The following is a 46,416-nucleotide window of genomic DNA, read 5'->3' on the forward strand; positions in this document are numbered from 1 at the left end:
CGAACGAAGCCGTTACCCTGTTTGAAAGTTTAAAATCCATTTATAGTTGAAATAGGTTTAAAATACAAGCTTCAAATTACCTTAAATAGTAGTTTATTTCAAGATATAAGACTATATCGCAATGTAATGTAATTCAACAAAAAAGAGCTATTCTCATGATGAAAATAGCCCCTTTTGTTATCATAACCTTTAGAGTTTCTTACTAATTCTCAGGTTTATGCCTTTTTTCGAATATATGGTCGATTAAGCCGTAATCCTTGGCTTCTTCGGCGGTCATATATTTGTCTCTTTCCGCATCTTTGGATATTTCCTCGTATGAACGTCCTGAATGATTAGCTATGATCTTATATAGTGTTTCTCTTGTCTTTTCCATTTCTTTCGCGTGAATAAGAATGTCCGTGGTCTGTCCCTGCAATCCGCCTGCCCATGGCTGGTGCATAAGAATCTTAGAATGAGTAAGCGCGATCCTCTTTCCTGCGGCTCCGCCGGTAAGCAAGAGCTGTCCCATAGATGCCGCCAATCCGACGCAGATAGTAGAAACGTCCGGCTTCACATACTGCATTGTGTCATAAATACCGAGCCCGGCAGTTACGCTGCCGCCCGGTGAATTTATATAAAGCATAATGTCCTTATCGGGATCTTCCGATTCGAGGAACAATAGCTGAGCAACGATAAGCGAAGCGATCTCATCATAAACGGCATTTCCTAAAAAGATGATCCTTTCTTTTAGAAGACGCGAATAAATGTCATAGCTTCTTTCTCCGCGCGCAGTTTGTTCCACAACGATCGGAACAAGCTGATTGAATGTGTTGCCAACGCGATCCAGTCCGTCATGTATCCTGTCCTGATTGTTTTTGATAATATCTGTGTAGTTCATATTTATATAATTAAGTTTTTAATGTTCGTGCTGATGAGTGTGAGGCTCGAATTTCTTTACTTCTTCCTCTTCTGTTATATTTGAATTCTTTTCAAGGAAGTCCAGAACCTTCCTGCTAATGATGCTTGATCTAATATCGTTATTTTCCTTATACACTTCTACGAGTTTATCGGCAGGAATGTTAAACCTAGCGGAATTTTCTTCAGCGAGCTCCATATAGTCACTATCCTCAGCTGTAATATTCTCCATTTCAGCCAGCTTTTCCCTTATCAGGAACCACTTCGCCTGGAATATCGCGTCCGCCTTACGTGATTTATTAAATTCATCCAGTTGCTCGGGAGTGAGTTCGTAATTTTTCGGTAGCTGTTTTTTGTAATCCTCGAGAATGGATTTTAGTATAGCTTCCGTGAATGTATCCGGGATTGTGATGTCATTGTTCTTTACAACTTCGCTGATGAGGTCATTACGCAAATGCTGTTCACCGTGGTCATTATATATCTTCGCAAGTTCTCCCCTGATAGCTTCCCTGAATTCTTCTTCGGTCTTTACGTCTTCTTTACCCGTTATCTTTTTAAAGAACTCTTCATTCATTTCTGGGTAGATCATCTTTTCAACTTTGGTAGCCGATAGTTTCACCTTTTGAGGATTGCCGTCTTTGGTCTTTGTATTTACTATCCTGTCCTCACCTTCTTTTATTCCCTCGAGCGCGGATTTAAATTCAGGTAAAAGATCTTTATTACCAAGATAGAGTTTTACATCCTTTTGTCCCTGACCTATTATGATATTGCCGGCATCATCGAGCGTCTGCACATCCGCTGTTACAACGTAATCGTCGTCGAGCGCTTCGGCATCCATAGCCAGCTCGGCGTTATTAAGTTTATGGTAATTGACTTCCTCATCCACGAGCGAATCATCGATAACATATTTCTTTTTTGTAAGATCGAACCCTTTATAATTTTCCAGCTTTACTTCCGGCTTTACTTCAAACTCTACCTTAAAAGTGAACTTTTCTTTCGGCAGATAATCGAGGTCGGTCATCTTTCCATGCCCGATCATATCGACATCATTATCCATCATATATTTGGAAAAGACCTCGTTTGCTATATCTTCGAGTGAAGTATATTCTATGCTTTCACCAAATCTCTTTTTTATCATAGAAATAGGCGCTTTCCCTTTCCTGAATCCGGGGATCACTGCCTTTTCCCTGTATTTTTCTATTGCCTTGTCAAAATAAGGAGTTAATTCATCATACCCGAGGACGGCTTCAAATTCCCTTTTACAGCCCTCAAGCTCTTTAATGTTGGTTTCCAATACTAGAATTTTTTTGTTTAAACCACTAAATTATTCTAATTATTCCCAAAACTCAATTCCATTATAACTGCATTAGGGATGTAGCAATTGCGTGAAAACAGAACTTTTTCATTTAAAATAAGGTTCGAATAGTATATAATTTATATACACATGAAGGCGAGAACTAATATATCAAAACACACTCCGGAAAATAAAAAGACCGTATGCGAAGTATGCAGGACAGAAGTCCACTACGTATTCGTACACGGTCATTATCAATGTCCTAACTGCAAACAGGTTATAGTCACATGCTGTGAAGCAGGAGAAAATAACTGCGCAGATAACACAAAGAACAATTAAACTTACTTGTTTTTACACTGGACTTTACAGGTGCAATTGCCGTCGTCATCATTAGTTTTTACGACGATAAAACTAACACCGTTTTTGGTCTGTGTATTTACGATCACATTCGAACTGCTTTGAGATGTCCCGCTATTCTTTTTGGTTTCCTTTGCGTCAGGGATGAAATTAATAGTTCCGTCGATTATCGTCGGCTGTTGAAAAACTTCCCCGTTTGGTTTAGACGAAGTCTGTTTTTCGGTCTTCTTATTACCGGCATCAGTCTTTTTATTAAACTTAAGCTTACCGGTCATAATATCACCTTCACCAAGATAAACTGCGGCTTTAGCCTTTGAGTAAATTTTTGTGGTCTTTGTTTTAACCTTTGTCTCAAGGCTGTGAGAATTTTCACCCTGTGTCCAGGCAATTGCAGGACGGTCGAGTTCTTCATTGTTTTCAGAACTCATTTCAAACTCATTTCCGGTTTCAACGAGCTCATGTAATGACGTAACAACTTCATTATCGGACTTTTTTAGAAGGTCCATTGCGTCACTGAATTCGAGATTACTTATATCAGAGCTGGATGCTAATTCCTTTTCCTCTAAAGTAAGCTCAACGTTAAAGCTATTGTGGTCCGGATGGCTTTCCCTGATCTTATAGCGAACGGGTTTGTTGCTATTTTGTTCAGAGACATTCTTTTCACCCTTACTATCGGCTTTCGAAAATACTACGCTAATTTCGCTTTTGTCCTTCCCTGTATTACTTTCGATGAGACCGAACTGCGGGGCAAATTTTTCAATCGAATCTGCTCCTGCTAAGTAGTAAACTAAACCAGCCAGCAAGGCAATAATCATCGAGGTCAGCAAGTTGTTTTTGTCTTTCATGGCTGTGGTTTTGGATTAGTAAATATACTATTAATATAACTATAAATATGAAATATAAAAATCTTTTTTGTAATAAAAATTGTGAGGGTGTTGGTAATTTTAGTAGCAACATTATTGTACGAGAACAAACTAAAAAAAGTTACGTAAAAAAATTACAATACCTTCTATATAGTTTGACACAGAAAAAATGCTACTGTGACAATAAAAATTAAACAATTTGTATTAAATAATTATGAACCGCGTAGCTGAATTGAATGAAAATTATAATTAGTTTAATTTAATCTATGCTAAAGAGTCTGGAAATCAAACATTTCTTAAAAATTGCTTTTTTTATCCCGGTAGTAATATATATGTCCGGATGCGGTAGACCGGACCCATCAGAGTGGTACAGCTACCGGAATAGGGACAGGCATCCGGTATCCGTCAGAGTAGTTTCAGCTGAGATATTGCCCGGAAACGAGACCAAAGACAAGATCCAATTAAAAGTGGAATGGAGAAATGATGATAAAGAGAAGATCAAAATCAACGATGAGTATTTTAGCCTGAATGTCTCCGGAGTGAAATTACCGCCGGAAACATTCGAGGATATCGAACTCGACCCGGGGCAGACCGTCGAAAAGGTATATGATTTTCTTGTTGTGAAGTCTTTTGTAGATAAGGCAAAATACAAATTGACCCTGGAGGATTACGTAGAGTTTTCAGTTTACCCGGAAAGGAAATAATTCCGCTAATGAAGCAGGCATTTCGTTACATCACACTTTTGCTGGGATTTGCTCTGGGAATTTATTTGATCATCATTAATTACGAAAACCCGGGTCATCTCGTAATGCAGATAGCAGTGATGTTACTCTGGTTGATACTCCCCTTTTACATTTTCTTCTTTATTTCATCGAGGAATGAAAATCAATATTATATAATCATTCCATCTATCTTACTTTTACTTTTATATGCCTACATTACATACGACTACCTGACCTCCGAAAGCTCTACATCCGCGCTGGGTCTTGCGGTCGCACCGTTCCTGGGGATTCTAATTTTAGGAGTTGGGTATTTGACAGCCTGGGTTGTAACGTTAATTGTAAAAAAGGAAATCTCTTAAAAATCCGATATTTTTAATATTTATAATTATTATATTATAGCTAGAAATAAAAGGGAGAATCATGAAGAAGATAATTTTCACATTAGCTTTCGTAATCGGCGCCTCCTGTGCATACTCGCAAAATATTCCCGAGGAATCCGTTCCTTCACCTGTAAAAGATAATCTATACGCAAACTATAAAGCTAACAACGTAACCTGGGAGCTCGAGAATGAAGTTTACGAAGCAGAATACCTGGAGAACGGAATGGAGAAAAGCATTCACTTGAATGCAACGGGCGACATTATCGCTGTAGAAACACATATCGATCCACATAACCTGCCGGAAGGTTCTCTCACCTATATAAATGATAATTATCCCGGATCGAGCATTAACGAGGCTGAGTATATCGAGATCCATTCGGGGAATTTCTACGGTGTGGAACTTACTCATAACGGCACAAATATAGAACTCCTATTCGATGAGCGGGGAAATTTCATGCAGAGGAATGATCCGGATGATAATGGAGAGAACGAGGATTAGGCGGTCTTAATTACCTACAATTTTAAAGCGGACTTATGTTCCGCTTTTTTTATGTGCAACTATTGCTTCTAAATACTAATTATTTTATATTTATATACTGCAACATCTAAAAAATTAGATATTTCTATGGATTTCGAGAATTTTAAAAAATTAGAGGAAATAAAACCAACTTCATTCATTATCGCAGGACTTTTTTTGTTAACATTTTTGATAAGTGGGTCTTCTTATATATTTTTTTTCTATAAAGATTTATTTAATACTCTAGATTGGTTTAGACTAATTCTATTATCAGCTTCAATCCCAGCACCAATGTTTATTTTCACTGTAACAATACTTTACAAAGAATACTCGAGTGAAGTATCCGACATTGAGAAAGATATCGATGATATAGAAGCTAAAATATTTAATATGGAATTGGATGACATTAAAAATAACACAGTTAATGAAGAAATAGAGTCCTTCAAAAAAGTGAAAGAGAAAATAGAATTAACTAGAGATAAATATAAATCATCAACATATTCAAATTATTTCTGGATTGCATCATTGTCGACTCTTATAACAATTTATGGGAGTCTAGTTTTGGGTTTCATATTGAAATTGCTTTCTATACAATGGAGTGGTAAAATTATATTGGTTGTTATTTATATTATTATCACATTTTTCATTTCATCTTTTATTAAATCTGAATCTAAAGATTTTAACAAAAATAAAGTTTCTCCTCCCACTTCTTAGTTTAAATTTAATGAAATACATTCTTTCAATATTATTTTTTTTGATAGTGGTTTCTTCATATTCGCAGGAGACCTTTACCGATGACGTGAACGGGCTAAGCTATACCTACCCGGAAAGCTGGCATAAGGATCAGAACTCGACAGGAACCTACTATGTAACAAACGACACGGCGTATTTCCTTGCACAGGCAGACAGGTTCTTCAAGGACTTCGAGTATGATGCTCAAAACATAAATGATTCCGCTTACAGGGAAGATCTGCTGAATAAGATGATACTTTCCACGGGCAGGGATGTTACGATACTGGAATACGGAAATATGAACGTAAGCGGACTGCCGGCTTATTTTATCGTATGGAATATAGCCGGGAAGGACAATAATCCGCAGACAGGTTCAAAAATGATCCAGATACAAACCGCAGTGAAAGAAATGTTTTACACATTCAATGCAGGCGCTCCTATCAAATTCTACACCGATTATAAATCCATCTTCGATTCGATCATTGCCTCAATAAGTATAAAGAAGAGGTAGTAAGTCAATATTTGTGGCAGTGGGTTCTGTAGCTCTTCGTTTCTAGTTTATGTTTCCGAATTTGGTTTAAGCATCGTTGTTAGTTTCTCTTCTAGATTCCCGCTTTCGCGGGAATGACAAATAATAAACAGGCTAGCCTGATTTTAGCAATGCACTATAGATTTTCCAGAGTGTCGTGCAAGCATGTCATGAAGCGCGACCACAGTGTAGTCTTTCATGCAACACGCCATTACACGCCATCATACGGGAATTCAGGCGCAACGGTCCTACGCCACCTGTGTACATACGACGTGGAGGTGCAGGTGTGATCCCATTGGTACTGCCGAGTGACATAACGGTTAAGTTTCCGTGCCTTCCCTGACCATACGGACGAAAAAAGACAGGTCTGCTCCCGTTTATACCCGTTATCCCTTCATACAATGCTTCCATCAGTAAGGGGTCGTGATCCATAATCTTTTATAACCATGGGCTTAGGGGTATCTCTCCACAAATTAGCAATGGCTGGCTATGGCGTCACAGCAGGGGACAACGTATTACCGCGGGCGTGTGAATCTTCCGCTTCTGCGCGGTCTCCGGGTTCTATTTAAAGAACTGGTTAACTCGAGTAACTGTATGCAAGATAAGATGAAGTCAAGTTAGTTTAAATGAAGAAAGGGTTATATACGTATCTATACTTTTTTTATATCACCTTATGATAAGACACGTCTAAGAAAACCACACTTCGTGTGTGTTCTTTGGCTTGATACAAAAGAACCAAAAAATCAAGGCTCAGAGTGTAAATCGTCTAACAATTGTTATGTTTTTTGCTCGAAGAAAAAAACTCGCTCGAACCCCGATAAATCGGGGTAAGACCTCACTCAAACAGTTTTTCTTCGCCCTCCGATGAATCGGAGGAACGCAAAAAGCCTCACAATTTTGCCTCCCGACCATGCTGGGAGGACGACGATTTACACATCGCCATATTAGGAAGAATGGGATTATGCCGATTAGATCCAGCTCTCAAATCCCTAAGCTGTCCAATCTCTTTGGGCAGTTTGGTAAGCTTATTATTCCTCAAATCAAGCACCCGCAGATGGATTATTACCCAATTATAGTCTCGTCCGACAAACGAAGCCAGAGTTTGTAAAAGATCGGTAAAATAATTTTCTCTGAAATGTTGCTTTTTATTTTTAGAAAGAATACATTTATAATCATAATTTTTAATTTAAGTAATTTCTAGAAAAAGCATATTTACAGTATATTACTGTAAATAAAACTAACAATAAAAATAATGAAAACTCAATTATTATTTGTTTCGTTTATTATTTTTTTATGCTTATGTGGGTGGGGCGATAATTTGCAATCCAATATCCAAGATAGCACTTCGCAAACAAGTACCTTAATAGGGAAAGTGAGCGATCGCTACATGATATTAAGCTCAGCTTCCATAGAAGAACTTTTAGACTCAACTAATTTCTATACAACTAAAAAAGGATATAGGTTATCTGGAGATATAGTTATTGACAATAGTGGCTCAGAGAAAAATCGATATTTCCAAAGAATTGAAAAGAAATCTTATTTCTCAAGAGAACAACGCGTCAGATATTTTAATGCACCGACTTTAAATGAAATATTATTTAAGCAAACACATGATGCTTTTGATGGTAATCAATATAACGGATTGGCTGACCTCATAGATGAAAAAAACCAACCTGACTATACTGATATTATTGTTAACTTTAATGATTCCACAAAAAACTGCGAAGTATTTTTAATAAGTAAATAATTTTTTGTTGTTAGAGTTTCTAAATCTGGGAGTACAATTCAGACATGAGCTTGTCATGTTGATAGAATTGAATATCGTTATTAATTGAGCTAATTTAATCAAGTTTTCTTGCCCCTGTGGTGTAACGGATAGCACAATAGACTTCGGATCTATTAGTCAGGGTTCGAATCCTTGCGGGGGTACAATTATTAATCTAAGAATTAAGAATTATGTCGGTTTTTGCAATAGTAGCGGCTTTCGGGTTTTCAGTTCTAATACTGGCTCTATTCGGGCTTCTTCCATTGATCGTATTCGAAAAGGATGACCAGGGGAAATACGGGAACGCAAAATCGGAGTAAGCCTTACATAAGGCTCATCACATCCACGTCGATAATTATCTGCACTTTTTGAGGAATATTCTCCTCAGCGTAACCTTTCGCCATCCGCAGTATTTTATTCAAGTACTTTCCGCCGGGATCTTTCTGCCGGGAAGATTTTATAAGAAGATGAAAACGGTATTTGTCTTTCAGCTTCGCAAACAGCGGAGGGTGAGGAGGAAGCACGTCGAGAATCTTTTCCGTATCTACGGTTTTTATAAAATTGAACATCTCCTTTATCTTACTTTCAACTTCGCGCCTGTCCTCGGATTTGGCTTCAATAAGCGCCAACCTGCTGTAAGGAGGATAATTCACAGCTTTGCGGGCTTTTATTTCGTTGTAGTAGAAGGCATTGTAGTCATGGTTCCTCACATTATCGAACACAAAATAATCCGGGTGATTGGTTTGAATGATGACCTCGCCGGCTTTTTCGCTTCGACCGCTGCGCCCCGAAACCTGTGTTAATATCTGGAACGTCTTTTCCGTAGCGCGGAAATCAGGGTGGAGGAGTCCTATATCGGCATTCACCACTCCGACAAGCGTTACATTGGGAAAGTCCAGTCCTTTGGAAATTATCTGGGTACCAACGAGTATATCGATCTTCTTTTCGTAAAAGTCGTTTAATATCTGCTGGTATTTTACACGTGAGGTGAGTGTATCCGAATCCATGCGTTCGACAGACGCGGACGGAAAAAGCTTCGCAATCTCTTCCTCCACACGCTCCGTACCTGCTCCCATTGGAATAAGGCGGTCGGAATTGCACTCGGAGCAATTGGTGGTCATGCTTCTCGAGAACCCGCAATAGTGGCACAGCATTCTTTCAAATGCTTTATGATAAGTGAGAGCTATATCACAGCGGGGACACATCTCCACGTGACCACAGCTACTGCATTCTATGTAAGCATGGTAACCGCGACGGTTTTGCAAAAGTATAGTGCTTTCTTTTTTGTCTAGCCTGTCGTCCAGGGCTATAATGATGTCCTTCGAAAGGAATTTCACGCGTACCTTATCGATAAAATCCAGGAAATCCTGTTTTACTTTTTCCGACCTCGTCACGAGATACTCTTCGGTCCTTTCTTTATCGCGGTGAGAGGTGTCTATTATCTCAATGTCAGGCATTTTGATATTTGTGGCGCGGTGCGGAAGCGTGAGCAATTCATATTTACCGTTAAGAGCGTTCGTATAGCTTTCGATGGAAGGAGTAGCGGAGCCCATCACGACAACCGCATCATTTATTTGCGCGCGGACAATAGCAGAATCACGCCCATTGTAGCGCGGAGAGTTTTCCTGCTTATAAGAGCTGTCATGCTCCTCATCGACGATAATAATGCCGATATTTTCGAGGGGGGCAAATATTGCTGACCGCGCTCCAATAACTATCCTGTACCCTCCGTTGCGGATCTTATCGAACGTATCTAGTCTCTCACCGTCAGAAAGCCTGCTGTGAATGACACCAATAAGGTCGCCAAACTTCATACGGAAACGGTGAATAAGCTGAGGCGTAAGGGATATTTCCGGTACGAGCACTACCGCATTTTTCCCCTGCTCGAGAGCGTATTCTATTGCACGAAGGTATACCTCCGTCTTACCGCTTCCCGTAACCCCATACAGAAGGAAGGGTTTGAATTCGTTTTTATCGAGAGTTTCATTTATCCTCGATAGAGCGGTCTTTTGTTCATTATTTAAAGTTACCTGTTTTTTCTTTTCGGTAAATATATCGGCGGACTGCCGGATCTTTCTTTCTTCGCGAATCTTAATAATACCTTTCTTTTCGAGTGAGCGGAGCGACGCGAGTGTAATCCCAATGTGCTCATATACGAGGGAAAGCTCGGCTTCTTTATTTCCGTCGATGAATTCAAGGAACAGAATCTGTTTCTTTCCGGTAATTTTATTTTCCTGTATCACGCGATGAAGTTCATCCGGATCGAAAAGCGGAGTGGCAATCTTTACAAGCTTCTCTTTTGTTGGTTTAGTATAAAAGGATTCTTTTTTAAGTACCTCCGCATCAGAGAGTTTTTTTAGGAGCGAAGTCACCTGCTTTGAATTGAGGCGTTTAGCGATCTGCTTCTGAGTGAGCAATTCGTCCCTGCTCTGCTCGAATATTTTGATCACATCAATGAGGAGGTTATCCTTCAATTTGCTTTTGTCCAGCTTATCGCGGTAATCGTCGGTCAGTGAAAAGTATAATTCCGATCTTATATTGATATTACGAGGGACAGCAGAAAACAGGACTTCACCAACTGGGGCAATGTAATATTCTGCTACCCATTTGCAGAACCGAATGAGTTCATCGGAAATAATACGTTCATCGTCGAGAATGGCTTTAACATTCTTTACATAATCGAGGTCGGTCTTGTTTGAAGTGGAAAGTATAAGCCCGGTGAGGGTTTTCTTGCCAAAGCTGACAAGGACCCTCTTCCCTATTTCGATCTCATCTACAAAATAATCGGGCACTTTGTAAGTGAAGAGCTTATCGATCGGAACATTAAGGGCAATATTTACATAGAGGTCATTCAAAAGAAAAAATAAGAGTCCGTTTGAAATTAATCAAACGGACTCTGTAAAACCGTTTATAAATCTATCCTATTTCACCTTGTTATACTCAACAGTTAGCTTCTCATTAACGTCGCCGGTAGGCATCTTAATCGAAAAATTAACATCATGAGACATTTTGTCACCATTAATAGTAATTACCCTGTCCTCACTCATATAGTCATTTGCTCCGTGGAGAGAAATAACATTTCCTTCAGCTTTGCCAGTGTATGTCAACATCCAGTCACCACCCCATATGTCATAGGAGTGACCTTTAATATTGCCATTTGCATCAGCCGTTATAATCACAGTTCCAGTATAAGTATTGCCATCGGAACTTTTGCCTACGATCTCAACAAATAAATACTGTCCATGCTTCAAATAGATACTAGATTCTTCGCTTGTGATCTTAGTTCCCATCATTTCATATGGAACGGCTGACCAATTACCAACTGCCATATCAAAAGCGGAGTTTTGAATTGGTGGCGGCGGCTGATCCTGAGCCCGGGATAAAGATGAAATACCCAAAACAAATACCATTAGTGCAAAAAGTTTAATTTTGTTCATTTCCCCAATGTTTTTAATTAGTAAAGATTATTTAGAATTTCTGTTTGGATTTAACTTTGGTACTTCATCTGATGGCGCGGAGCCATCTTTTTCATCATCGGACATACCTTCAATCTGTTTAAGGTATTTTTGCGCAGACTCAAAATCGGGGTCGCCCTGTTTTACCTGCGAGAAATATTCCTTTGCCTTATTATATGCACCCTGGTCATAATAGAATATACCCTTTTCAAGGGTAGTCATGTCATTCACTTCAGTACTCTCATCAGTCGGGTCATCCGGCTTATCCGGATTGGTTTCTCTCAACGGTGAACGAGTGTTTGTATTCCTATCCTGTTCAATCTCTTTCAGCTTCATATCCACGGGATTTATTTCTCTCTCCTGCGGAGTTAGTATAAAGAATACCAGCATCGCGATTCCCAGTACCATCAGGGCAAGAAAAGCGGTCAGAATAATGCTAACGTTTGCCTTTCTCGCGCCACCATCATCGGTATGACCGTGGCTCCTTATTATGGGAGCAATTACGCTATTGTAGTATTCGGGATCGGATTTTTTATAGTGCTCAGCCATCTCATCGAAATACTTCCGGCTGTTTTTATAATATTCTTCGAATTGTTCCCGCGAAGGTTTACCTGCAGTACTCATAGGATCAAATTATTTGAATGCTTTTCTAATTGAAATCGATATACCCGCCGTAATAAAGACGACTATCACGCCCGTAATAGTAAACCATGTGAAATTAACAGCGGGGAATACATTGAATTTTGGAAGAATGAAGAGCAGAATCAATACTAAAATAGCAATCGAATATGCAACGATCGAATCGCCCAGACGCGCGCTTTTCCATGCCATGCCCAAGAGGAATACCCCCAATAGTCCACCGTATATAATGGACTGTATATTCAACGCATAAGCAACGGCGGGATTTTTTTCATCAAGGAATAACATGGCAGTACCCACCACAACAACAGCCCAGAATAGTGTTGCAAGCCTGGAGTATTTAAGTTCCTTCTCCGGAGAGATACTTTTATCTTTGAATTTGAACAGGTCAAGGATCGTGGTCGAAGCAAGTGAATTGAACGTAGATGATAAAGTTGACATAGACGCGGCAAGCAGACCGGCGATGACCAGCCCCGCTATACCGACGGGAAGGCTCTCAATAATGAATTTAGGAAATATCTCGTCTGTTTTTGTCAGCATGTGTCCATCAACCGAGAGCGCGGTATATTCAACCCCTTTATAAAAAGCAAACAGCATTACGCCAATCAGAAGGAACATTGCAAACTGCAGGAACACCAGAATACCGCTTCCTATCAGCGCCTTCTGCGAGGCAGTTTTATCTTTACATGTGAGAAGCCTCTGCACAATGATCTGGTCAGTACCGTGCGAAGCCATAGCAAGGAATGCTCCGCCTATTATACCACCGATGGCATTGTAATTCCCGGTGAAGAATTCGCCAAATGATGACGGCATCGTAAAATTGAATACATTAAACTTATCTCCCTGCGAGGCAAAGGCAGTAACATCAGCAAACCCGTTCGGAAGGAGATTCCATATTACTATAATGGTTATAATCGCTCCAAGGAAATATATGAACATTTGAATTACATCCGTCCAGATGACAGCTTTAATACCGCCGATATATGCATAGACAACCGTAATAGCTCCGACAATCAGTATGGTTTCAAAATAACTCATGCCGGTAAGGAGCTTGATCGGGATAGCGGTGGTAAATAACCTTACCCCGTCAGCAAATATCCTTAATAAAATAAATGTAATGGAAGAATATCTGCGCATTGCGTACCCGAACCTATTGCCAAGAAACTGGTATGCGGTTTCAAGATTGCCTGCGTAATATTTTGGGATAAACAAGAACGCCACAACGATCCTTCCTATCAAAAATCCTATCGCAAGCTGGAGGAAGCCCATATTGGTAAGGTAAGCTACACCCGGGATACTGAGAAAGGTAAGCGTGCTTGTTTCGGTGGCAACCACAGAAAAACATGCCGCCCACCACGGGATATTCCTGGACCCAAGGAAGTAATCACTAACGGTCTTTTGTCTGCCGGAAATATAGATACCGAAAACAGCAACACCTATCAGATATACAACAATGACGATATAATCTATGGAGGAAAAGTTCATAGAATTAAGATTCGTTTATGATAAACTTATCTTTTAAGAAATAGCCTTTGTCGCCAAGACCGATCTTACCTGCTTCATTATGCGGATCATGTTCAAATGCGATCATCCAGTCATTATTTGCAATATCATGTAAAAGTTTCTTCTTTTCTTCCAAAGTATTTAGCGGGAACAGATCATATCCCATAATATACGGCACCGGTATATGACCGGCAGTGGGAATCAGATCGGCAAGGTACACAAGCGTGTTATCTCCGTCAGAAAGTTTTACCAACTGCATATCCCTTGTGTGACCATTCACAGGAAGCAGTGTAATAACTTCATCAAACTTATGCTCCCCTTCCGTAAATTTTAATACGCCTTTATCCTCAAGTATCTTATAATTTTCAGGGAAAAAACTTGCACGGTCTCTTTCGGTTGGATTCATCGCCCAATCATAATGGTTCTTCTGGACATGATACACAGCGTTTTGAAAGGCAGGTACTATCTCGTCATTATCATTTTTAACGGTGTTTCCCCCGGCGTGATCAAAATGCAGATGGGTAAGTATAACATCCGTAATATCATCCCTGCTAAGTCCGAGTTCCTGAAGTGATCTTTCGAGCGTATAATGAGAGAAATCTACGTCGTAAATTTTATTCAGCTTTTCGGAAAGTTTATACCCTATACCGGTATCGACCAGAATCCTTTTATGGCCGTCATCCAGAAGGAGCGCGCGTGTACACATGTCAATACGGTTTTGGTCATCGGAGGGGTTAGTTTTGGTCCATAACGGTTTTGGCACAACGCCAAACATGGCGCCTCCATCGAGCTTAAACAGCCCTGTCTGAACAGAATGTACGGTATAATTTCCAATCCTCATTGATAGTGAAGAGTTTTTGCAAAAAGTTAATAATAAGCATTACAGCTTTTAGATAATATGTTAAAATTACTAAAAAACCAGACATTCAAATTATATTTTAATCTTTTGCATACAATTAGTATTTTTGGGTAAACCAATCAAAATGGGAGAAAAATGAGACTCGGACTTGGAGCAAAAATCGGGCTGATAATCGGTCTATTAGGAGGTGTTATCGGCGGCGGGGTAGGTTTAGCAGCCGCATTTTTGGACGGAGGACTAATACCGGGAATATTGGTTTCACTGGTCCTTCTGTTCGTATTCGGGATGATATGGGTAATGATAATAGGACCAATGATCTCGACCAGCTACATAATGAAAAACGGAAAGGATGCCGAAGCCACAATAATCGAAACATGGGATACGGGTGTAACGGTAAATAACAGTCCACAGATAGGAATGCTCGTAGAAGTGCGGCAACCGGGAAGACCTCCCTATCAAACAAAAACAAAATCGGTCGTATCAAGACTCCAGGTGCAATATTACCAGCCGGGTATGGTGCTGGGAATTAAAGTTCATCCGACAAAACCGGAAAAGATAGCGATCACGAGTATAGGAGGGGGTGCAGGTGCAGGCGGATATACCGGAGGTTCGACAATGAGCAAGGATGAAGCGGAAAGAATAGTAAAGGAAATAGATGAATTCAATAAACTGATAGAATCATACGGACAAAGAGCAAGCGCAATAATTACTTCATATAACGAGCTTGGGATAAACGTTAACGGAGATAATCCAGCAGTGAAGCTGGGACTTAAAGTAATACCCGATGACGGGGGATCGTTTAACGCTGAGACAAGAGGAGTAATTTTAAGGTCATCCGTACCAAAATACCAGCCCGGTAGAGAAATAAACGTAAAATTTGACCCAAGCGATAACTCAAAAGTTGTAATAGTCAGCTCAAAATAGTAAACAAGGGGGGATATTAATATATTTAAAATAGTTACTTAGCTGAGTAAATTGAATAAAATAAACCGCCACTATATGACAAAACTTTTTTTGATAGTTACAATTATTATAACTTTTGGTTCAACTTCATTCTCGCAGACTGCCTCAGATTATTTCCCATCAACACCGGGATATATATGGTATTATAAAAGCAACTTACTCGATTCAAATAACAACCAGATCCCAGGAAGCACCACCTACAGAGTAGATTCTTTCAGCGTCGTACAAAACTATCTCGGACTTAATGCCAGTTACGTACCCAGCAAGAGAAATTTATCCAGCGTCTCACAAACGGGACCCTATACGGATTCAAGTTTTTTTAACTTCCAGGGATCAAATGCATGGCAGTATGTGGACGTAACGCGAGGATTGGACAGCATAACATTCCTCGATACATCCGGTCTATTAAATTTCCTTGCCACATTTAATAATTGGTACAGCGTGTATAGATTTGCAAACAATGTAAATCAATCCTATACGATATTTACTAAAGACACAACCATAACATTACAATCGCAATCGGCTTCAATAAGGATAACATATGCCGGGAAAAGACTGAACGATGAAAATGTAATTACACCTACAGGAACCGTTTCAGCTAAAAAATTTCTGCTAACTGCAACATTATATTACCTGGTCGTACTGCCTCCTCCATTGCCTCCGATAGCCGTACCTATACTAAGCAGAGAGGATACTGTATGGGTATCAACGGGAAAATGGATGGTAAAAGAGTCAATTGCCTCAACCAATGTAGATCTGACAAACTTTAGTATACCTGTTCAATTTACTGTTCCGGGAGAATCTATAGAACTTACAAACGGACCGGTGAATATAATTAACTACTCAAGCGAAATACCCGATAAGTATTCGCTGGAACAGAATTATCCGAATCCGTTTAACCCTGAAACAAAGATAAAGTTCAGCCTACCGGAGAGCGGATATGTTTCACTTAAAGTATATGACCAATCCGGCAGAGAAACGGCGTCACTTATAAGCAACGAATTGAATACGGGAGTCTATGAATATTCATTTAACGGAAGCGGTCTCGCCTCGGGAGTTTATTATTACACGCTGGAAACGAAGGGATTTTCCGAAACGAAGAAGATGATACTGGTAAAATAAACTTTAATTAATAAAACGTTGTTTTAAATGCCGCATTCCGATATAAAAAGAAAGCGGCATTTTTGTATGATGAAGATCCTCCTCCTAATAATATCATTACTGGTTTGTAACTCACTCTTTGCCCAAACAGGCTGGTTCGAGCAGGTGACGGGGACGGATATTACGCTCAGGTCAGTTTATATGACAGATGCAAATACGGGATATTGTGTGGGCGGAGATATACTTATCGATGGGAATGACGCTGTCGACCGTGGTATAATCCTCAAAACAACGAATGGCGGATCAAACTGGGTTATCCAGTCTCCTCCTAATTTCGATAAGATACTCTACGCAGTAACATTTCCTACAACCGAAACAGGATACGCAGCAGGCAGGGACGGCTCAACTTTCGCGGTATTCAAAACAACAAACGGGGGGACAAACTGGATTCAGCAGGAGCTTCTCACTACAATTAATACTCCACCCATATACAGCCTACACTTTTTTGACGCACAGACGGGCTTTGCCGTGGGAGGAGGCGGACATATATTTAAAACAACAAACGGCGGGACAAACTGGACTATAAACAGTTTTTCCAATATGTCTAATTTATATTCCGTGACATTTACATCAGCAAATACCGGGTATTTGTGCTCGGATAATTTTATCTACAAAACAGTTAACGGGGGTTCAAACTGGGCTACAGCACTAGACTTCCCCGGCATATCTTTTCAGTCTGTATACTTCACCGATCAGAACAACGGTCATGTAACGGGTGTAAACCGGATATTTAAAACAACAAATGCAGGAGTGAACTGGTCTTCAGTAGAGTTAACCGGGAATAATTTCTCCTCTATATACTTCCCTTCATCAAACATTGGCTACTGTGCAGGGTCAAATACAGCTATATACAGGACCATAGACGGAGGCAGTTCATGGAATTCGCAAACACAGCCGGGAGGTACGCCCTTGTATTCCATATTTTTTGCAAATGACACGGTAGGTTTTGCTGTGGGAAACGTCGGTTACATGCTGAGAACAACGACGGGCGGGACGGTAGGTATCAGCATAATCTCTTCAGAAATACCCGAAAAATTTGCTCTTCATCAAAACTATCCAAATCCTTTCAATCCTGAGACGGTAATAAATTACGAGATACATGAAAGAACGCATGTAAGCCTCGCCATATATGATGTCTCCGGCAAACTAATTACACAGGCTATAAACGATATACAAAACCCCGGTGTATATAGGTATAATTTTAGCGGAAACACCCTGCCCACGGGAGTATATTTTTATAGATTGAAAACAGAGGGGTACAACGAAGTGAGAAAAATGGTTTTGATAAAATAAAAAGAGACGACCAAGCCGTCCCTTTTTAACTCAATATTTATATCAAATTACTTTTTAGTTTCGACACCGTTTATTTTATCTTTCTGATCCCTGTACACTTTTTTATCGTAAAGCTTTATAGCCATATCAATAGCTTCGTTTGCTTTAGTCTTATCGCCGAGCTGGTTGTACAGTTCGGATTTTACGTAGTATGCGCTTGCTTCATTAACACTTCCTGCAACATAAGGCATTGCATCGTCAACGATGGCTAAAGCATCCCTCCTCGATTCATCGGTGGCTTTTTCATCTTTCATCATGCCATAAGCATGTGAATAAAGGAATATGCCGTAATTGAAACCTAGAGTCTGATCGGTGCTTCCAAATTTATCGAAAGCCATTTTATAGCAGTTCAAAGATTCTTTAAAATCCTTTTCCGCGCAAAAGCCGGCGATGTTTATGTAGGCATCTTTCAATGAATTGCTTTCAGGATATTTTTCCATCAAGGTTTTAATAGTGGTAATTGTTTGGTCATCGCTTACGCCTTCACCGGGATTAAATGCTATTGTAAATTCAGCATCGTCCGTATAGCCAGCCGAATTACCGGCATCGAGCTTCACAACTTTTTCGAGGTATGGTTTCGCGCCATCATAATCGCCGTAAGAAATAAGTTTTTCCGCGAATTTCCAGTTTGCTTCCGGTGAGTCAGGGCTTGCTTCGACGGCAGATTTGAGTGAAGAATACGTATTAACACCGTTATTATAATCCTTCATTTTTTGGAGGAACTCATCGGCAAAAATGTAACCGTATATCCTGTCGATCTCATTGCCATCTCCATCGACAAAAATGATCGTCGGATAACCTTGAACGTTGTATTTTTTAGCAAGGTCAATCCCCTCGCCTTTTTCGGCGTCGACTTTCCAGTTTATCTGGTGTGTATTTGCAAATTCATATATTTCCGGCTGAGTGTAAACTTTGTGATCGGTTTCAATACACCATTTACACCAGTCAGTGATAAAATCGATCATTACAACCTTATTCTCCTGCTTTGCCTTTTGCAGAACGTCGGCATAAGTTCCTTCGGTAAACTTTACCTCATCAGCGTAGGACATGTTATAAACAGCTATCAGTCCGATAATAAATAAAACTCTAGCAATTACTTTCATAATGTGCCTCTTAATTAATTTAACTTTTTAAAAATATAACGAAAGTTAGCGGGTAAATTCACCCAAATTTTAATCAATTATGATTTAACTAAAGACCGAATCTTACTCCCGAAAATACTGTAAAATTAGTAGTATGTATCGATTCTACGGTTTCAGTACTGCCAAGGTTATTAAGTCCACCGTACTGGAATTTTGTTCCTAATATTACACTTACGAGCGGAGCTACAAGATAGTTTCCGGTTAGTGTTCCGGCAAGTCCAAGATCAAAATTCTTATATCCGAGACCCTGCTCTTCATCGGTAGAAAGAAGTAATCCAAGGTAAGGACCGCCCATGAAGGTAAGCCCTACTTTATCCGATATCATTCCTCCTACATTAAAGTAAAGCGGGATATTGAGATACTGATTAGAAACGTCCTTTATTCTGTCAGTAGCTACAACATTTGTATCGGTGGTTTCTACTTCGAACTTCTTATTAAAGAAATCCAGACCCGATGAAAAACTCCATGCGTCAGCAATATTTAAATAGAAAATACTTCCAACATTGAATCCGCCACTCGACGAAGTATTGTAAGTTGTGGAAGAACTTTTTGAATCAATGTTCGCATTCGTAGATCCATAACCCAGCTGGAGGTCTATGTAAAAATCCACCAGTTTTTTGCCGGTTTTTTCAGCGTAAAAATCCTTCTGAATTTCGTAATCTTTTTCAAATTTACTTTTGCTCAGGTTAATGTTGTTTGTTACTCTGTCGTTAAGCTTGATGCCATTACCGTCTCCTGAAAAGGCATCTGCTGTAAACGAGCATACTAACAGAAGAGCGAAGATAAATCCAAATAGATTTTTCATTTTTTGTAGTTTAGTTTATAGTTCTAATTTAAAGATAATTCTTTTTGAAGTTCGTTTAACTTTAACGTCTCATCTTCCCACTGTGCATAGACCTTATCGAGATCTTCTTTCGCGTCATTGTATTCTTTAGTGACCTCTTTTACTTTATCAGGATCATTATAAAAGTCAGCGGAAGCCATTTCTTTCTCAAGCTCTCTGATCCGCGCTTCATTCAGCTTAACTGTCTCTTCTATTTCGGAGATCTTTTTCTTTACCGGAGACAGTATTTTATTAATCTCCTTTTTTCTTTCCTTTAATTCAATGCCTTTTCGGAAATTGTCTTTCCCGGCTTTTTTTTCAGGTTTATTCTCACCGGATAAACTACCCGGCACTATCTCGCTTTGTTTCTCTTCTTCCTTTTTCATGAGATAGTAAGCACAATTTCCCAGATAAGTACGAATCTTCTTATCCTTCACTTCTATCACCTTATCCACGATACCGTCGAGAAATTCCCTGTCGTGCGAGACGACTATTATAGTGCCGTCGTATCTTCTAAGGGCATTTTTTAACATATCCTTAGAGCGCATATCCAGGTGATTCGTCGGCTCATCGAGGATAAGAAAATTAGACGGTTCTATGAGCATTTTAGCGAGCGCAAGACGCGATTTTTCACCGCCGGAGAGCACCTTTACTGGCTTAAAAACATCATCATCTCTGAAAAGGAATCCCCCGAGCAATGTCCTTAGATTTTTTTTAACTTCACCGGTGGCGGCATCTTCCATTATCTCCAGTACGGTCTTTTTTTCGTCGAGCTCGTCAGCCTGGTTCTGCGAATAGAATTTTACGTCGACAAGATGTCCGAATTTCATCCGTCCTGCCGTGAGATGTTCCTTTCCAGCGATTATCTTTGAAAGAGTGGATTTACCCGCACCGTTCACACCGAGGAAAGCAACCTTCTCCCCCCTTTCCAGTAAAAGATCAATTCCATCCAGCACGTATTTGCTTCCATCATATGTCTTTGTAAGGTCCTCGATCTCGAGAGTTACTTTTCCCGAATGAGTAGCCGGCGGAAAATGAAAATTTATCCCGCTCTCCTCATCTTCAAGCTCGACCTTTTCCATCCTGTCAAGCATCTTTATCCTGCTCTGCACAGCCTTCGCCTTAGTGTTTTTGTAGCGGAACCTTTCTATGAATCTCTCTTGCTGTTTGATATACTTTTCTTGATTCTTCAACTGATTCTGCAACTGCTCTTTACGGAGCTCCTTTTGAGATACATAATAACTGTAGTTGCCGGAATACTCGGTTACTTTTCCAAGCGATATCTCGACAACACGCGAAACAAGGTTATCGAGGAAATTCCTATCGTGTGAAATAAGAATTATAGACCCTTCGTAACTCTTCAAATAATCTTCCACCCATATCAGAGATTCTATATCCAGGTGATTTGTCGGCTCATCGAGCAATAGGACGGAAGGATTTTGCAAAAGAAGTTTAGCAAGAGCAATCCGCATTTGCCAGCCCCCGCTGAATTCATCAGTCATGCGCTCAAAGTCTTCACGGGAAAATCCAAGCCCGGTAAGAATCCTTTCTATCTTTGCTTTTAGCTTGTGTCCGTCAAGTAATGAAAACCTTTCCTGCAGTTCAGTATAATCGGTAAGCAGGTCCATGTATTCTTCCGATGAATGATCGTCGAATGATTCCATTTCCATCTCAATATCCTCGATCTCCTGCTGAATCTTATTTATATCACCTGCCGATGAATATACTTCATCGTATAGGGTATTCCCTGTAAGCTTGATACCATCCTGGGGCAAGTAACCAATAGTAGTGTGTTTTGAAGTGACCACATCACCCGTATCGGGATCCATCAAACCGGCTATAATCTTCATCAATGTCGATTTTCCAGCCCCATTAGAGCCGATAAAAGCGATCCTATCCTTGCCGGATACCCGCAGAGAAACCTCTTCAAATAAGCTTCGCGTCCCAAAATTTACCGATATGTTATTCAATGCTATCATAATCGGTTAAATATAATTATAACCAATCTTTAATTAAGCATAAAAGCTTAATCCCAATTTTATATTAATTTGACTTCAAAATTAAATTTAATATTCAGATTATTGATTACAAATTTACTTAATACAAATATTTGAAACATTTACTTATCCTTGCATTTTTATTCGTCCACTCGGCATTCGCATTAAGCCAGGATGAAGGAGAAAAATATGAGACAGAGAGAACCGATTTTATGTTCGTACTTTCTGATGGTGTAAAACTGGAGTGCACTAAATTTGTACCAAAAGGAGTACCTCCGACCGGAGGATGGTCTGCTATTGTGTTTTGTCATGGTTATGGCGGGAACAAGGAAGAGGAGCTACCTAATGCAAAAGAACAGGCAGAATTCGGATACTACACGCTGGTTTACAGTATGCGGGGACAGGGTAAATCCGAGGGCAAATCAAATCTCATTAGTACGCTGGAAATGAGAGATTTCATCGAATTGGTTAACTATGCCAAGAACGAGGAAAACGTGAACCCTAACATGGTGGGAGCAACGGGAGGTTCGCAGGGCGGTACGATCCCGTTTATGGCGGCATGTAACGGTCTGGACCTTAGGTGTATAGTTTCAGACGTAGCTTCACCGGAATTTGCAACCAGCTGGATAGAAAACAGCTCGGTTAAAATGACACTTCTATGGTCCCTAAGCTATGACACGACTATCGTCCGTTATAATAACCGTGTAAAGAGAATGCGACACTGGATACTCTCCGACAAACCCGAATACTGGGACAGCCTTGCATTTTATGTACCGCTGGAAAGAGATTTTATGGACCGGGTACATTTATGTAATACTCCAATAATGATATCGACCGTTTGGCAGGATAAGTTCTTTAATACCCTCGGAATGATCAAAGCGGGACAATTATTAAATTGTCCTTTCAGGATGTATTACGGAACGTTCGACGCGCATGGTGCTGACCCTTATGAGCCGGAAATGCGATACCAGGAGAATATAACCGGAGATTGGATAAAATACTGGATGGGCGGAATAGAAAACGGGGTATTGGATTCTGCAAAATATGTGTATGCGCAAAGTGTTTATCCTATCAATACAAGCAATCCGCCAGCGATGTGGTCATGGACAAGGAGTTACTCAAACAGCTGGGTACCGGACGGTACTGATAACGTAAAGTTTTTTTTTAATACGAACGGCAAACTGTCTAATATACCCGGCAGCGAAAAGGATATAGAATACCGTAATGATATAGAAAATATTTCACTACAGGAAGCTGTTAACAGGGAATTCAAGGGGAGCGAATTCGATGCTAAATTCAAAAAAACCGAGCTTGTCTTCGATTCAGAACCGCTTGGCAGTGAGTTAGTAATGGCAGGCACTCCGTCAGTTTTTCTAAACTATTCATGCAACGCTAATATTGCTCAGTATAATTTCCAGATATGGGAAATACACCCGGATAACACGACCAAGCTTATAACACGGATTAATTATACGGATAGGAAAATTAAACCGGGTAAAACAAAGTCCGCAACCTTTAACGGTTTATCACATTCTCATCTCTTTCAAAAGGGAAGTAAAATTAGAATTGTCGTGACTAATCTCGATAATACGAGAGACGACCGTTTCTTGAGAACAAACCCATTTGTACTTCCTATAATGAAAAAATCTATCAGCCAGATCGCTATATCAGGGTCAGACGCGAGCTATATCACACTTCCGCTTGTAAATTACACCAAATAAAAAACGGGCAACTCCGTTATGGAGTTACCCGCAAAGAGAGGAGAAAAAAATCTTATTTTATAAGGATCATCCTTTTTACTTCTACATGATCATTAGCGATCAGCTTTGAGAAGTAAACCCCGGATGCCAGACCGGATGCGTTCCAGTTAACTTCATGAACGCCTTCGGCCATACTTGTATTGATCAGTGTTGCAACTTCCCTACCGACCATATCATATACTTTCAATGTAACCAATCCAGCAAAACCTTCAGGCAGTTCAAACTTAATTTGTGTAGAAGGATTGAACGGATTCGGATAGTTTTGATATAGTTTAGGTGTTTCCAGCTCAGCAATATAGTTGTCGCCGGCCACACTTTTCAGCGGAAGTTCAATATATGAATCCCTGAGATAAATCTGGTTTCTGCTTTTGGTCATAACAGGAAGTACATGTGGATTTGTATGCAAGAATGCAGTATCAGACGGCGCATGGTCAAAATTGGTTGCAACTATCTTTATCTTGCTTCCCGCCTGGAATTTGTGCGCATGAGCACCTCCGTCTATATCTGTGGTTCTAATCTGATTCTTTGTGTAATACCTATCAGTAAAGTTAACTCTTGAAACAAAGTTTTCCTGACCTGTCGATGTAACTTCATAGATCTGGAAGTTATACTGGCAGATATCTGCATTTGCTTGATATTTTAAGTGAACCTTTGGTGTACCAAGCATATATGTTGGCTGTACCAATGGGTCCGATACAAAGATCACATTATCCTTTTTGAACTTACTATCAAATTCACTTCCAGAGAATTCTTCATAAACCGCAGTTTGCAGAGCGTAATTACTTGCGACATTATTGTCGAAGTTTACTTTCCTGCTTGAGCTACCCTCAGGAGCAGATGAAAGTTTATTATTCCTTCTGAAGTAGAACTTAACGCCCGACACATCAACCGGAGGCCATACGTTTGTGCTTCCGTGTTCAAAACTCCAATAGTTACCTGTTTTTGGATGTGTTGTATATGCTACCTGGTACCTGTCATATGATTCATATCCGCTTGGCAGATCCCATATTGTATGGAAAAACCAGTCATTGAAAAACTGCATATGCCAATTGTTTTCCGATTCAGATATATCGCCACCGTGTCCCATTACGGCGCCCATATAAACTATATGCTCGGTAGGAATATTAGCAAATGAGTTAATTCCATCCTTTGCATTAAAGAAGTAATCCTGCCATGAGTTTTCAATGAGCATCGGAACGGTATTATTTTGTACTTTATCGTCAAAATCTCTTCCTATTGGCATCCAATAAGCCAGACTATCCCATTTGTCTGATTTTACCCCGCATGCATAGACCCAGTCCGACATTCTATCAACAAGAGGATTATACCTTGCTGTGTCAGGAGTATATTCGATCGTCCATAAATACGACATCTTTGTACAACCGTTTTCGATCCAGCTGGTTGCAAACTTTGGTGATGTAAGAGCTGAAATTATACCTTTAACCTGCAAACCATTACATGCAGCTATATATGGAACAGTACCACCCTGTGATCCGCCCATAATTGCGATCCTGCTTGAGTCACCGCCAATATTATCGTGCTTTATATAATCAACTAATTCCATCAAGTCTTCAGCTTCAACAATACTCATAAGATTTGAGAGACCACCTGAGTTACCCTGTCCCCTTACGCTGTATGTATATGAAATGTAATTATACTGCGCTTGACCGGAAGCAAATCCCTCAAGAGTGAGCTTACTGTCACCATATCCGTGTACCATAAGCACTATCGGATATCCGTCCGGCAGATAAATATTAGGTTCGCTCGGATAAAACTTTGAGCAATCCATAACAACACCATCACGAAGCACAATAGTAAAGTCTTCCTTAATAACTATATAGTCCGTGTTAGCTACAGGAACCGGGGATGGCAGTGTCCTAAAGTCATACCTGTCAACCTTCGGCGGTTTAGGCAGTGTTCTGTGCTGAGCAAACGCACCTTCGCTCAAAGCCAGAGTCAAACATATTGCCAAAAAAAGGTTTAATAATTTCATCTCTGATAAATTTTAAATTCTCGAATTATTATTATTAGTTATAAAATTGTTTTAATGCATTATAGATCAGTTCACTTGTATTACCTGTTCCATATGTGTAATTATATTCACCTGTATGGCTAGAACGGTAAACATCCGAACTCTCAAGGAACCTGTTCACTTCTTCATTATTAAATTCAAGAAGCTTTGCGTTGTGATCCAGTACTTCGGGACGCTCGGTAACTTTTCTTAATATCCCACAAGGAACATTAAAGAAAAGTGACTCCTCCTGCAATCCGCCTGAGTCAGTTAGGATCGTATGACTGTTCTTTACAAATCCAAGCATCTCAAAATAGTCATGTATAGGTTCACGAATTATCAGTTTCTCCGGCTGAGCACCGTTAAGCCCCTCATGGAAGCTATTAACCACTAATGGATTTGGGTGCATCAGGTGTATTATATCATGCTCGTTTCTCCTGGTTACTATATCATTCAAAATGGTAGCATAAGACGAAACCTTATCCCAGTTTTCCCTTCTGTGAAGTGTGCTGAGGATGTATTTATTGTCATGCTTTGCTTCTTTTATCTTATCCTCTTTTAACAGCGTTATCATAGCATCGTTGATAGTATTTCCTACGATAAGACATTTGTTACTTTTAATACCTTCATTAATCAGATTTTGATAGCTGATATTCGTCGGGCAGAAATTAAGGGAAGCTGCCCTTGAAATTGATTCCCTTATAAACTCTTCAGGAAATGGATTTTTATGATCGAAAGACCTCAGTCCTGCCTCTACATGGAATACGGGAATTTCATTAAAGAAACCCCACATCGAACCGCAGTATGCAGAAGTAGTATCACCCTGGACAACAATACCGGCGATATCTTCTTTTTTGATCCCGGAATTTTCCGAAAAGATCTTGTTTAATTGATCTAATGTATGTGAAACAAATTGATTTATATCTGTTGAACGGTTAGGAATTTCTTCTGCAACTATTTCCGGTTCAAGCCCTATATGCTCGAGAATGTTACCGGAAATCTTTTGCTGAGAAGTATTTACCATAACCGGTAAAAACTCGTTTGATTCTTTTAATATTCTGTATAAAACGAATAATTTTATGATCTCCGGACGAGTTCCGAATAGCAGTAAGATTATTTTTTTGTTGAGGTCTTTAGGAGAAATTTCCATCCGAATTTTGATTTTTAGTTTATTTTCTCATTATATATTTAAGCAAATTGAATGCCAAAAATAATAATACGCGACATAGAGTTTAAAAAGGGATTATATTGAATTTACAGTATTTAAATCGAGCGTATCATGATGTCCCTACTTCATTCTTAATGTCGCCAGAGATATTATCCATAAATACTATATAATCGAATATTATCCAAAAATAGCATAGTCCAGTGACTATAGACCTAGTAATGTTCGGTGCTATCCCACACTACCTTATGTTTTGTCTGCTTGAATACTTTTATTGCTCTTATTGTAGCAAAAGTGTTAACGATATTATCGAAAAACAGCCGGTATATACTGGCTAAGGCATATCTGAATCCGAACCAATTATATGTAAAGGCAAACCTGTGAAAAATATTCACAAACATAAAAAACAGGCAGACATACATCATATACCAAAGAAACGAATTCTTCTCTACCACCATCGGTATCACGTTTAATCCAAGTGAATGAGTTACCGTATATGCAATCAGATATAAGAGGAGCAGATATGACAAAGTCGTTCCGAAAAAACTGAAAATGGTTTTTCTGTCCCTGGCAAGAAAGTATTTAGTCTTAAACGATCCGTCCCAACCGTGAATTTTCCAGTTTTGAAATACAATACCGGCAATCCACCGGGATTTCTGTTTTACGGATGCCTTAAATGTATTTGGGAAATACTCCCCTGTTGCTATTCGGGAGTTACCAAAATCTTTTTCGGTTTTATAATTAATAAAAGATGTCTTAAAACCCAGCTTATAAAACCGTAATCCCAGCTCATAATCTTCTGTCAGATTTGAATCATTAAAAATGCTGTACTTTTTCTTTTCACGCGCTCTTACATTGATCTTTCTTGGTTTCATCATTATAGGTCTTACTATCTTATCATGGGTGTCGAAATTATCTTCCACAACAAAAGTGCTGGTTACGGGCGATATCGAATCTTCATAGGATAAATGCTTAAAAAATGTTTCGAACAATAATGTATGCAATTCTTTGGGGGTCGTGCTATTATCTTTATCCGACACTCTTATATAGCTTTCGAGCAATTCATCTCCGAGCTGTAAGTTCTTAAGCTCCTCAGCCAGCTCATCACCTTTCAGATAGAACTCGTCGTCTTTACCAAGCATCTCTTCGATCTTTTCAAAATCAGATAAATATTTTTGTATTATTTTGCCTGCCCCGCTGATCTTTTTCTTAATAGATTCTGTATTCTTAGGAGCATCCCCCTCAGAATCATTATCACTATTAAGCTGTACGGACATTTCACTAATAGATTGTGATATATGGTCGAGTTTATACAGTATTCCTGTATTTGTTTTCTTAGACCTCCCATTTATCATAAAGACCTTCATCATTTTCCCTTCCATATCTTTAAGCATACTTTCTACTTCTTCCAGTGAAAAGTCTGAGCTTTTATTTATTTCAATATCAGTCAAAGTATTCTCTTCCGAAATAAGACCAGTATCTTTATCAATATTTAATTTAGATTTACTTTCCATTCCAATTTTTTTGTTTTACGAAAACTGAAGTTCCCATATAATTACACAAAATAGAGAGGTAAGTATTATTACCGTGCTCAAAAGAATAAAATACATCCTCTTTTTTGTGTATTTTGCGTCTTCCACAACCTTATCCTTATTATCCCACCCCGGTATGGAGATATTATCATAAGCAGGGGTTCTATTATTTTTCCTGTCAGGCGGATGCTTTTTTTCGGGCTTTTTACCGTCAATTAAAAGCCGATCAAGGTCTTCTACCTTTTTATCCTGCTCCTTAGTATAGGATTCCAAATAGTAAAACGCTTTTCTTGAAAAAGCCATCCCTGTTCCTGCGAAAGGAACATACGAGCCGATTGCCTGTCTTACGATCATATCTTTAGTATGAATCTCCGAAAAAGCGTCACAATTTATCCTGTGATACAGCTTTCCCAGTTTACCTTTTATGGGGATAACAGGTATCTGAACAGCATAGTTTTCCTCATAATTGATCATATAATTGAAGAGTTTGAGTGATAACGGATGAATAAAATCCTCAGAATCATGAATAAGGATTACATCAAATTCTCCGTAATACTTTTCATACTCTTTAATACATGAATATGCATTATTAAGATTATCGGCTTTGGTAGTAGGACCGTTCTCCACATTTAGACAAATGATCACCCTGTGATCCTGTTTTGCGATCTCCCTTACAGCACGGATCGTTTCCAGATCATTAGGGTAAACGGCTACAAATATACGATAGTTAGTATATTTTATTTTCTTTAATGCAATTCTGAGGGTCCTCCCGATCACTCTATGCTCCCTCCACGCACCTATCATTATTGCTATAGGATACTGTGGTTTGGAATTTATGACCGAAAAAGGTGGCAGGCTTTTTTTGTATTTACCTCTGTAGAACCAAAACATAATATTCATAAACAGATCATCGAGCCCGCTGACAAAAAGTGAAACTATCGTAACTGAAAAAAACAAAAACAACACAAACTCAAACATTGTGAGTTTTCCTCCTCCCGTATTATTTTAAAAACGGCTTAAGCCGCACTTTTAATTGGATACCATACCCTTGATACTACTCTGACTGAAGATGCACACTATAAGCCAAAGTCAATAATTGTTGTACAATACTGATACCAGATTACACTATGTTTATATTAAATTTTTTATCCTCGGAGACATTGAGAACACGGGCTTTGCCAAAATTTTCTTGTCATGTTTTTGTTAAAAAATCATTACTATTGACAATCTGCTATAGTGAGATGTTTTTTTGAAAGAGTGGTAGGACTATAAAAAAAAGCGGGTCCTTTTGAACCCGCCTGAAGAATAAATTAATTAACCAATAGTGAAAAAATCAATAGTGCTCTGTGGAATCCCACACAACTTTATCTTTAGTCTGACGGAATACTTTAACCGCCCTTATTATTGCAAAAAAATTGACCACGTTATCCACAAGCGTCCGGAATATACTCATTACCGCATACCTAAAACCATACCAGTTATAGGTAAATGCAAATTTGTGGAATATCCTTGTGAACATAAAGAGCAAACTTGTCATCATTAAATACCATAGAACGGTGTTTTGCTGTACGATAGTCGGCAGAAAATCATAGCCCATTGCTTTTGATATCATATAAGCAAGGAAGTACCCGAATACTATAAACGATAACGCTGTTCCGAAGAAGCTAATTATGGTTTTCCTGTCCCTGGCTAAGAAATATCTTGTCTTGAATGAACCTTTCCATCCGTAGATCTTCCAGTTCTGAAATACTATCCCGGCGATCCATCTAGATTTTTGCTTTACAGATGCCCAGAATGAGTTAGGGAAATATTCACCCGTTCCGATCCTGGAATTACCATATCTGCTGTCGGTCTTTAAGTTTACAAAAGAAGTTTTAAAACCAAGCTTGTAAAACCTTAGACCCAGTTCATAATCTTCCGTCAGGTTGGCATCATTAAATATTGGGTATTTCTTTTTATCCCTGAGGTTAATTTCCTTTTGTTTTGGCCTCATTACAACCGGGATCGTCTTTCCTGTTTCTTCTTCAACTCTTCCTTCGAGAACGAAATCACTGGCGCCTTGTTTTTCCTCTTCTTTTACTTCTTCCTGAACTTTCTCTTCTACAGTTACTTCCTCAGTTGTCTTTAGCTCAGAGGTTACTGAGGTTTCTTCTAAAACTTCGTCTTTCTCGGCAGTAACCTTATCCTTAATAATATCCGCGTCTACCAACTGGCTATAAAATGAATCGAAGAGTTTCTTATACAGGTCTTCTTTTTCACCAACCTCACTTTGTTCACCTTTATCTTTAGCTTCCTGAAGCTTCTGATCGATCTTTGATTTTAGATCTTCGATACTAGAAACAATCGTTTCCTGCGCGGAAGTCTTTTCTTCTTCATTTGCTTTCTCTACTCCTTCAACTTTTTCATACAGATCAGATACCTTCTCTTCCAATTCTTCCTTTACACTGTCATCAATTGATTTTATGCCCTGTTTTTCATTGAGTACTTCAATATTCTTATAAAGTTTTTGCAGAGAATCATCTATCGCAGACAATTTCGTGACCAGCTCATTACTTTTGGACTCCACCCCTTCACTTTCGGCACCTGCACTTAGTTCAGGTTTTTCGTCAGAAGATTTTTTGTCATGAAGTTTCTTTACCCTATCCTCTATCTCTTTTATCATATCATCGACCGATACAGAAGGTTGTTCCTCATCAATCGCCTCTTCTTCTCTCACTTCTTCTTTCTCATCAACCTCATGATCAAACTCCATGATAGTCTCTTCTTCGGCTAAAGTATCTTCGGGAAGAATGTCACCCTCTTCAATCGTTGGAGCTTCAGTTCTTTCCGGCTGCAAGATAAGATCCTGCTCGGGAATAACCTCCGCATCCAGCAACTGTCTGAAGAAATTATCGAAAGTCTTATCATAAAGATCTTCCTGCATGAGAGCATTCCTGCACTGGGCGAGAGTTTCATTGGACGGGACTATATCTCCGTACTTTAAACCCAGAAACTTTTGGAAACTTTTCCTGTCAGCTACTTCGACTTCAAAAGGAATATCATCGCCAAGACCGTATATCTCCTGGAGAACCATGCTCTTCAAAACGACCTCATTATCAACGTCATGTCCGGCTGCTGCCCTTGTCAAAACTTCGTTTACCGGCTTAATAAGTGAATACCAGTTTGTGGCTGCATTTATCTCGTCGAGAACAGTCTTATCGTGCTTTCTAAGCTCACGCGTAAGAACCGTCATCTGTTCCTTGTTCATTTCAAAATCTTCGGGTAAATGTACCATATTGTTTATTTTTTAACTCAGTTATTAGTTTAGTTGTTTAATTTCTCTGCTCTATTCTTAGCATTATCTATCGAATCATATTCACCGATACATACTGTAAAATACTGCTTAGATGATATTTCATCATCATATACAAAAGCTACATCGTTATCTTTTAATATCTTTCTTGATTTCAAATAATCGATCCTGTTTTCTGCGCTTTGTTTTGAGCTAAATAGTGATTCTTGAATTCTGTATTTGCCATTATCAAGCTTTTGATAGAAAACATTATTATCCTTATCGGCTATTCTGTCTATTACCCTAGCATCTGTATCCACTTTAGTATTATCTTCGGTTTTCTCGGGCACAGTTAATGTCTCGGGAGCAGGAACGATAATCTGCTCACTCTTAGTTTCCGTAACTTCCGCTCTTGTCTCACCGAAAATGTTCAGATTGATCATATAGAACACACCAATAGTCACCAGAACAACAAGGAGCGATAGCAATATGCTATACTGCCTTGCTGAAGTATACTTCTTGTCGGCAATAACTTTCTCGTCGTCATCCCAACCCGGTACTTTTATGTTTTCATATTGCGGATAAGGATCGTCCTTAAACTTATCTTCGTTCTGTGATCCTTTTATATCCTGCTCATCTCTCAGCAACTCGTCATCGACAGCATGTGTTGATTCCGGTTTATGAGTTTTATAGTATTCCTGCATTCTCTTTTCCTGCTCGATGCTCTTTGATTCGAGATAGTGGAATGCCTTCCTATTAAATGCCATTCCCGTACCGGCAAATGGTATGTATGAACCGATCGACTGCCTTACGATCATATCCTTAGAGTGCAGTTCGGCAAAAGCATCACAATATGTTCTGTGATACATTTTACCCAGTCTGCTCTTAATAGGAATAACCGGGATCTGTACACCATAATTACCTTTGTACATTATGAGGTAATTGAACAATTTCAGTGACAGCGGATGGATAAAGTCTTCTGAATCGTGTATAAGAATTATATCAAACTCACCAAATTGTCTTTCATACTCTTTTATACAAGCATAAGAATTATTCAGGTTATCAGCCTTTGTTGTAGGACCGTCCTGAGGATTCAGACATAATATCACCCTGTGGTCCTTCCTCGCCATATCTCTTACAACCTTTACCGTTCTCAGGTCATTTGGATAGACGGCAACGAATATCCTGAAATTCGTATAGCGCAGTTTTTTAAGCGCGATAGTGAGCGTCCTTCCAATAACCTTTTCTTCTTTCCATGCGCCTATCATGATCGCAATTGATCTCTCCGGCTTTGAATCCATTTCGGAGAAAGTTGGCAGGTTAGCTTTGTATTTCCTCCTGTAGAACCAGAACATGACGTCCATAAAAAGATCATCAAGTCCGCTTACCAGCAGAAGAATTACCGTAACCCAAAGTGTTATATGGAAAATTTCGTATATCATAAGGGTGAATAATAAGTTAATATAAATCCTAATTTGACTGTGAATGAACTCTCAGGGAAAAGACCCTGGTCGTTCTTTACAAAATAAAACCTGTTTACTGCTTCAGCAAATAGTACGGGGAAGTTCCTGATATTAAATGTGTAAGCGATACCTCCGCCGAGTTCGCCGTAGTTATTATAATCTATCTGTTTTGAATCTCCCTGAATATTCTGTTTTAGATATACTTCAAAATACGAATAACCCTTTATCATATATCTTAAAACTTCCCTCAACTGAGCCTGCGCATAAAAATTTTCATATTTGTGGTCATACAGCGCTGATGCATATGTATCGAGATAGAAATTCTGTGAAGGCACTCCCGTTTTCTTATATTGCGGGAAATGTCCAAACCTATCAGCAAATGTCAGGATCGGCTTAAAATTGAATTTGTTCTCTTCCTTATCGATAAGCCTTACGTAACCGGCTCTAAATTCAAAGCTGAGTGACGGAAAGAAATTATAGTGGAAGAAACCACCACCCTCTACATACCTGTCATTGTATATCTGACCGGGTTTTGATCTGCTATCAAGATATACATCACCGTATACACCTGTGAAGAAGTTCTTGAAAAGCCTGTACTGATATTTTCCGATAAAGTTGGAAATATAATTTTCTTGCTTTGTATCGTAATAATTATAGAAATAAATATCTGCCGAGCTAGGTGAGAGAGACATTCTGAAATCATTGAGATAACCCAGTGAAGTCTCGGCTTTCTCTCTTTCTTCAGCATTCGTAGAATTTGCTTTTACATATTCAAAATATTTCTTTGCTTTCGAATAGTTCTTTTGTTCATTATATAGATATGCCAGTTGTAGTTGTACTTTTGTATCTTTTGGATTTTCGCTGGCGTATTCCTCGAATAATCTTATTGCGTCGCTCTTCCTTCCTGAATTAAGAAGGGAATATGCAGAATCAAGCTTGGAGCTCGAAACCGATCCGCTTGAATTCCTCATATTGTTTATATTCTCAATTTCTCTGGTAGCTACCTTGACATCTTCTGATATAGTTGATCTGTTCTTTGCCTTCTCAAAATATATCATTGATGAGTCAAACTCATTTTTACTTAAATATATATATCCTAATTGGAGAAGTACCTTCGAATCATTTGGATTTTGATCGAGGTGTTCTATGAATAAAGGAATTGCCGCATCGACCTCCCCTTTATTTAAAAAACTGTATGCAGTGTTTAATTTTTCAAATGATTTGTTACTCTCAAGATATTCGAGTTCTGAGGATGCCGAAGAAACTTCATCGCTATTATATGAATAATCCCTTACACGGGTAAAATACTCGATAGCTTTTTCGGTCTTGTTCTGAGTTTTGTAAATGTATGCCAGCTGAAGATAAATTTTTGTGTCGTCCGGATTGCTTAACAGATAATCTTCAAATATCTCTGCCGCAGCATCATAATTCCCCTGGTTTAACTGATCATATCCCTCATCAAGCTCACTCTGTGAGTAACCATTTTGAGAAGAAAAAATCATCAAAACTGCCAGCAGTAATGTATATTTTGTTAATTTTTTTGTCAAATTATGCATCCTCGTCGTATGCTTATTTATTTCAAAATTTAGAACAACTCAAGGATACTATTGCTAATACTGTGCCAAACTCAGGTATTGTTCATTTTAGATAGAAGTCTCTAAAAACAAAGACTTACAAGTAGATGTGAGAAAATTTTGTGGAAAATTGTAAAATTTTCGTAATAATGAAGTAAAATAGTATAGTATGAATGCTATACTATACTGTTACTAAAGGAGTAAAAAACATATAGAAGAACTTACATCCTGGAGCGTATTAGATTAACACCGTCCAATAAGCGGGGTCCGGGTCTGAAAAGCGTGTTCGCATCTACCACCAGGATCTTATTATTTTTTACAGCCCGTGTTGTGCTCAGGCTCGATCTTATCTCTTCAAGGTTAGCATTTATAGCGGTCATATCCGTCGTATCGGAGGGTAGTATAATATATTCAGGATCCTTCTTTATTACATCCTCAAAGCTGATATTTGGGTACTCCATTTCTTCGCTTTTGTAAATATTATTAAACCCCGACATCTCCAATATATCATTTATAAATGTATGTCCGCTTGCCGTCATCAAAGGATTCGAAGCTATTATGATAAATGCATCAGGCTTTTCTTTTGAGTTTTGCTCGGTAAGAGTATTCCTAACACCCTTGAGTGAGTCGGTTAAAGATTTTGCTCTTTTTTCTTTATCAAGTATGGTGCCGAATTTATTTATCATATTTATCACACCGTCAAAGTTATCTATATTCACTACATATACTTTGATGCCGAGATTTTCGAGCGCCTGATATGTTGGATTAGATCTATTCTCGACGTTTAAGAATACCAGATCAGGTTTTAAGGATGTGATCACCTCATAATCGGGATTGAGATAATCTCCAACTTTCGTTTTATTGACGGCATCCGGAGGATATGTGCAAAATGTCGTAACTCCGGCAAGCATAGAGTCCGCGCCTAATGCATAGATTGCCTCAGTGACGTTTGGCGCCATCGAAACAACCGTTTTTGGTTTTTCAGGGAGGCTTACTTCAACCCCGATATCATCCACGATCGAAAATTTTGCATCTGACTCCGGAGTTGTCTTCGTGCAGGAAAAAAATAAGGTACTTAAAAAAATGACAGCTATAAATTTTCTCAAGTGCAGAGTATTATGTTTTGAGCTTCTTCTTTTTAGCGGCCGGGAATAGAACGTTATTAAGTATAAGCCTGTATCCCGGTGAGTTTTTATGGTCTTTAAGTTCGGTCGGTGGTTCCCCTACAATATGCTGATAATCTTCCGGATCATGTCCGCCATAAAATGTAAACGTACCCCGCCCGTAATTACCGTGAATATATCTTACCATGTCCGTACCCTCATTCATAGCAAGTATAGTGATATTCTTCTTAAGGAATTCCTTTTTAAACCCTGTGGTTTGCCCCAGGAAACCCTTTATTAAGGCAGTATGGTCCTGTGTCAGCATCGATGGTACTGGGTCAAACTTAGCCGAAAACTCTATAAGATTAAAATAATCATTAAACTCGCCTACCATTAATGCTTCATCCGTAACGTCTATATCGGAATACTCATATTGATAAGGATTCAGAACGATCTTAAAATTTTCAAATGCCAGGCACTCCGAATAATCGAGCTTGCTATTGGCATCGGGATCGTAATCATCACCGTCATATATTTTATCGGCTATATCCGTATACTGAGTTGCTAAAGCAATATCATACGTATCTGTTGCAGAACACATAGTGAAAAGAAACCCGCCATTAGCTACATACTGCTTAAGCTCTTTTACGACAGCAAGTTTCATCTGTGATACCTTGGCAAACCCCAGCTTCTTAGCAAGATCTTCGTTCGTTTTTTGCTGGGCAATATACCATGGGGCAGTACTGTATGAAGCGAAGAACTTTCCATACTGTCCCGTAAAATCTTCGTGGTGAAGGTGAAGCCAGTCATATTTTTTTAACCCTCCGCTTAAGACTTCCTCATCCCATAATTTGTCATAAGGTATACCTGCATATTCCAGAGCAAGCTGTACCGCATCATCCCATGGTGGAGCATCCGGCGGAACATACACTGCTATCCGTGCAACTTTCTCCAGCCGTACTACATCCATGTTATTGTTTTCATCCTGAACTTCCGCATATATCCTTGCCGCGGTTGTTCCATCTATTAGTTCGTACGATACACCGTTATTTTTGCATTCCTCCTCTACGGCAGGTGAATAGTCGAACATAAATGATCCGGCACGGAAATTCAGTAACCAATCCAGCTCCTTACCGGCAAGTAGATGCCTGTAAGCAATTCCGTAAGCTTTCAAATGGTCAGTTTGACCTATTTCCATTGGGATCAGAAGTTTTGCCTGGGAAAAGGCAGTGAATGGGATTAGAAATACCGCACTCGCAATCAGAATATATTTTAACATACTTTTAATCACAGAATAAAATTAATTTTAACCATCAGTTTATGCAATGTAGTAACGTCTTCATAATATAACAAATAACAGGTAATAAAGTTTATATGAATATTCTCTCAATAGAGACATCCTGTGATGAGACCTCGGTTGCCGTGCTAAAGGACGACCTCGTAATTTCAAACGTCATTTCTTCACAATTGTTTCATAACGATTTTGGCGGTGTTGTGCCGGAAATGGCTTCCCGCGCCCATACAAAGAACATTATTCCTGTTACAAACGAAGCCCTAAAACAGGCAGGAATTTCGCTCGACCAAATAGACCTGGTAACTGCTACAACCGAGCCGGGACTTATCGGGGCATTGTTGGTCGGGATGAATTTTGGTAAGGCAGTTGCCTCTTCTCTTGAAGTACCCTTTGTTCCGGTAAACCACATACAGGCACACTTGTATTCAAACTTTCTGGAAGAAGATAAGCCCGGTTTTCCATTCCTGTCATTAATTGTATCCGGAGGACATACAATTCTAATAAGAGTAGATGAATATTTCTCCCATACAATACTGGGAAAAACTATCGACGATGCTGCCGGTGAAGCATTCGACAAGACTGCGAAAATGCTGGGACTCGGTTACCCGGGAGGACCTATAATAGATAAACTTGCCAAAGAGGGTGATCCGGAGTTTCATAAATTCCCTATCTCGAGATTAAAGGGTAAATATGATTTTTCCTTTTCGGGGATAAAGACTTCGGTGCTTTATTTTCTTAGAGAGATAAAATTTGAGGAGAAAAGAGTTGACGAGAAAGAAAAGCTTACAAAAGACATTTGCGCTTCATTCCAAAAGGTTGTTGTTGATACACTCGTGAATAAAATAAAAATTGCTTCCCAAGAATTTAGTATAGATAATATTTGCATAGCCGGTGGTGTTTCGGCTAATTCAGGTTTGAAAGAAAAACTAATGGAATTAAAAAAAGAGGGCAAAAACATTTTTGTACCCTCTCTAAAATATACCACAGATAATGCCGCTATGATAGGACTAGCAGGCTATTATGCTTATACAAAAAACTCTGATAAAGAATATTATACTTCGGAATCATTCGCAAAGAATGCCTCGCCTCGTTTGGATTATTCCAAATTTTAACGCCCGCGGTTAGCCGCTTTTCTTCCACCTATGATATATACCAATATAGCGACTACAAGGTGTATCCAGAACCATGGACTGCTTGTGCCGAGGTTTTCAGCTATGTAAATAAGTATCAGAACTCTTGGTAAAAAGACAGTTAGTAGCACTTCTCCCCAAAATGGAACTGTATTAAAAGGAATAGCATGCATAAACCACCATATAATAAGAGCGATACGTGGAAGAAATAGGCTTAAAACAAGAAAGGCAGTATCCATAATTTAAGTATTTGTATAAAGTTACTCAAATATTCATAAATAAACAATAAATCGGAGCTTTTTTGAAATTGATATGAAGAATTATCTTAGTTATTTTGATTTCATGCAGGGACCTGATGCAATATGGATTATAGGATTTGTATTTTTGATCTGGCTTATCTTTTTCAGGAAGGGAAAAGAGGTGTAAATACATAATTTTTCACTCCTTCGTAACAACTTTCACCTTATATACGTAAAGTATCTAAACCTTGATAGGGTGCCGCGCATCATACAGCAAACAAAGATAAATTAAAGGAAATTGTATGAGAAATTTAATTATACTTTTTATTCTCATAATAAGCCTTACAATTATTACAAAAAACGGGAATTCTCAGACGCAGAATCAATCACAGTCTAAAACAACTGAAGATACAACTGCTACTGAGGAAAGTGTCTTTGTGCCGAACAAGGTACCTGTGCTTGTTATTCCGCGTATTAGCAATGGACAGGTTACAATAGACGGTGAACTGAATGAGGAAATATGGAAAACCGCCGCTGTAGCAGATAATTTTACCGAGATATCTCCCGGTGATAATATCAAACCTGAAGTCAGAACCGTAGCATATGTCGCATATGATGATGACAACATTTATTTTGGATTTGAATGCTACGATGATATGAAAAATATCCGCGCATCGATGACAGACAGGGACAGGATGTATTCCGACGACTGGGTAGGACCTTTCATTGATACCTATGGCAATCTGAAAGATGCTTTTGAATTTTATGTAAATCCGTATGGAGTACAGGGCGATCTGTACTGGACGCCTAATTATGAAACCTCCAGTGAGGACTTCATTTTTACAGCCGAGACAAAGATATATAAGGACAAGTGGGTCGCTGAGATGAAGATTCCTTTCAAAACATTAAAATTCCCCGACAAAAAAGTACAAGAATGGCGTGTTCACATGTTAAGGAACCGACCGCGTAATTTGAGACAAAGAATATACTGGGCATCTGTATCCAGGGATGACCCAAATTTTGTTGGACAGTCAGGTATTTTCAAAGGAATAGAAGACATCGAGGGCGGAAAGAATCTTGAATTTCTTCCATACGTGATAGGTATTGAAAACGCATCACTTTCAAGCCCGGTAAACACAAATTCAACATTAGATTACGCCGATCCAGACGGAAGCTTTGGATTTGACGTAAGGTATGACCTGTTTTCAAATATCTCACTTGATGCAACATATAACCCGGACTTTAGCCAGGTCGAAGCCGACGCGCCTCAGATAGACGTTAACCAGCCCTTTGCACTATTCTTCTCGGAAAAACGGCCTTTCTTCCTTGAAGGAATTAGTTCATTCCGGACGCAGCTGAATAATATGGTCTATACCCGGTCTATCAATAACCCGATATTTGCAACGAAAGTTACCGGTACAAAGGATAAGTGGAGTTTTGGCTACCTCAACGCTATGGATGAGAACACTCCTTTTATTATACCACTGGAGGAAAGAAGCTATGTACTTCCAAGTAACAAGTACTCGCTGGCAAACATACTTAGAGTAAAATACGATCTTGGCGGAGAAAATTATATTGGGGCATTGCTTACAGACAGGGAATTTAGTACTGATACAACATTCAATTTCGACTTTACCGGTTATAACCGAACGCTAGGTCTGGATTTTAGATTCAACTTCCTTAAGAATTTTTACTTCGGTGGTCAGATAACGGGATTTGCAACAAGAGAAATATCTGATACTGCTTTCTTTGATAACCAGACAAGATTCGGAAGCGACGATCAATACACCGCCGCGTTTGATGGTGAAGCATATAATGATTACTCTACATACTTTTATATAAATAGAGAATCGGAAAATTACGGGTTTTGGACTGAATTTAGCTCAAACGGACCAGCTGTTAGACGTGATCTAGGCTTCCTAACGAGAAACAATTATAACGAACTTTATTCATACCATTATTATAATATCTATCCCAAAGGTGATCTAATCAGAAGGATCACTCCTGATATTACCGGCGGGCTCCGCCATAATAAGGAAGGTATTATCAAAGATGAATACTTTTATCCCGGCGTAACTATCGAATTCCATAACGGAACAAGGCTATGGGGTAATTACACTTTTATAAATAACGAAACATACGGCGGAGAATGGCTCCCCGGAGCTACCAGATGGAATTTTGGAATAGAAAACTATGCTTTAAAAGAATTTGGTATGGGCACTTTCTACCAAAGAGGAAAATCAATTGTAAGATTCGGTTCACCTCCTTATATAGGATTTGGTCAGTACTGGGAAGTATGGGCTGATCTAAAACCTATTGACAGGCTTGTAAGCAGCTTCTCATACTCATACGAAGACCTTGGTGCAGAGGACGGTAATTCCCTACTATACGCCGGATGGGTATTAAGCAATACTACTCGATACCAGTTTAACCGTAACCTGTTTGCAAGATTGCAATTCCAGTATGATCAATTCAATGATGCATTCTCGGTTGATCCTCTTATAAGTTACAAATGGAATCCATTCACTGTACTTTATGCAGGTTCCACACACAACTTTGAGCAAATAGATGATGGCACACTTAATAATAAAACTACTCTTAAAGAAAGCAGTAGAACAATTTTTATTAAGTTCCAGTATCTCTGGCAATTATAGATACTAGATTAGCTTTTAAGCCCGCTTCCTGCGGGCTTTTTTCTTTCCTCTTTTAATATATTGCATAAATCTTTATCTTTTAATTTACATACAAAAAGATTAGAAAATGAGTAAAGGAAAAGTAAACCCGATTCCGGGTTATTATCAAAGAGTTATCCCTTATTTAATCGTAAAAGGAGCTTCAGACTTAATGGAGTTTCTTAAAACAACATTTAATGCTGAAGAAACTGAAAGAATAACAATCCCTGATGGAACAGTTGCTCATGGAGAAGTAAAGATCGGAGACAGTACTATAATGCTCAGTGAAGCGACTGAAAAGTATAAAGAAAACCCTACAATGCTTTATATTTACATAGAAGACGTGGATTCAACTTACAAAAAGGCTCTCGATGCAGGTGCAACTTCGATACAGGAACCATGGAATGAATATTATGGAGACAGAATATGCATGGTAAAAGATGCTAGTGGTAATTCATGGGCAATTGCTTCTCATATTGAGGATGTTCCACCTGATGAAATGCAGAAAAGAGCTGCTGAAGCAATGTCTAAATCTAGATAAGGTCAATTCTATTTAAATAAAAAGGGATAATATGAAATATTATACTCATATAATATTTTCACTGCTCCCTTACCAACGTCGAGCTTAGCACTTATGATGATTACCAGATATATGGTGACATCAGCACTAACGTTTAACAAAGGGTTACATCCTACATTCAGGTTATACACTCGGCACATTAGATGGAACGTTTACTATTGACGCCAGAGCAGGAAGTTATGTCCTAAATGATTCTCTACAGGGAGGATGGACTGCTTCTAAGAAATGATTACAATTATACAGGTATAAAAGAAATCCCCCGTTGTGCGAACGGGGGATTCTAATAAGCAAGTAAAGGAGGATTTACATTGCTTCTATTTTACTGCAAATCATTATTTCACCAATATCATCTTTTGAACCTTTACAAAATCACCTGCTATTATCCTGTAGAAATAAACACCACTGGCAAATTGTGTTCCGTTCCAGCTTACTTCGTATTTAGCTGGTTCTAGATTATTATTTACCAGCGTAGCTACTTCCCTGCCTGTCACATCATATACCTTAAGTGATACAAAACCCGATTTTGGAATATCAAATCTGATCGATGTAGTTGGGTTGAACGGATTGGGGTAGTTCTGGAACAAGTCATAGACTGTCGGAATCTCAGAATTCTGACCCAGACCATCGATTACGTCTGTTGTGAATTTGAAATAACCTGAGAAATCACCCCATCCCAGTTCGTTCTTGGCTTTAACTCTCCACCAATATGGTGTCAGCTGTGTTAAGTCAGGATTATAAGTATATGTAGTATCAGTAACCGTCGAATCTTTGAACACTGCAGCGCCAGTTGTATCTGCGTAAAGCTCTATCCAATAATTTGAAATTGCATCACTTTGGATATTTCCATTGCTCCTTACAGGTCTGTAGTTTTCGATGGATTTATTCCAGTTAAATATCTTTGGATGATTTGGAATTACATTAGTTGCATTGTTAGCAGGGAATACTAATGACGGTCCTAATGGGATCTTTAAACCAAGGAATTCATCTGCACCTACGTCCGGAGTTACTGCATTTCTTGTTGTACCATGGATATCGGTTGTAATTCCCGGAATTGGAATTCCACCGCTTTCACACAATGTTGGAACGGTTGTCTTCATATCCAGATTATACGGATGAGTAGATACGTTCATGAAAGGACTGTTCTCCGCAAATGAGTTTGTCTCTGCCGGGGTTACTGCCGCCTGATATGCTGCAAATGTAGCGTAGGTGGTAGTTCCATCATAATAGAAATAATTTAATGCTCCTGTTGGTACATAAACATTGTTATTATTAGATGCCGTATTGTATACTACACCTGTTGCTTTAAAAATAGCTATATTTCCTCCTGTACCTGCCGGAGTAAAATTATTGACAATAATGTTATTCTTCATAGTCGCATTTGTCGTACCTGCGAGGTATAAAGCATAATTTCCGGTATTTGTACCTGTAGCGCTGCTATCCATATAGATAGTGTTATATGAAACGTTTGCAGTGTCACCACCATTTATCCAAACACCAAGAACTCCAAGCGCGGAATTACTTATCGGCGCATATACCTCACTAACCATATTGTTATACACATCATAATTAGCTCCGGTGATCGTTGCTCCCAGAAGCATACCGTATGCTGCTGGTAAACTGGCATCGTTTTGCGCATTAACAACATTATATACCCTGTTGTTATATATGTTTCCATAAGTAACATAATCAACCCGGATACCACCGGTCTGTCCGATACTGTCATTTCTTATATTGTAAACTAGATTGCCATATACATTTTTCGTTATTGTACTACCTGACAACCCCGTCGCAATATTCATAGCAATACAAGTACTACTACCTTTTGTTTTTATATCATGAATAGTGTTATTGTAAACTTCTTCTATACCAGTAGCCATAGAGCCAAAATTATAATAACCATATATCGTGGCTGTTGTACCGTAATTGCTTAAATTATAAATATTATTATTATAATTTCTACAAGTTGGTGTAGTAGTACTCTGGTAAATACCGTACATTGTTCCTGTTGTACCGGTCAGATTATCCTTTGTCATATCTCTAACCGTATTGTTAAATACATTAACTTCAGTTACAGTCGGTGAAAAGTAAATTCCAGCCATGGTACCTGTTGCTGTCGAGTTGGTAATGTTATATACGGAATTACCACTAATATTTGTTGTAGCGCCACCACCTAATATATACATACAATAAGTGTTTCCTGCTCCGGCTGCCGATTGAGTTCTGGAAAGATTGCGTACTGTATTATTTGTTATTGTATAAGTTGCTCCGGCAGTTGTCTGGCTCGAGGATGAATATACACCATATTGACCTCCTGTAGCAGTCCCGGTTCCGCCAATCTTACAACTATCAACCAGATTATTTGACATTGTTAAGGAAAATGGATTGCTGAAACTGTATACATACAGAGATGAACTGCTTGTAATATTTGGCGCATAACAGAATTTTACAGTATTGTTTGTAATTGTAACACTGTTGTTTGGACCTGTTGCTGAATACCCTACACCACTTGCAATTGCCCCATGCTGTCCTGTGCCTAATGATGTATCACTGACTGTATTGTTATTTATCTCCAGCATGGCAGATAATGCTGTTGTACAAAGAATACCATAATGCGTTGAGTTGTTAGTCCAGGTGTTAACGTTGATATCGTTATTGTTAACTTTTATGCTATCACAATACTGCGTATAGATTCCATAATGAGAACCGGCGTTCACTGTACCGGCACCAAAACCGGAACCGATGTTTCGCAGTGTGTTTCCGGTGACATTTCCGATATTAATACCGTTCTCGAACAGATCATAAGGAGCAGCTGAGCTGTACCCTAAGAAATACATTGCGTTAAAGCTATTATTGAATGTACAACCCTGAACAGAAATATTTTCGTGAATGCCGTTTCTGTCAGTAGGATTAGTTGTCGTCCCGGCCTGATTCCTGTTTCCTGAAGAAATACAGCTTGAATATATATCGGACTGCTGCTGCTGGAATGTACATCCGCTAATTGTAACGTTTTTACATCCGTCAGTTGCAGAACCTCTGACCATTACAATACAATATTCCATTTTTAAAGTTTGTGTAGCTCCTGTATATTGTTCTACAAAACTTAAATTATTAAAAGTTATATAATCAGTTCCAACAAGCCAAACAAGTGCATCGCCATTACTTCCCAGGGAAGTTCCTGCAATAGTACCTGATCCTGCTCCATCCGACTGTATTATTGGATTAGCTCCAGCTCCGTTTCTCTGGAATACCACCGGGTTTCCTGATGTCGGCTGATTACTTGTGATGTTTATTATCAATCCGCCGGATGGAACTGTCTCTGTATATCCGGGGGAAATATTAAAAGTAACACCTCCTGCACCAACTCCTTGCGCATTGAGGTCAGTAATTGCCGCTGCTATAGTAGCATACGTCCCGGGTATTGTCTTTGTACCCGTTAATTGTGCATTTGCACTGCCTTGCAATAATACTAATAACAAAGCGAATGCAAATAATGATGTTAAAATTCTTTTCATTATTATTTCTTTAAAATTTTTTGATTCTTTTTAATTGTTCCTACTTGCTATTTGGTACATAGATCTGAGGAACTTCATCCGCCTTGTTTGTAACAAGGATTATCTCACTGCTATTGCACAGATTCACACCATTCATTAAATATTGCTTCCCCGACTCATCTGTGAATCTTATGTCATATTCACATACTTGTTCATTTACAGTAAAATCAATTCCGATGCTTTGATCTTTACTGATCGTGCGGGAAAATGTGGTTGATAAATTTCCAGAGTTATCTCCGCTCGGAGTGATGGTTATATTGGTTACATTCACTCCAGATTTGTTGATTACGGAATAGCTTCCTGAGTTGGTAAAAGCAATTACCACCATGAGCATTAGTATCGCAATTCCGGAAAATAAGAATTTCTTCATGGATTTAAATCCTCCTAGTTAAGTTTGGATGGTTTTTAAAATTTGCCAGGCAGTGTAAGTAGTAGAATAATTTTCAAGAAAAAGGAATCCAAGACATATCCCCGAGTAATCTGCCTAAAAAGCCTTAATTTATGTAAAAAAACAGTTATCCTGCTAATAATTTTATAAATTAAAAACTCAATTTAGGGATACTGGATTTACAATCAAATAAGTATTAACCTGATAATAGGTAAGATTCTATGAGTACTGCTTGTAGGAAATAATCGGGGTACAAATTCAGTATAGTTCAATAAAAAACCCCCATTGTGCGGACGGGGGTTTTTCATTGATGCACGATAAAGGAGGATCTATCGCACATATTGCAACTAAAGTTACTTAGTCAATATCATCTTTTGAACTTTAACAAAGTCTCCTGCCGTGATCCTGAAGAAATAGACTCCACTGGCAAACTGTGCGCCGTTCCATTCTACTTCATATCGCTGTGGCTCAAGGTCACTGTTTACAAGCGTGGCTACCTCTCTACCCGTAATATCATAAACCTTCAATGATACAAAGCTCGACTTCGGTATGTCAAACTTTATCTTCGTCGTCGGGTTGAATGGGTTCGGATAGTTCTGATAAAGCTCGAATACTGTCGGTAATGATGTTGGTTCGATATTCGTTACACCGGTTGTAAAGTTCCATACTGAAGAGAATGGTCCTTCTCCAAGTGAGTTCTTACCGCTTACCTTCCAGTAATATTTTGTATTTATTGCCAGGAAGTTGTTTGGTAAT

Annotated in this window: 40 protein-coding genes and 1 tRNA gene (1 of these 41 cut by a window edge); 15 read left to right on the forward strand and 26 right to left on the reverse strand. The window is 38.9% G+C overall.

Features of this window, described 5'->3' with window-relative positions:
- From H6614_07650 to tig, 3 genes are all read right to left on the reverse strand, one after another.
- On the reverse strand, positions 1–40 hold the start of the coding sequence (locus H6614_07650; protein MCB9243529.1) for a DUF2723 domain-containing protein. The gene continues 2,654 nt to the left of window position 1, outside the view; the window shows 40 of its 2,694 coding nt (coding positions 1–40); its start codon is at positions 38–40; its stop codon lies off the left edge, out of view.
- A gap of 162 nt (positions 41–202) precedes the next feature.
- On the reverse strand, positions 203–877 hold the full coding sequence (locus tag H6614_07655) for an ATP-dependent Clp protease proteolytic subunit (protein ID MCB9243530.1): 675 nt from the start codon (positions 875–877) through the stop codon (positions 203–205).
- 18 nt (positions 878–895) lie between these two features.
- Complete coding sequence (gene tig, locus H6614_07660) at positions 896–2,188, reverse strand: trigger factor (GenBank protein ID MCB9243531.1); 1,293 nt, start codon at positions 2,186–2,188, stop codon at positions 896–898.
- A gap of 150 nt (positions 2,189–2,338) precedes the next feature.
- Between tig and H6614_07665 the strand changes: the two genes are divergently transcribed.
- Positions 2,339–2,527, forward strand: a complete 189-nt coding sequence (locus H6614_07665) for a hypothetical protein (protein ID MCB9243532.1) — start codon at positions 2,339–2,341, stop codon at positions 2,525–2,527.
- Between the two features lie 2 nt (positions 2,528–2,529).
- Here the strand turns inward: H6614_07665 and H6614_07670 are convergent, their stop codons facing one another.
- Entirely contained in the window at positions 2,530–3,390 is an 861-nt protein-coding gene (locus H6614_07670; protein ID MCB9243533.1) for a hypothetical protein, read from the reverse strand.
- A gap of 350 nt (positions 3,391–3,740) precedes the next feature.
- On the opposite strand from H6614_07670, the gene H6614_07675 reads away from it, so the two are divergent.
- The 5 genes from H6614_07675 to H6614_07695 all read left to right on the forward strand — a co-directional run bounded on the left by H6614_07675 (position 3,741) and on the right by H6614_07695 (position 6,270).
- Positions 3,741–4,112 (forward strand): hypothetical protein, encoded by a 372-nt coding sequence (locus H6614_07675; protein ID MCB9243534.1) that lies wholly within the window; start codon positions 3,741–3,743, stop codon positions 4,110–4,112.
- An 8-nt stretch (positions 4,113–4,120) separates the two neighbouring features.
- Positions 4,121–4,489, forward strand: coding sequence for a hypothetical protein (locus H6614_07680; GenBank protein MCB9243535.1), 369 nt, complete (start codon positions 4,121–4,123; stop codon positions 4,487–4,489).
- A 61-nt stretch (positions 4,490–4,550) separates the two neighbouring features.
- Positions 4,551–5,009: a PepSY-like domain-containing protein gene (locus H6614_07685; GenBank protein MCB9243536.1), complete on the forward strand. Its 459-nt coding sequence runs from the start codon at positions 4,551–4,553 to the stop codon at positions 5,007–5,009.
- Between the two features lie 126 nt (positions 5,010–5,135).
- Positions 5,136–5,741 carry a hypothetical protein gene (locus H6614_07690; GenBank protein ID MCB9243537.1) on the forward strand — a complete coding sequence of 202 codons (606 nt, stop codon included), beginning with the start codon at positions 5,136–5,138 and terminating at the stop codon, positions 5,739–5,741.
- Between the two features lie 10 nt (positions 5,742–5,751).
- Complete coding sequence (locus tag H6614_07695) at positions 5,752–6,270, forward strand: hypothetical protein (protein ID MCB9243538.1); 519 nt, start codon at positions 5,752–5,754, stop codon at positions 6,268–6,270.
- A 186-nt stretch (positions 6,271–6,456) separates the two neighbouring features.
- On the opposite strand, the gene H6614_07700 is transcribed toward H6614_07695, so the two are convergent.
- Positions 6,457–6,720 (reverse strand): hypothetical protein, encoded by a 264-nt coding sequence (locus tag H6614_07700; GenBank protein MCB9243539.1) that lies wholly within the window; start codon positions 6,718–6,720, stop codon positions 6,457–6,459.
- Positions 6,721–7,540: 820 nt separating this feature from the next.
- On the opposite strand from H6614_07700, the gene H6614_07705 reads away from it, so the two are divergent.
- Positions 7,541–8,035: a hypothetical protein gene (locus H6614_07705; protein MCB9243540.1), complete on the forward strand. Its 495-nt coding sequence runs from the start codon at positions 7,541–7,543 to the stop codon at positions 8,033–8,035.
- A gap of 110 nt (positions 8,036–8,145) precedes the next feature.
- Positions 8,146–8,217: transfer RNA gene (locus H6614_07710), tRNA-Arg, on the forward strand.
- A gap of 159 nt (positions 8,218–8,376) precedes the next feature.
- Here H6614_07710 and priA read toward each other — a convergent pair.
- The 5 genes from priA to H6614_07735 form a co-directional block, all read right to left on the reverse strand.
- Positions 8,377–10,908, reverse strand: a complete 2,532-nt coding sequence (gene priA, locus H6614_07715; GenBank protein MCB9243541.1) for a primosomal protein N' — start codon at positions 10,906–10,908, stop codon at positions 8,377–8,379.
- 66 nt (positions 10,909–10,974) lie between these two features.
- A complete protein-coding gene (locus tag H6614_07720; protein MCB9243542.1) occupies positions 10,975–11,490 on the reverse strand; it encodes a hypothetical protein in 516 nt (171 codons plus the stop codon).
- A gap of 27 nt (positions 11,491–11,517) precedes the next feature.
- Positions 11,518–12,132: a hypothetical protein gene (locus H6614_07725; protein MCB9243543.1), complete on the reverse strand. Its 615-nt coding sequence runs from the start codon at positions 12,130–12,132 to the stop codon at positions 11,518–11,520.
- Positions 12,133–12,141: 9 nt separating this feature from the next.
- A complete protein-coding gene (locus H6614_07730; GenBank protein ID MCB9243544.1) occupies positions 12,142–13,632 on the reverse strand; it encodes a sodium/solute symporter in 1,491 nt (496 codons plus the stop codon).
- 4 nt (positions 13,633–13,636) lie between these two features.
- Complete coding sequence (locus H6614_07735) at positions 13,637–14,491, reverse strand: MBL fold metallo-hydrolase (protein ID MCB9243545.1); 855 nt, start codon at positions 14,489–14,491, stop codon at positions 13,637–13,639.
- A 153-nt stretch (positions 14,492–14,644) separates the two neighbouring features.
- On the opposite strand from H6614_07735, the gene H6614_07740 reads away from it, so the two are divergent.
- The 3 genes from H6614_07740 to H6614_07750 all read left to right on the forward strand — a co-directional run bounded on the left by H6614_07740 (position 14,645) and on the right by H6614_07750 (position 17,926).
- Entirely contained in the window at positions 14,645–15,433 is a 789-nt protein-coding gene (locus tag H6614_07740; GenBank protein MCB9243546.1) for a hypothetical protein, read from the forward strand.
- 75 nt (positions 15,434–15,508) lie between these two features.
- Positions 15,509–16,594 (forward strand): T9SS type A sorting domain-containing protein, encoded by a 1,086-nt coding sequence (locus H6614_07745; GenBank protein MCB9243547.1) that lies wholly within the window; start codon positions 15,509–15,511, stop codon positions 16,592–16,594.
- Positions 16,595–16,660: 66 nt separating this feature from the next.
- Positions 16,661–17,926, forward strand: coding sequence for a T9SS type A sorting domain-containing protein (locus H6614_07750; protein MCB9243548.1), 1,266 nt, complete (start codon positions 16,661–16,663; stop codon positions 17,924–17,926).
- A 47-nt stretch (positions 17,927–17,973) separates the two neighbouring features.
- Here the strand turns inward: H6614_07750 and H6614_07755 are convergent, their stop codons facing one another.
- From H6614_07755 to H6614_07765, 3 genes are all read right to left on the reverse strand, one after another.
- Entirely contained in the window at positions 17,974–19,068 is a 1,095-nt protein-coding gene (locus H6614_07755; GenBank protein ID MCB9243549.1) for a thioredoxin fold domain-containing protein, read from the reverse strand.
- 88 nt (positions 19,069–19,156) lie between these two features.
- The gene (locus H6614_07760) at positions 19,157–19,912 is read right to left on the reverse strand and encodes an outer membrane beta-barrel protein (protein ID MCB9243550.1); all 756 of its coding nucleotides are present in this window, start codon (positions 19,910–19,912) and stop codon (positions 19,157–19,159) included.
- 23 nt (positions 19,913–19,935) lie between these two features.
- Positions 19,936–21,909, reverse strand: a complete 1,974-nt coding sequence (locus H6614_07765) for an ABC-F family ATP-binding cassette domain-containing protein (protein MCB9243551.1) — start codon at positions 21,907–21,909, stop codon at positions 19,936–19,938.
- 131 nt (positions 21,910–22,040) lie between these two features.
- Between H6614_07765 and H6614_07770 the strand changes: the two genes are divergently transcribed.
- Entirely contained in the window at positions 22,041–23,648 is a 1,608-nt protein-coding gene (locus tag H6614_07770; GenBank protein MCB9243552.1) for an alpha/beta fold hydrolase, read from the forward strand.
- A 52-nt stretch (positions 23,649–23,700) separates the two neighbouring features.
- On the opposite strand, the gene H6614_07775 is transcribed toward H6614_07770, so the two are convergent.
- The 9 genes from H6614_07775 to H6614_07815 all read right to left on the reverse strand — a co-directional run bounded on the left by H6614_07775 (position 23,701) and on the right by H6614_07815 (position 37,085).
- Positions 23,701–25,680: a T9SS type A sorting domain-containing protein gene (locus H6614_07775; GenBank protein MCB9243553.1), complete on the reverse strand. Its 1,980-nt coding sequence runs from the start codon at positions 25,678–25,680 to the stop codon at positions 23,701–23,703.
- A 34-nt stretch (positions 25,681–25,714) separates the two neighbouring features.
- A complete protein-coding gene (gene wecB / locus H6614_07780; protein MCB9243554.1) occupies positions 25,715–26,848 on the reverse strand; it encodes a UDP-N-acetylglucosamine 2-epimerase (non-hydrolyzing) in 1,134 nt (377 codons plus the stop codon).
- Between the two features lie 230 nt (positions 26,849–27,078).
- Positions 27,079–28,377 carry a glycosyltransferase gene (locus H6614_07785; GenBank protein ID MCB9243555.1) on the reverse strand — a complete coding sequence of 433 codons (1,299 nt, stop codon included), beginning with the start codon at positions 28,375–28,377 and terminating at the stop codon, positions 27,079–27,081.
- A gap of 15 nt (positions 28,378–28,392) precedes the next feature.
- Positions 28,393–29,373 carry a glycosyltransferase gene (locus H6614_07790; GenBank protein ID MCB9243556.1) on the reverse strand — a complete coding sequence of 327 codons (981 nt, stop codon included), beginning with the start codon at positions 29,371–29,373 and terminating at the stop codon, positions 28,393–28,395.
- A gap of 355 nt (positions 29,374–29,728) precedes the next feature.
- Positions 29,729–31,669 carry a transposase gene (locus tag H6614_07795; protein MCB9243557.1) on the reverse strand — a complete coding sequence of 647 codons (1,941 nt, stop codon included), beginning with the start codon at positions 31,667–31,669 and terminating at the stop codon, positions 29,729–29,731.
- Positions 31,670–31,698: 29 nt separating this feature from the next.
- Entirely contained in the window at positions 31,699–33,108 is a 1,410-nt protein-coding gene (locus tag H6614_07800; GenBank protein ID MCB9243558.1) for a glycosyltransferase, read from the reverse strand.
- A complete protein-coding gene (locus H6614_07805; GenBank protein MCB9243559.1) occupies positions 33,105–34,676 on the reverse strand; it encodes a tetratricopeptide repeat protein in 1,572 nt (523 codons plus the stop codon). The genes H6614_07800 and H6614_07805 overlap by 4 nt, the downstream gene beginning before the upstream one ends.
- A 248-nt stretch (positions 34,677–34,924) precedes the next feature.
- A complete protein-coding gene (locus H6614_07810) occupies positions 34,925–35,809 on the reverse strand; it encodes an ABC transporter substrate-binding protein (protein MCB9243560.1) in 885 nt (294 codons plus the stop codon).
- A 10-nt stretch (positions 35,810–35,819) separates the two neighbouring features.
- Positions 35,820–37,085, reverse strand: a complete 1,266-nt coding sequence (locus tag H6614_07815) for an asparagine synthetase B (GenBank protein MCB9243561.1) — start codon at positions 37,083–37,085, stop codon at positions 35,820–35,822.
- A 95-nt stretch (positions 37,086–37,180) separates the two neighbouring features.
- Here H6614_07815 and tsaD point away from each other — a divergent pair, with 95 nt between their 5' ends.
- Positions 37,181–38,212 (forward strand): tRNA (adenosine(37)-N6)-threonylcarbamoyltransferase complex transferase subunit TsaD, encoded by a 1,032-nt coding sequence (gene tsaD, locus H6614_07820; protein MCB9243562.1) that lies wholly within the window; start codon positions 37,181–37,183, stop codon positions 38,210–38,212.
- Here the strand turns inward: tsaD and H6614_07825 are convergent.
- Positions 38,209–38,469: a hypothetical protein gene (locus H6614_07825; GenBank protein MCB9243563.1), complete on the reverse strand. Its 261-nt coding sequence runs from the start codon at positions 38,467–38,469 to the stop codon at positions 38,209–38,211. The two genes, tsaD and H6614_07825, sit on opposite strands and share 4 nt — an antisense overlap.
- A gap of 302 nt (positions 38,470–38,771) precedes the next feature.
- On the opposite strand from H6614_07825, the gene H6614_07830 reads away from it, so the two are divergent.
- Together H6614_07830 and H6614_07835 are read left to right on the forward strand one after the other, a co-directional pair.
- Complete coding sequence (locus H6614_07830) at positions 38,772–41,123, forward strand: carbohydrate binding family 9 domain-containing protein (GenBank protein MCB9243564.1); 2,352 nt, start codon at positions 38,772–38,774, stop codon at positions 41,121–41,123.
- Between the two features lie 106 nt (positions 41,124–41,229).
- Positions 41,230–41,682, forward strand: a complete 453-nt coding sequence (locus H6614_07835) for a VOC family protein (GenBank protein ID MCB9243565.1) — start codon at positions 41,230–41,232, stop codon at positions 41,680–41,682.
- A gap of 371 nt (positions 41,683–42,053) precedes the next feature.
- On the opposite strand, the gene H6614_07840 is transcribed toward H6614_07835, so the two are convergent.
- The 3 genes from H6614_07840 to H6614_07850 form a co-directional block, all read right to left on the reverse strand.
- A complete protein-coding gene (locus H6614_07840) occupies positions 42,054–45,233 on the reverse strand; it encodes a T9SS type A sorting domain-containing protein (GenBank protein ID MCB9243566.1) in 3,180 nt (1,059 codons plus the stop codon).
- Between the two features lie 40 nt (positions 45,234–45,273).
- Positions 45,274–45,642: a hypothetical protein gene (locus tag H6614_07845; GenBank protein ID MCB9243567.1), complete on the reverse strand. Its 369-nt coding sequence runs from the start codon at positions 45,640–45,642 to the stop codon at positions 45,274–45,276.
- 371 nt (positions 45,643–46,013) lie between these two features.
- Positions 46,014–46,416 (reverse strand): T9SS type A sorting domain-containing protein (locus H6614_07850; GenBank protein ID MCB9243568.1); only part of this gene is annotated, 403 nt, incomplete at its 5' end.

The organism is Ignavibacteriales bacterium, assembly GCA_020635255.1.
Lineage (GTDB): Bacteria > Bacteroidota > Ignavibacteria > Tepidaquicellales > Tepidaquicellaceae > JAEYVS01.

Excerpts from the sequence above, each read along its gene's own strand:
- H6614_07700 (MCB9243539.1), bottom strand. The coding sequence starts at position 6,720 with ATGGATCACGACCCCTTACTGATGGAAGCATTGTATGAAGGGATAACG.
- H6614_07795 (MCB9243557.1), bottom strand. The coding sequence starts at position 31,669 with ATGGTACATTTACCCGAAGATTTTGAAATGAACAAGGAACAGATGACG.
- H6614_07825 (MCB9243563.1), bottom strand. The coding sequence starts at position 38,469 with ATGGATACTGCCTTTCTTGTTTTAAGCCTATTTCTTCCACGTATCGCT.
- H6614_07725 (MCB9243543.1), bottom strand. The coding sequence starts at position 12,132 with ATGAGTACTGCAGGTAAACCTTCGCGGGAACAATTCGAAGAATATTAT.
- H6614_07775 (MCB9243553.1), bottom strand. The coding sequence starts at position 25,680 with ATGAAATTATTAAACCTTTTTTTGGCAATATGTTTGACTCTGGCTTTG.
- H6614_07835 (MCB9243565.1), top strand. The coding sequence starts at position 41,230 with ATGAGTAAAGGAAAAGTAAACCCGATTCCGGGTTATTATCAAAGAGTT.
- tsaD (MCB9243562.1), top strand. The coding sequence starts at position 37,181 with ATGAATATTCTCTCAATAGAGACATCCTGTGATGAGACCTCGGTTGCC.
- H6614_07690 (MCB9243537.1), top strand. The coding sequence starts at position 5,136 with ATGGATTTCGAGAATTTTAAAAAATTAGAGGAAATAAAACCAACTTCA.
- H6614_07665 (MCB9243532.1), top strand. The coding sequence starts at position 2,339 with ATGAAGGCGAGAACTAATATATCAAAACACACTCCGGAAAATAAAAAG.
- H6614_07735 (MCB9243545.1), bottom strand. The coding sequence starts at position 14,491 with ATGAGGATTGGAAATTATACCGTACATTCTGTTCAGACAGGGCTGTTT.
- H6614_07685 (MCB9243536.1), top strand. The coding sequence starts at position 4,551 with ATGAAGAAGATAATTTTCACATTAGCTTTCGTAATCGGCGCCTCCTGT.
- H6614_07720 (MCB9243542.1), bottom strand. The coding sequence starts at position 11,490 with ATGAACAAAATTAAACTTTTTGCACTAATGGTATTTGTTTTGGGTATT.
- H6614_07790 (MCB9243556.1), bottom strand. The coding sequence starts at position 29,373 with ATGTTTGAGTTTGTGTTGTTTTTGTTTTTTTCAGTTACGATAGTTTCA.
- H6614_07680 (MCB9243535.1), top strand. The coding sequence starts at position 4,121 with ATGAAGCAGGCATTTCGTTACATCACACTTTTGCTGGGATTTGCTCTG.
- H6614_07745 (MCB9243547.1), top strand. The coding sequence starts at position 15,509 with ATGACAAAACTTTTTTTGATAGTTACAATTATTATAACTTTTGGTTCA.
- H6614_07815 (MCB9243561.1), bottom strand. The coding sequence starts at position 37,085 with ATGTTAAAATATATTCTGATTGCGAGTGCGGTATTTCTAATCCCATTC.
- H6614_07800 (MCB9243558.1), bottom strand. The coding sequence starts at position 33,108 with ATGATATACGAAATTTTCCATATAACACTTTGGGTTACGGTAATTCTT.
- H6614_07840 (MCB9243566.1), bottom strand. The coding sequence starts at position 45,233 with ATGAAAAGAATTTTAACATCATTATTTGCATTCGCTTTGTTATTAGTA.
- H6614_07760 (MCB9243550.1), bottom strand. The coding sequence starts at position 19,912 with ATGAAAAATCTATTTGGATTTATCTTCGCTCTTCTGTTAGTATGCTCG.
- H6614_07670 (MCB9243533.1), bottom strand. The coding sequence starts at position 3,390 with ATGAAAGACAAAAACAACTTGCTGACCTCGATGATTATTGCCTTGCTG.
- H6614_07755 (MCB9243549.1), bottom strand. The coding sequence starts at position 19,068 with ATGAAAGTAATTGCTAGAGTTTTATTTATTATCGGACTGATAGCTGTT.
- H6614_07765 (MCB9243551.1), bottom strand. The coding sequence starts at position 21,909 with ATGATAGCATTGAATAACATATCGGTAAATTTTGGGACGCGAAGCTTA.
- H6614_07845 (MCB9243567.1), bottom strand. The coding sequence starts at position 45,642 with ATGAAGAAATTCTTATTTTCCGGAATTGCGATACTAATGCTCATGGTG.
- H6614_07830 (MCB9243564.1), top strand. The coding sequence starts at position 38,772 with ATGAGAAATTTAATTATACTTTTTATTCTCATAATAAGCCTTACAATT.
- H6614_07705 (MCB9243540.1), top strand. The coding sequence starts at position 7,541 with ATGAAAACTCAATTATTATTTGTTTCGTTTATTATTTTTTTATGCTTA.
- H6614_07675 (MCB9243534.1), top strand. The coding sequence starts at position 3,741 with ATGTCCGGATGCGGTAGACCGGACCCATCAGAGTGGTACAGCTACCGG.
- wecB (MCB9243554.1), bottom strand. The coding sequence starts at position 26,848 with ATGGAAATTTCTCCTAAAGACCTCAACAAAAAAATAATCTTACTGCTA.
- H6614_07750 (MCB9243548.1), top strand. The coding sequence starts at position 16,661 with ATGATGAAGATCCTCCTCCTAATAATATCATTACTGGTTTGTAACTCA.
- H6614_07655 (MCB9243530.1), bottom strand. The coding sequence starts at position 877 with ATGAACTACACAGATATTATCAAAAACAATCAGGACAGGATACATGAC.
- H6614_07730 (MCB9243544.1), bottom strand. The coding sequence starts at position 13,632 with ATGAACTTTTCCTCCATAGATTATATCGTCATTGTTGTATATCTGATA.
- H6614_07785 (MCB9243555.1), bottom strand. The coding sequence starts at position 28,377 with ATGGAAAGTAAATCTAAATTAAATATTGATAAAGATACTGGTCTTATT.
- H6614_07740 (MCB9243546.1), top strand. The coding sequence starts at position 14,645 with ATGAGACTCGGACTTGGAGCAAAAATCGGGCTGATAATCGGTCTATTA.
- H6614_07695 (MCB9243538.1), top strand. The coding sequence starts at position 5,752 with ATGAAATACATTCTTTCAATATTATTTTTTTTGATAGTGGTTTCTTCA.